Origin of the sequence: Comamonas sp. MYb396 (assembly GCF_037479555.1) — a bacterium.
Taxonomy (GTDB): Bacteria; Pseudomonadota; Gammaproteobacteria; order Burkholderiales; family Burkholderiaceae_C; genus Comamonas.
In genome coordinates this window covers 1-57,671 of the sequence record NZ_JBBGYU010000001.1, presented here as the reverse complement: position 1 = coordinate 57,671, position 57,671 = coordinate 1, and the positions used below count along the sequence as shown (strand labels likewise).

Below are 57,671 nucleotides of genomic sequence, written 5' to 3'. Positions count from 1 at the left end.
GGCGTGACGCGATCGGGCTCGACGCTCTGGTTACCGGGCGCTGGCTCGGCACTGCCGTCTGCCGGTTGCGCGGCAGCAGGAGCGGCCGGGGCAATCACCTTGGGAATCAAAGGCTGCGCAGGGGCGGGGCGGTAGCTGGAGGGCAGCTTGGACTGGGCTGGATAGCCGGCTGCGTCCAGGTAAGCGCTCCAGTCGTTTTCATTAAAGCCACTCAGATGCTGGCTTCCCAGCGTGGCGAAGGGAATGGTGCCATCGGGGTTGAGCTTGCGCAGCGCCTGGATTTCGGCATTGGAGGTCACCGTCTTTTCTGCAAAAGGCACGCCCCGGGTCTGCAGGTAGCGGCGGGCCACATCACAGGCACCGCAGTCCTTGCTGGTGTAGAAGGTCAGCGGGTACTTGGTGGCCGCTTGTTTGACTTCCAGCGGCAGGTCATTGATCCGGGTACCCGCAGGCTCGGTGACAGCACCCGTCGATACCGATTGGCTCGGTGTGTCGGACGTGGGCGCGCGGTCCGAGAACGTGACCCGGCCATCGGGGCCCACAATGCGGTACACCGTTTGTGCGCTTGCCCAGCCTGCAGCGCAAGCGATTGCGGTGCCGACGAGCATGCTGCCCAAAGCCTTTGTCTTCATGCCTATCCCTCTCTATAGCTGTTGTAGCGCCATTATGCCTGCGCAGCACCCCAACAGGCTGTGGGCTGCGGTCTGCCGGGCACTGCAGGAGTGACCGGCAGGGGGCGGCCGGCAGACGGCCCGCTCAGGCCGTCAGCGGCTCGGCCATGCCCTGGTGGCGCAGCAGCGCATCGAGCTGCGGCTCACGGCCCCGGAAGGCCTTGAACGATTCCATCGCTGGGCGGCTGCCACCGGCTTCCAAAATCGCATGCAGGTAGCGCTGGCCCACCTCGCGGTCCACCACATCGCTGCTGCCGCGCTTTTGCGCTGCTTCTTCAAAGCTGGCAAAGGCGTCGGCCGACAGCACCTCCGCCCATTTGTAGCTGTAGTAACCGGCTGCATAGCCACCCGCAAAGATGTGGGTGAAGGTGTTGGGCATGCGGTTGAAGTCTGGCTGGTCGAGCACGGCCACCTGGCGGCGCACATCGCGCATCACGCCATAGATGGCGTCTGCATCGATGCCATTGCCCGACAGCTCGGTGTGGATGCGCATGTCAAACAGCGAGAACTCGATCTGGCGCAAGGTCTGCATGCCCGATTGGAAGTTCTTGGCCGCAATCATCTTGTCGTAGAGCGCGCGGGGCAGAGGCTCGCCGGTGTCGACATGGGCCGTCATATGGCGCAGCACTTCCCATTCCCAGCAGAAGTTCTCCATGAACTGGCTGGGCAGCTCGACCGCATCCCATTCCACACCACCGATGCCGGAGACATCACGCTCGTTGACCTGGGTGAGCATATGGTGCAGGCCGTGGCCGGTTTCGTGGAAGAGGGTGATCACGTCGTCATGGGTCAGCAGCGGTGGCTTGCCATCGACGCCGGCGGCAAAATTGCAGACCAGGTGCGCGATCGGGGTTTGCAGCTCGCCGTTGTCCGGGCGCAGCCAGCGGGTGCGCACATCGTCCATCCAGGCGCCGCCGCGCTTGCCGTTGCGGGCAGGCGGATCGAGGTAGAACTGGCCGACCAGCACGCCGTCGCGCTCGATGCGGTAGAAGGCCACGTCCTGGTTCCAGACCGGAGCGAGGTCGCCCTTGATCTGCACACCAAACAAGGTCTCGACAATGCGGAAGAGCCCAGCCAGCACCTTAGGCGCCGGGAAATACTGCTTGAGCTCCTGCTCGCTGAAGGCGTAGCGCGCCTCTTTGAGGTGCTCGCCAATGTAGCCCCAGTCCCAGGCCTGCGGGTTGTCCAGGCCCAACTCGGTGCGGGCATAGTCGCGCAGGTCTTGCACATCCTTTTGGCCATAGGGCTTGGCCTTGCTGGCGAGCTCCTGCAAAAATTCGAGCACCTGGGCGGAGGACTGGGCCATCTTGGGCGCCACCGACAACTCGCCAAAGCTGGGATAGCCCAGCAGATGCGCTTCTTGCTCGCGCATCTTCAAAATCTCGACCATCAAGGGCGTGTTGTCGAGCTTGGTATCGCCAAACTCGCTGGCCCGCGTGGTGTAGGCGCGGTAGAGCTTCTCGCGCAAGGCGCTGCTCTTGGCAAACTGCATCACCGGCAGGTAGCTGGGGATCTTCAAGGTCAGCTTGTAGCCGGGCTTGCCTTCGGCCTCGGCCGCAGCGCGGGCGGCCTGGATGACGTCCTGCGGCACGCCAGCGAGCTCATCGAGCTCTGCGTAGTAGGCAAACTGGTCGGTCGCATCCATCGCGTTTTCGCTGTACTTTTGGCAGGCGATGGCGCTTTTTTCTTGCAGCTGCGCATAGGTCTCGCGCGCCTGGCCTTGCAGCTCGGCGCCGCCGAGCACAAAGTTGCGCATCGCGTTGTCCCAGGCCTGCTTTTGTTCGCTGTTCAGGCTGGCCGGGTCGATGGCCTTGTACTTGGCATACAGCGCCTCGTCGGCGCCCAGCTGCGTCCAGAAGGCGGTGACCTTGGGCATCTCGGCGTTGTAGGCGGCGCGCAGCGCAGGCGTGTCGGCCACGGAGTTGAGGTGGCCGACCATGCCCCAGGCCCGGCCGAGCTTTTCGGTGCTGACATCGAGCACCTTGGCGATCTCGTTCCATTGCGCCGGGAACCCGGGCGCCGTGACCGTCTTGAGGGCAGCTTCACTGTCGGCCAGAAGCTGGTCGATGGCGGGGGCAATATGTTCAGGTTGGACCTGGTCAAAGCGGGGCAGGCCGCTGAAGTCGAGCAATGGATTGGTCATGGTGCTGTATATGGGGCCTGGCGCCCTGCAATCAATGCCATGTTGGCACTTGGAATGTAATCACGATCCGGAGATCATTGCCTGTCATTTAAGCACAAAAAAAAGCTGCTGGCACCGGCAAGGCGGATGCCAACAGCTATCGTTTTCATAGTTTTACCGCAGCGATAAATCGCCTCGGAATTGAGGCGATTTTGCGGAGATCAGGCGCGCTCGGCCGACTCCAGCGTGTTGACCATCAGCATGGTGATGGTCATCGGGCCCACACCGCCGGGCACGGGGGTGATGTAGCCGGCGACTTCCTTGACGCCCTCAAAATCCACATCGCCGCAGAGCTTGCCTTCGGCATTGCGGTTCATGCCCACATCGATCACCACGGCGCCGGGCTTGACCATGTCGGCGGTCAGCACATTGACCTTACCCACGGCCGCCACAATGATATCGGCCTGGCGCGTCATCGCAGCCAGGTCAGCCGTGCCGCTGTGGGTGATGGTGACGGTGGCGTTGGCTGCCAGCAGCATCATCGCCATGGGCTTGCCCACGATGTTGGAGCGGCCGATCACCACGGCGTGCTTGCCGCGCAGGTCCTTCATGCCGATCGATTCGAGCATCTTCATGCAGCCGTAGGGCGTGCAGGCCTTGAAGCCCACTTCGCCCACCATCAGCGCGCCGGCGCTGGCCACATGGAAGCCGTCCACGTCCTTCGTGGGCGAGATGGCTTCGATGACCTTGTGGTCGTCGATGTGCTTGGGCAGCGGCAGCTGCACCAGGATGCCGTGGATGCTCGGGTCGTTGTTGAGCGCCTCGACCCGGGCCAGCAACGCGGCCTCGGTCATGCTTGCGTCGTACTTCTCCAGCACCGAATGGAAGCCGCATTCTTCGCAGGACTTGACCTTGTTGCGCACATAGACCTGGCTGGCCTGGTTGTCACCGACCAGGATCACGGCCAGACCCGGAACGATGCCCTTGGCCTTGAGCTGGTCGGCTCGCGCCTTGACATCGGCACGCAGTTGCTGGGAGAGGGCCTTGCCATCGATCAATTGAGCAGTCATGTGGTCATCCAAAAAGGGTTGCGCGTGGTCCAGCAGCCGGGCGAGCCCCCAGCATGGCGCGCGGAATTGAAAAATGCGCCGTACCGAAGCCGGTACCGGCGCATTGCGCTTGGAGAAGCGTTGTTGGAACGTTGTCCCTAGGGCGCGAAGGCCGCTAATTTATCACGTTGCCTTGGCCGCTGCATTCGAGCCCAGCGCAATCTTGAGCAGATCAGCGACGGTATTGGCGCCCAGCTTTTCCATGATGTTGGCGCGGTGCGCCTCGACGGTCTTGATGCTGATGCCCAGGTCATCGGCGATCTGCTTGTTCAGGCGGCCGGCCACAATGCGCTCGAGCACCTGCGACTCGCGTCCGGTGAGCTTGGCCAGCAGTGCATCGCGGCTGGCCGCTTGCTGGTGGCCAGCGAAGGCATCGCGCGCCTGGTCGAGCATGCGCTCGACCAAGGCATCGAGCTGGGCTTCGTCAAAAGGCTTCTGGATGAAATCCATGGCGCCTTTTTTCATCGTGTCCACGGCCATCGGCACGTCGCCGTGGCCGGTGATGAAGACGATGGGCAGCGGCGACTTGTTCTCGATCAGGCGGTCCTGCAGTTCCAGGCCACTCATGCCACCCATGCGGATATCGACAATCAGGCAGGCGACCTCGCGGGCATCGTAGCGTGCCAAGAAGGATTCGGCCGAATCAAAGCAGCGCACCCGGTAATCCTTGCCCTCCAGCAACCATTGAAGCGAGTCACGCACCGCCTCATCGTCATCGACTACGTAGACCGTGCCCTTTTTGGGGATCAAGCTCATGCACAATTCCTTCTATCAGTATGGGTATAGCGCTGGCTATTCAGCCGACTCCGCGGGGCTGGCCACCGGAATCCAAAAGCTGAAATTACAACCTGTCACCTCCGGACCATTGTAGAGGTTCTCGGCCTGCATCCGGCCATGGTGAGATTCGACAATGCTGCGGCAGAGATTGAGACCGATTCCCATGCCTTCGCTCTTGGTAGAGAAGAAGGCCTGGAACAGGCGCTCCAGTGCTTCAGGTGACAGGCCGCGCCCCGTATCTTGAACGGAAAACTCTATCACATCCGTGGCGTCGATCTTGCGAGGCACGACGCGCAGTTCCACCATGCGCTGGTGGGCCGGGCGCTCGGCGTTGGCAATGGATTCGGCGCCGTTCTTCATCAGGTTGATGAGCACCTGCTCGATCAGGATGCTGTCGACCTTGACCTTGGGCAGGCGTGCGGCAACGTGGTGCGAAAGCCGCACATTGTGGCGCTTGAGCTCGATCGAGCCCAGCTCCACGGCTTCGCTGACGATGTCGCTGACATCGGCCAGTGCCCGGTTGGGCTCGCTGCGTTTGACAAAGGAGCGGATGCGGTGGATCACCTGGCCGGCGCGTTGCGCCTGGTGCGCGGTTTTCTCCAGGGCCCCGAGCAGCGCTTCTTCGCTCAGGCTCCCGTTCTTGACGCGGGTGATCATGCCCGAGCAGTAGTTGCTGATCGCTGAGAGCGGCTGGTTTAGCTCGTGCGCCACGCTGGACGCCATCTCGCCCATGGTCACCAGGCGGCTCACGGTGGCGGCCTTCTCCGCCTGGCGGGCCGATTGCTCCTCAGCCTGGCGGCGTGGCGTGATGTCAGTGGCAATCACCATCTGCGCCAGGCGCCCGTCCACCCAGTTGAGGTAGCGCGAGCGCACTTCCAGCCATTTGCCCAGCTCGGCGATATAGATCTCGGCATTGCCGCTGACGGCGGTGGTGATCTCGTCACTGGGCAGGCCCATCAGCCCGTCTTCGTCGTCCATGCTGGTGCTGGCATTGCTGTTGCTGGGCAGCACACCGGCCTGGGCCACCAGTTGCAGATGGCCCACCGTTTGCGAGCCAAACCACTGGCGGTAGAGCTTGTTGGCAAACAGCAGCTCGGCACTGCCCAGCGGCGCCACCGACACCGAGGCGTCCAGCGCCTCGAGCACGATGGTGAAGCGCTCATAGGATGCCGAGAGTTGCTCGCGGATGCGGTTGGGCTCGGTGATGTCGGTCATCGAGGTCATCCAGCCGGTCTGGCGGCCGTGGCCGTCGATCAGCGGCGAGACATAGAGCCGCGCCTCGAACATCGTGCCGTTCTTGCGCTTGACCCGCATCTGGAAACCACCGGGAAACACCTTGCCGCTCATCTCGTCGATCAGCATGTCGTGGTAGGTGCTCTGGTCGCCCTCGGGCCAGTAAGGGTAGGGCGGGAGCTTGCCCACCAGCTCTTCTTCGCTCCAGCCGGTCATCTGGCAAAAGGCGGCGTTCACATAGGAGATACGGCCTTGCAGATCGAGCGCACGCATGCCCGTGAGCACACTGTTTTCCATCGCCCGGCGGAAATTGGTCTCGCCCTGCAGCGCTTCTTGCGCGCGGATGCGCTTGCGGGTGTGGCGCCAGGTCGCCACCAGCAGCCAGGCGGTCATAAAGCTCAGCACACAGACCAGCCAGAACAGGCCGTTGCTGACCAGGCCGAGCGAGGTGTGGTAGCCCTGGGCACGCAGCTTCAGGCTGTTGCCCACGGGCGCGACCGGCATCTCGAATTCATTGGGCGCTGCGCGCCAGGGCAGCAGCCGCTGGGCCGCCACACGCGGGGTCAGCGGCGTGCCGGCCAGCGTCGTGCCCTTGCCGTCCTGCAAGGTCACCGCATAGCGGGCCAGGATCTCGGTGGGTGTGCCGTAGCGCAGCAGGTTGTCGATCGAGAACTCGGCCAGCAGCACGCCGCCAAAGCGGCCCTTCTGGCTGATGGGCACCTCCAGCAGCAGCATGGGCGCCGTCTCGCTGGTGGCCAAAGGCTGCGAGAAGACCGGTTGCTGCAGGTCGCGCGCCATCTCAAAGAGCTCGAGCAGCTCCTTTTTCTGGATCACTTCGTCCAGGGTGAGCAGGTTCTCGGCCGCAACGCTCGGGCCAAACTGGGTGGCGCGCACCTGGCGGCCGGTATCAATCCAGGTTAGCGCCTGCAGCTCGGCGTACTGGCTGATCAAGGTGTCGGCCCGGTCATTGAAGCCGTTCTTGTCGACGTCCTGGTTGCCCACGTCGCGGGCCAGGCGCATCAGCTGCTCCTGGCGCTCCGACAGGCGCAGCCGAATGCGCTGCTGGGCATATTCCACATCGCGGCGCATGGCTTCGCGCTCACGCTCAAGCTCTTCGCTGCGCAGATACCAAAAAGCGGCGACGATGGCGATAAAAAACATCACCACCGCCACCAACGGCGCAATGGCCGCATAGCGGTCTTGTCTCGAAGGTGACAGCCCGCGCCACCAGGTCTGCCACATCTGCACCAAACGGGGTCGGCTGTTCGGGGGCGGGGTGGCGGGGCGCTCGGTCGAATTCATGGTGGCTGAGTGTAGACCAGGGCAGGGCGGCCATACCCTGATGCTGGACAAATCGCTGATCTTGTCCCCGATGCGTCCTTCTGTAGCGCCCATGGATTGTGCGTTTGCAGCAATTTCCCATAATATGAAAATGAAGACCGCTATTTGAAATCTTCAAAAAATGTGAGAAACTCTGGCACAGTCATTCATAGCAGATCACTTGAAGGAGACGCGAGCATGTCCGAACCATCCGAACAAAAAGCCGTCAACGGCCCCACCCGCACCGACGACCAAGAAACCCGAGAATGGATGGACGCGCTGTCCGCTGTGATCGACCGTGAAGGCGCAGATTACGCCCACTCGCTGATCGAGCAATTGCTCGAGCACGCGCGCCAGAACAGCGTCGATCTGCCTTTCTCCGCCAAGACCGGCTACGTCAACACCATCGAGACCGAGCAGGAGGCGCGCAGCCCCGGCAACCTCGAGATCGAACAACGCCTGCGCGCCTACATGCGCTGGAACGCCATGGCCATGGTGGTCAAGGCCAACCGCATTCACCCACCAGAAGGTGGCGACCTGGGTGGCCACATCGGCTCCTTCGCGTCGCTGGCCAGCATGTTTGGTGCCGGCTTCAACCATTTCTGGCACGCCGAGAGCGACAACCACGGTGGCGACTGCCTCTACATCCAAGGCCACGTCTCGCCCGGCATCTATGCCCGCGCCTACCTCGAAGGCCGTATCAGCGAAGAGCAGCTGCTCAACTTCCGCCAGGAAGTGGATGGCAAGGGTCTGTCCAGCTACCCCCACCCCAAGCTGATGCCCGATTTCTGGCAGTTCCCCACCGTGTCCATGGGCCTGGGCCCCATCATGGCGATCTACCAGGCGCGCTTTTTGAAGTACCTGCACGCCCGTGGCATTGCCAACACCGAAAACCGCAAGGTCTGGGTGTTCTGCGGCGACGGCGAGATGGACGAGGTCGAATCCTTGGGCGCGATCGGCCTGGCCGCGCGTGAAAACCTCGACAACCTGATCTTCGTGATCAACTGCAACCTCCAGCGCCTCGATGGCCCGGTGCGCGGCAACGGCAAGATCATCCAGGAGCTCGAAGGCGAGTTCCGTGGTTCCGGCTGGAACGTGATCAAGCTGATCTGGGGCAAGGGCTGGGATGCCTTGCTGGCCAAGGACCATGACGGCGCGCTGCGCAAGATCATGATGGAGTGCAACGACGGCGACTACCAGGCGTTCAAGGCCAATGACGGTGCCTATGTGCGCAAGAATTTCTTCGGCCGCGATCCACGCACCCTGAAGATGGTCGAGCACATGAGCGACGACGAGATCTGGAACCTGCAGCGCGGTGGCCACGATTCGCAAAAGGTCTACGCCGCTTTCCACGCCGCGCAAAACCACCAGGGTCAGCCCACCGTCTTGCTGGTCAAGACCGTCAAGGGCTTTGGCATGGGCAAGGTTGGCGAGGGCAAGAACAATGTCCACCAGACCAAGAAGCTGGCCGATGAGGACATCAAGGCCTTCCGCGACCGTTTCAACATCCCGATCCCGGACAGCCAGATTGCCGAGCTGCCTTTCTACAAGCCAGCCGACGACACCCCGGAGATGAAGTACCTGCACGAGCGCCGCAAGGCCTTGGGCGGTTACCTGCCCAAGCGCCGCGAAAAGGCCGACGAGCAGTTCACCGTGCCTGCGCTGGACACCTTCAAGGCCGTGCTCGAAGCCACGCCAGAAGGCCGTGAGATCTCGACCACGCAAGCCTATGTGCGTTTCTTGACCCAGCTGCTGCGCGACAAGGAAATCGGCCCCCGCGTGGTGCCCATCCTGGTGGACGAGGCCCGTACCTTTGGTATGGAAGGCCTGTTCCGCCAGATCGGCATCTACAACCCGCATGGCCAGCAGTACACCCCGGTCGACAAAGACCAGGTGATGTACTACAAGGAAGACACCAAGGGTCAGATCCTGCAGGAAGGCATCAACGAAGCGGGCGGCATGTCCAGCTGGATTGCAGCGGCAACCAGCTACAGCCATAGCAACCGCATCATGATTCCGTTCTACATCTACTACTCGATGTTCGGATTCCAGCGCATTGGCGATCTGGCCTGGGCCGCAGGCGACCTGCAGGCGCGCGGCTTCTTGCTGGGCGGCACCTCGGGCCGTACCACCTTGAACGGCGAAGGTCTGCAGCACGAAGACGGCCACAGCCACATCCTGGCGGGCACGATCCCCAACTGCATCAGCTACGACCCGACCTTCTCGCACGAAGTGGCGGTGATCATGCACGAAGGCCTGCGCCGCATGGTGCAGAACCAGGAAAACATCTTCTACTACCTGACCCTGCTGAACGAAAACTATGCGATGCCAGGCCTCACGCCCGGCACCGAGGAAAAGATCCTCAAGGGCATGTACCTGTGCAAGGCCGGTGGCGCCGGTGACCTGCGCGTGCAACTGCTGGGCTCGGGCACCATCCTGCGCGAATCCTTCTTTGCGCAAGAGCTGCTGGCTGCCGACTGGGGCGTGACTGCCGACGTCTGGAGCTGCCCATCGTTCAACGAACTGACCCGCGACGGCCAGGACGCAGACCGCTGGAACCTGCTGCACCCGCTGGAAACCGCCAAGGTGCCGTTTGTGACCGCCGAGCTGGGTAACAGCACCGGCCCGGTGATCGCCTCGACCGATTACATGAAGTCCTACGCCGAGCAGATTCGCCCCTTCATCCCCGCTGGCCGTACCTACAAGGTGCTGGGCACGGACGGCTTTGGCCGCTCGGACTTCCGCCGCAAGCTGCGCGAGCACTTCGAGATCGACCGCCACTACATCGTGGTTGCCGCCTTGAAGGCGCTGGCCGAAGACGGCAAGCTGCCCGCGCAAAAGGTCGCCGATGCGATTGCCAAGTACGGCATCAACGCCGACAAGATCAACCCGCTGTACGCCTAAATTGCACCAGGAGACAACACAATGGCATTGATTGACATTCAAGTCCCCGATATTGGCGACTTCGCAGAAGTGGGCGTGATCGAGTTGCTCGTCAAGCCCGGTGACACCGTCGCCAAGGACCAGTCGCTGATCACCGTCGAGTCCGACAAGGCCTCGATGGAGATTCCGTCCAGCCACGCTGGCGTGGTCAAGGAAATCGTCGTCAAGATTGGCGACAAGGTGGCCGAAGGCTCGGTCATCATCAAGCTCGAGGCGGCCGATGCTGCTGCTGCCGCACCCGCTGCGCCGGCACCGGCACCAGCCGCTGCGGCAACCGCTCCTGCGGCTACTCCTACGCCTGCACCCCAGGCTGCTGCTGCGCCTGTGGCCTCGGGCCCGGTCGAAGTGAAAGTCCCCGATATCGGTGACTTCAAGGATGTGGCCGTGATCGAGCTGCTGGTCAAGGTGGGCGATACCGTCACCGAAGAGCAGTCGCTGTTCACCGTCGAGTCCGACAAGGCCTCGATGGAAATCCCATCGCCCGCCGCTGGTGTGGTCAAGGAGCTCAAGGTCAAGATTGGCGACACCATCAATGTCGGTGATCTGGTCGCCATTCTGGAAGGCAGCGCCGCTGCTGCGCCAGCGTCCGCACCCGCCGCGCAAGCCCCGGCTGCTGCTGCGCCGGCCCCCGCTGCCAGCGCTCCAGCCCCTGCAGCAGCGCCTGTCGCCGCTGCACCGGCTGCTGCCGTGCCGGCCCACAACCCCACCGTGCCACCATCGGGCGCGATGCCTTATGCATCGCCATCGGTGCGCAAGTTTGCGCGTGAGCTGGGTGTGCCGCTGGACGAGGTCAAGGGCTCGGGCAACAAGGGCCGTATCACCGCCGATGACGTGCAAGCCTTCACCAAGCAGGTGATGGCCGGTGCCGTGCAGACGAAGGCACAGGCGGCCAAGGCGCCCGCTGGTGGCGGCTCTGGCGCAGGTCTGGATCTGCTGCCATGGCCCAAGGTTGATTTCAGCAAGTTCGGCACCGTCGAGCGCAAGGACCTCTCGCGCATCAAGAAGATCTCGGGCGCCAACCTGCACCGCAACTGGGTGATGATCCCGCACGTCACCAACAATGACGAGGCCGACATCACCGAGCTCGAAGCCTTCCGCGTCTCCACGAACAAGGAAAACGAGAAGAGCGGCGTCAAGGTCACCATGCTGGCCTTCGTGATCAAGGCCCTGGTCTCTGCACTCAAGAAGTTCCCTGAGTTCAACACCAGCCTCGATGGCGACACCCTGGTCTACAAGCAGTACTTCAACATCGGCTTTGCGGCAGACACGCCCAATGGCCTGGTGGTGCCGGTGCTCAAGGATGCCGACAAGAAGGGCATCATCCAGATCAGCGCAGAAATGGGTGAGCTGGCCAAGAAGGCACGCGACGGCAAGCTGGGCGCGGCCGACATGCAAGGCGGCTGCATTTCCATCTCGTCGCTGGGCGGCATTGGTGGCACGCACTTCACGCCTATCGTGAATGCACCCGAAGTGGCGATCCTGGGCCTGTCCAAATCGGCGATCAAGCCGGTCTGGGACGGCAAGCAGTTTGTGCCACGCCTGATGCTGCCGCTGAGCCTGTCGTACGACCACCGCGTCATCGACGGCGCCTCGGCCGCACGCTTCAATGCCTACCTGGGCCAGGTGCTGGCGGACTACCGCCGCATCATCCTGTAATCGGAGACGCACACTATGGCAATCGTAGATATCAAAGTCCCCGACATTGGTGATTTCGCTGAAGTGGGCGTGATCGAGCTGCTGGTGCAGCCTGGCGACACCGTCGCCAAGGACCAGTCGCTGATCACCGTCGAATCGGACAAGGCCTCGATGGAGATCCCGTCGAGCCATGCCGGCGTGGTCAAGGAGCTCAAGATCAAGATCGGTGACAAGGTCGCTGAAGGCTCGGTGATTCTGTCGCTGGAAGCCGCAGAAGGCGCAGCCGCTGCCCCCGCAGCTGCTGCTGCACCTGCAGCCTCGTCGCCCGCGCCAGCTCCTGCAGCAGCGGTGGCTGCTGCGGCAGCGCAAGCTGCAGCGCCGGCACCGGTGGCCAGCAACTACAGCGGCCAGGTCGATGAAGACTGTGACGTGGTCGTGCTGGGCGGCGGCCCAGGCGGCTACTCTGCGGCCTTCCGCGCCGCTGACCTGGGCCTCAAGGTGGTGCTGATCGAGCGCTACAAGACCCTGGGCGGCGTCTGCCTGAACGTGGGTTGCATCCCATCGAAGGCACTGCTGCATGTGGCTGCCGTGATGGACGAGGTCAAGCACCTGGAAGTCGCCGGCGTCAAGTTCGCAGCGCCCGAGGTCAATATCGACCAGCTGCGTGCCCACAAGGAAAAGGTCATCGGCAAGCTGACCGGCGGTCTGGGCCAGATGGCCAAGATGCGCAAGGTCACGATCGTGCGCGGCTACGGCAATTTCGTCAGCGCCAACCACATCGAAGTGCAGGAAACCTCGGGCGACGGCCAGGACAAGACTGGCGCCAAGAAGGTCGTGCAGTTCAAGAAGGCCATCATCGCTGCGGGCTCGCAGGCAGTGCATCTGCCCTTCATGCCCAAGGACGAGCGCGTGGTCGATTCCACCGGCGCACTCGACCTGAAGGCGGTGCCCAAGCGCATGCTGATCCTGGGCGGCGGCATCATCGGCCTGGAAATGGGCACCGTCTACAGCACGCTGGGCGCACGCCTGGATGTGGTCGAGATGATGGATGGCCTGATGCAAGGCGCTGACCGCGACCTGGTCAAGGTCTGGCAGAAGATGAACGCGCCGCGCTTTGACAACATCATGGTCAACACCAAGACCGTGGCTGCCGAAGCGACGCCCGAAGGCATCAAGGTCTCGTTCGAGCCTGCCAAGGACGGCGTGACCGTGCCCGAACCCCAGGTCTACGACCTGGTGCTGCAAGCCGTGGGCCGCACGCCCAATGGCAAGAAGATCGGCGCAGAGGCTGCAGGCGTGTCCGTGACGGACCGTGGCTTTATCAATGTCGATATCCAGATGCGCACCAATGTGCCCAACATCTTCGCGATCGGCGACATCGTGGGCCAGCCCATGCTGGCACACAAGGCCGTGCACGAAGCGCATGTGGCCGCTGAAGTGATCGCTGGTGAGCTGCAAGGCAACAAGGAGCTGGCCGCTGCCGCTTTCAATGCCCGCGTGATCCCATCGGTGGCCTACACCGATCCCGAAGTGGCATGGGTGGGTCTCACCGAAGACCAGGCCAAGGCCCAAGGCATCAAGGTCAAGAAAGGCCTGTTCCCCTGGGCTGCTTCTGGCCGCGCCATTGCCAATGGCCGCGACGAAGGCTTTACCAAGCTGCTGTTTGACGACTCGCCCGAAGCCCATGGCCACGGCAAGATCCTCGGCGGCGGCATGGTTGGCACGCACGCCGGCGACATGATCGGCGAGATCGCCCTGGCCATCGAGATGGGTGCAGACACCGTGGACATCGGCAAGACCATCCACCCGCACCCCACCTTGGGCGAGAGCATTGGCATGGCTGCGGAAGTGGCCCATGGCACCTGCACCGATGTGCCGCCAGCGCGCAAGTAAGACCAGCCGGTCTTGAGCCACTCTGCAAAAGGACAGCCTTCGGGCTGTCTTTTTTATGGGAGTGGCAACCTTGCGTACTTTTGAAGATGCCTGGAAGTTGGCAATAGCTGCAGAAATTTGGTGAAATTTCTTAATAAAAACAGCAAGTTGAAGTTATTTTTAAGTTGGCATTTTGAATGCACGACTGAGCCACGCTGGTACCAATTCGGGTCTTTGGTTCCTGCCGATGTTGGGGATATTCGTCAGATGGGCTGAAGCAAAAAATCCCGATCGGGTTTTTTGGCGGTATTTTGGGTTCTTGAGGTGTTAAATATTCCCGATCAGGAATAAAGCTGGATTTTTGGCCGCAAAAGGGTGATAATTTCCCGATCGGGAATTTTTAAATCAACACAGCATGTCCTCTATCCAGAATGCAGAACAACTGGCCGCAGCGCTGCGTCTGGCGCGAAAGCAGCTGGGGCTTACCCAGCAAGCATTGGCGCTGGCTGCGGGAGTGGGCACGCGGTTCGTTGTTGACTTGGAGTCTGGCAAGCCAACAGTGCGTCTTGAAAATGTGCTCCGTGTGGTCGACGCGCTAGGCGGCCAGTTGCAGCTCTCGGGCTTGCCAGAGGGTGGTAGTGATGACCAGCGCCGGCAGGTACATGCCATCAGCCAAGGAGGCCACCGTGGCCCATGAGCTGAATGTCTGGCTGCTGGGGCAATTGGCAGGCGAGCTGTCGCTGCGCCATGGCAGACTGTGCTTTACCTACGCGCCAACTTGGTTGGCACAGCCGGATGCCATCGCTCTGTCGCAGTCACTGCCCTTGCGAGATGCAGCCTTTGATGACATCGAATCACGGCCATTCTTTGCCGGCCTGCTGCCAGAAGGGCAGATGCGCCGCCTGATTGCGCAGCATTTTCATATCTCCAGGCAGAACGACTTCGCTTTGCTCGACCGCATCGGCGGCGAATGCGCGGGCGCGGTCAGTTTTCTGGACCCTGGCCAGCAATTGCCCTTGGCTGCCGGCGGGGATGATGTGGACTGGCAGACCGACAGCCAGCTTGCAGCCATTTTGGAAGAGCTGCCACGCCGTCCCATGTTGGCCGGTGCGGATGGGCTGCGTCTGTCACTGGCAGGGGCGCAGGACAAGCTTCCGGTGGTGGTGGATGACATGCACCAAACGCAACCACGCATCGGTCTGCCACGTAACGGCACGCCGAGCAGCCATATCTTGAAACCTGCCATCCATGCGGTTGAGGACAGCGTAGCCAATGAAGGCTTTTGCATGTTGCTGGCTCAGGCGATGGGACTGCGCCCGGCACAGGCACGCATCCATAGCATTTGGGGACATAGCTTTCTGCTTGTAGAGCGTTATGACCGCAACACCGAGGAGGGCGGGCAGCGTGTTCGTCTGCACCAGGAAGACTTTTGCCAGGCACTGGGCGTCGTGCCTGAGTTGAAGTACCAAAACGAAGGCGGCCCGGATCTGGCCCAGTGCTTTGGGCTGTTGCGTGGGGTGACGCGACCGAATGCCCCACAGGTGCTGCGCATGCTGGACGCTGTCATTTTCAATGCGCTGATCGGCAACCATGATGCGCATGCCAAGAACTTTTCGCTGCTCTATGGCCAACAGGCGGGGCGCAATGCCACCGTGCTCGCACCTTTGTACGATCTGTTGTCGACAGCGGTTTACCCCGCGCTGACGGACAAGATGGCCATGAAGTTGGGTGGCAAGTACCGATTTGGTGAGCTGCGCAGCCGCCATTGGGAGCAATTCGCAGAGGACGCGGGCTTGGCCAAGGCTGCGACCAAAAAGCGCATCCTCGCGCTTGCGCAAAGCCTGCCTGCTGCGGCGCGGCAACTACAGAGCGCCCCACAGCATGGTTTTTCCCGGCATGCAGTTGTCGAGCTGGTGTGCAGTTTGATCGAGCAGCGCTGCGCTGAGACCGTCCAACAACTGAGTGCAGCTTGAACTGAGTGCCAGGCGCCCATGCGTATCGCAAGCAAGGCGCAGCCTAGCCCTCATTCGTAGTCAAACTCCGCCCGGTAGTCATCCAGGTCGATACCTTCAGCGCGCAGCGGCTCCACCAGGCGAAAGCGTGTGACCTTGGCCGATGCGGTGATATAGCCTTTGATGACCCAATCGCGGGTGACGGGGCTGCGCGCCTCTTGCGCCAGTTGCTCGATGACGCGGGTGGTCTTGCGCCGGGCCAGCATGCGAAAGAACGCCGGCACATGCGCGAGCAGGCGTTGCAGCAGGTCCTCGGCATCGGCGGTCCATTCGCCTTGCTTGGGCAGCTCGGGCACAAAGCCCCATTCGTCTTCGGTCAAGGCGCGCCACAGCACGATGGCATGGCCATCGGCATCGCTCACACAGGCCATTTCTTCCAGCTCGGGGGTGCGCATCGGCGCATAGCGAGAGCTGCTGCCTGCCGCCAACAGGGCTTGGTAGGCCTGGGCCACATCGGCCACCTGCAGGCGCAGGCTTGTCTGCGACTCCACCTGGGGCACCTGCAGCAGCCGCAGCAAGGCGCTGCCGGTGTCGATATCCACATAGCCCTCGCCGCTGCGCGCAGCGGCAAAGCCGATCACATCGCGCCAGAGATGCGTGGCCTTTTCCAGATCGCTGCAGGGAAGGACAAGGTGGCTGATTCCGAAAAACATGGCATGCGGGGGTAAAAATAACAGCGCTGATGATAGCCGTCCAGGCACTGTATTGATCAGAACTGATCAGTGATGTCATTTCTAGCAGAAGAATGGGCAGTTGTCTTGGAGACAGCCCAGGCTGCCCATTCGCCTCTGGATGGGCGAAGATCCCGGCTAAACAAAGCTCGCGCAGCGCATTGGCACTTCTCGCCAATGCCGCTGCAGCCCATCAGGAGACCCACCCCATGACCCCCCATGCGCTCACTTCTGCTGCCGCATTGGCTCTGGCCGCTAGCTTGGCCGTTGCATCCAGCCCAGCCCTTGCTGCCTATCCGGACAAGCCCATCAAGCTGATCGTGCCGTTCCCGCCCGGCCAGGCCACCGATATCTTTGCCCGTGCGCTGGCCGACAAGCTGGGGCAGAAGCTCGGCCAGCCGCTGGTGGTAGAGAACAAAGCCGGCGCGGGCAGCAATATCGGCTCCGAGCAGGTGGCGCGCAGCGCGGCCGACGGCTACACCTTGCTGGTCGCGGGCAGCGCGATGGCGGTGAACCAGACCCTGTACAAAAAGGTGAACTTCGATCCCCGAGTGGACCTGGTCGGCATCAGCTTGATCGCCAAGGTGCCCCTGGTCTTTCTGGCCAACCCGGCCAGTGGCATCAAAAGCATGAACGACCTGGTCGCCAAGGCCCGCGCAGAGCCGGGCAAGCTGAGCTATGCCAGCGCCGGCATTGGCGGCACCCAGCATTTGAGCGCGGAGATGGTCAAGGCCCGCGCGGCGCTGCAGATCGAACATATTCCCTACAAAGGCAGCGGCCCGGCCCAGGCGGATTTTCTGGGCAACCAGGTGCCGCTGATGGTCGATTCGGTCACCGCCGCATTGGCCAATATCCAGGCCGGCAAGGCCGTGCCGCTGGGCGTGACCTCGGCCACACGCTCCAGCCAGCTGCCTCAGGTGCCCACGATTGCTGAATCGGGCCTGCCGGAGTTCAAGGGCTTTGAGGCTGTCGGCTGGCTGGGCCTGATGACTCCCAAGGGCACGCCCAAAGCCATTGTCGACAAGCTGAACCAAGAGACGGTGGCCATCCTCAGCAGCCCTGAGATGCAGAAGTTCATCCGCGACCGGGGCTCGGAGCCCGCACCGACCAGTGGCCCGGAGATGGACCGCTTTGTGGCCAGCGAAATCGCCGAGTGGGGCAAGGCGGTCAAGCAGTCGGGCGCGACGGTGGAATAGGGCCACCACCGGGGCTCGCCACCAGAATCCTTACGCGCCACCGACCATGTCGCCCAGGCGTCGCGGCGCCTGGCTGCGCTTTTCTACACTCTTTGTCGCCTATAGACCGAAATGGAGACAAAGATATGGTGTTGACGCGCAGAAGCATGCTGCAAGCAGGGGCTGCCACGGCAGCCGGTGCCTGGATGGGGGCGGGCGCATCGCTGGCCCATGCCAGCAAGACCTTTCCCAGCCGGGCGATCAAGCTGGTAGTGGCTTTTCCGGCCGGTGGGCCGACCGATCTGACGATGCGCCAACTGGCCGAGAACGCCGCCAAGGTGCTGGGCCAACCGATTGTGGTGGAAAACCGCCCCGGCGCGGCCGGCTCGCTGCCCGCGACACAGTTGCAGAACACGGCAGCAGATGGCTACACCATCGCCCAGCTGCCGATGAGCGTGATGCGCCTGCCTTTTACCACCGGCCTCAAATGGAACCCGGTGGAGGACCTGAGCTACATCATCAATGTCACCGGCTATGCGTTCTGCATGGTGGCCAGCACCCAGTCCGGCCTCAAGAGCTGGCAGGATGTGGTGGCCTGGGCCAAGGCCAACCCTGGCAAGCTCACGCTTGGCAATACCGGTACCTACACCTCGCCCCATGTCACCTCGGCCATCATTGCGCAGCAGCTGGGGCTGGATGTTGTGCATGTGCCCTACAAAGGCTCGTCCGAGCTGATGCGCGCCACGATGGCGGGCGAGGTGATGGTCGCGGCCGACACCAGCGCCGTGATCCCCTATGTGGACCAGGGCCGCATGGTTGCCTTGAATGTCTGGACCGAAAAGCGCCTGCCCACCTTGCCCAACACCCCCACCTTGATCGAGCTGGGCCTGCCAACCACGCAGTACTCGCCCTTTGGCCTGGTGGGCCCCAAGGGCATGCCGGTTGATGTGCAAGCTGCCTTGCACAAAGCCTTCAAGCAAGCGATGGAAATGGAAAGCTACCAGGCCATGCTGCAGCGCTTTGAGATGCTGCCCATCTACATGAACAGCGCCGACTACAAGAAGTTTGCCGCCGAGTCCACGGTCAAGGAAAAAGCCGTGCTCGCCAAGCTGGGGCCCCAGGCTTGATGCAGCTTTGAGAGCCGACTGGCGCGGGAAAGGTATTGGTTTTGACGAATGCTGTATTCATATACAGTATTTGCAAAAATCTACCTTCATCTGAATCCCGTCGCCAGCCTTCCCAGAGGGGAGCAATCTCAAGCGGGACCGCGCCCGCACTGGCGAAGCTGCTGAGGTTTTGCTAGAATACTGTATATATACACAGTATTTATGCAAACCCTCGCCAAACTCCAGATCCTGGCTGACGCTGCCAAATACGATGCCAGCTGCGCATCCAGCGGCAGCAAGCCCCGCAACTCCCTGGGCGGCGAGGGGATGGGGTCGACCGAGGGCATGGGCATCTGCCACAGCTATACGCCCGATGGCCGCTGTGTCTCGCTGCTCAAGATTCTGCTGACCAACTTCTGCATCTACGACTGCCGCTACTGCATCAACCGCAAGAGCTCCAATGTGCAGCGCGCCCGCTTCAGCGCCGCTGAGGTGGTGGGCCTGACGCTGGACTTTTACCGCCGCAACTGCATAGAAGGCCTGTTTCTGTCCAGCGGCATCATCCAGTCGTCGGACTACACGATGGAGCAGCTGGTCGAGGTGGCGCGCAGCCTGCGCGAGGACCATGATTTTCGCGGTTACATCCACCTCAAGACGATTCCGGATGCCTCGCCCGAGCTGCTGGCCCTGGCCGGTCGCTATGCAGACCGCCTCAGCATCAATATCGAGCTGCCCACGCAGCAGGGCCTGCAGCAATTGGCGCCTGAGAAAGATGCCGTAGGCATTGCCTCTGCCATGCACCAGGTGGCAGAACATATCGAGGTCGCGCGGCAGCAGACGCAAGACCAGCAGGGCAGCAAGCTGGTATCGCTGCCCCGCCAGCGCCAGGCCGCTCGGGCAGCAGCGCCCAGCTATGCGCCGGCGGGCCAAAGCACGCAGATGATTGTCGGCGCCGACAGCGCCAATGATGCGACCATCTTGCTCACCAGCAGCGCGCTCTACACCGGCCAGCGCCTGCGCCGGGTCTACTACTCGGCCTTCAGCCCCATCCCCGATGCCTCGTCCGATCTGCCGCTGCAGGCGCCGCCACTGATCCGCGAGCACCGGCTCTACCAGGCCGATTGGTTGATGCGCTTCTACGGCTTTAGCCCGGCAGAAATTACCGCACCAGCGGCCGGCGGCATGCTCGATCTGGAGCTCGACCCCAAGCTCGCCTGGGCGCTGTCGCAGCGCCAGCATTTCCCGGTGGATTTGAACCGTGCGGCCAAGGCTTGGCTGCTGCGCGTGCCGGGCTTGGGTGTCGGCAGTGTCGAGCGTCTGCTGGCCGCCCGCCGGGTGCGCCGGCTGCGGCTGGCCGATCTGCAGCAGCTGCGTGTTGCCACCAGCAAGGTACTGCCTTTTGTCGAGCTCGACGACTACCACCCGCCGCTGGCCATGCTCGACAGCCCGAGCTTGCGCCAACAGCTGCTGGCCCAGATGGGGCAGGGCGCCGTGCAGCGCAGGCACAGCGGCATGCAGTTGGCGGCTGCGGCGCAGATAGCCCTGTTTTGAGGAGGCCAGGCATGCAGGCAGAGAACGACAGCTTGACGGTGATGTTGGACGCACCGGATGACTTTGCCGGCTTCCGCCAAGCGGCGCGGGTATTGCTGGCCCTGGGCGCAGCGCCCGAGCTGGTGCACTGGCGCTGGTCGGATACGTTGGCCACCCAGGCCGAGGATGGTGATTTGTTTGCGGATGCTGGGGCAGCCTATGCTGCGGCAGCCGATGCTGGGGCAGCCCTTGCTGCGGCAGCCGATGCTAGGGCCGATGCGCCACCCCGCGTCATCACCCCCGAGGCACTGGACCGCTTGGCCATCGCACCCGGCCAGCCGGTGCATATCCGCAAACCCCAGCTGGCCGTGCTGCGCCATGCCTGCTGCCACCGCAACCCGGGCCGCTTTATGCTGTGCTACCGCTGGCTGTCGCGGCTGCAGGCCATGCCCAGCCTGGCGGGCGATGCGCTGGATGCCGATTGGCGCGAGATCGAGCGCCTGGCCCGCGCGGTGGGGCGCGAGATCCACAAGATGCATGCCTTTGTGCGCTTTCGGCCCGCGCAGGACGAGAAGGGCGCGCCGCTGCATGTGGCCTGGTTCGAGCCCGAGCACCACATCGTGCGCGCCGCCTCGGGCTTTTTCAGGGAGCGCTTTAGCAATATGCGCTGGGCGATTCTGACGCCGGACTGCAGCGTGCTCTGGGACCAGGAATGCCTGCAATGGGGGCCTGGCGCCACGCAAGCCCAGGCACCGGGCCCCGATGCGGGCGAAGCGCTGTGGTTGGCCTATTACCAATCGACCTTCAACCCGGCGCGCCTCAAGGAGCAGGCCATGCTGCGCGAGATGCCGCGCCGCTACTGGAAGAACCTGCCCGAGACGCAGCTGATCAGCGGCCTGGTCGCAGGTGCGCGCAGCCGCACCGGGCTGATGCTCGCGGCGCAGCCAGCCGCTGAGCGCGCCTGATCAGGCCTGCGGATCTGCAAGATCAGTGCAGCGAGACGTCTTCTCGGCGCACATGGTCATTGGCGGTGCCTGTGGGGCGGCTGGACCAGTAACCGGCCAGCAGCGAGCCCGAGATGTTGTGCCAGACCGAGAAAATGGCGCCCGGCAGGGCGGCCATGGGGCTGAAGAACTTGGCGCCCAGGCTGGCTGCCAGGCCCGAGTTCTGCATGCCCACCTCGATCGCCAGGGTGCGGCAGACCGATTTGTCAAAGCCCAACAGGCGACCACCCCAGTAGCCCCCCAGGTAGCCGATCAGGTTGTGCGCAATGACGCCCGCCACCACGACGCCGCCAACGGTGGCAATGCGGTCACGGCTCAAGGCCACCACGGTGGAGAGCACCAACAAGATCGCCACCATCGATACGAGGGGCAGCAGGCGCTCCACGCGCTTGATCTGCGCATGCCAGAAATGGTTCAGCAGCAGGCCCAGGCCAATGGGCAGCAGCACGATCTGCGCAATCTCCATCAGGAGGGCGCTGACCGGCACATCGATCGAGGCCGAGATGTAGAGGCGCGCGAGCAGTGGCGTGGCCACAATCCCCACCAGGGTCGACAGCGCACTGATCGTCACCGACAGCGCCACATCGCCCTTGGAGAGAAAAATCATCACATTGGATGACGTGCCGCTCGCCACGCTGCCCACCAGCACCATGCCTGCCGTCAGCTCGGGCGGCATGTTCAGCGCCTTGGCAATCAGCCAGGCCGCTAGCGGCATGATGAGGTAGTGCAGGAACAGACCCGCCGCAATCGGGGCCGGGCGCTGCAGCACGCGGCTGAAATCGGCCACGCGCAGGGTTACGCCCATCGCAAACATGATCAGCATCAGCAGCTGGGCGATGTGGGGCTTGAAGCCCAGGAAAGCCGAAGGCGCGCTGTAGGCGATCAGCGCCATCACAGCCGCCCAGAGGGGGAAAAGACGGGTCAACAAGGCAAGCACGGAAATATCCAGACCAAAAACGGGCCCCAGGTTGTGCGGAGGGACAAAGCCGGATGCACAGGGGCCAAAAAGCAGGGAGTGGTGATGCGTGGCCGCGGCGGTGCTGGCCGGGCAGGGGATAGCGGTCCGGGGCAGCAAAAGGGCGGTGAACGCGGCGCTACCGGTGGGTAGCGGGCAGGCGCTGGGAGCTTGTGGCTGGCCGCATCAGAGCCGCGATCATACGGTTACGGCTGCAACTGGTTGGGGCGGGCGGCCGGTGGCATCACGGCGCAGTCGGATATAGGTGCGCACTGCCTGGCGGTGCTGAGGCATATGCAGGCACCGGGCTTGCCAGTGCAGCTGAACGATGGAATGCTGGCATCTTTTGTACCCACCGCATGCTACGTTCCAAATAGCACGCTTGGGCGCCAATACGGGGCTGGGTGCTTGGCGCACCAGCCTGGTAAAAAGAGCGGCTCACGCGGCCTGCATTGTAGGACTGCAGGCTTTTTGTGCCCAGCGCCGGCATGCTGTGGTGGCAATCGGTAGATCATCCAGTAGAGTTGTTGAGATTGGTTAACGATCTGATGCATAACTGCAACAAGGTGCCTGGGCACCGTGCGGCTGCATCCCCCGTCTCGCAATGCGCGCCCTGAACTGGCTGTTAAAGCTGGTCCCCCACAGAGCGGCACTGCCAGACCATCTATAGCTTTGTGCCAGGCGGCCTGCGCGCTGGACACACTTTTTTGGAGGAGGGTGCAGATATGCCACCCCAAGCAGCATCTTCCATGCCGCTGCCGCAGATTGGCGGCTGGCTTGAACACAGTGTGGGCCCCTTGATGAGTTGGTGCGTGCTGGTCGCGGCGGCAGCGCTGGCCGGGCACATGGTTTTCCGACTCACCGGTTTTCCGCGCATGCTGGGCTATACGGTCGTGGGCCTGCTGGCTGGCTGGCTGGGCTTTGGCGATCTGCCCTGGCCGCTGCAGGGCAATACCCAGGTGCTGCTGCACACCGCAGTGGGTACCAGCATGCTGATTGCCGCCTCGCAAATCTCGCTCAAATGGCTGGTGCGACAGCCATTTTTGCTGCTGCAAAGCCTGGTCGAATCGCTGGCTGCGCTGGTGCTGGTCACCGCCACCTTGCAACTGCTGGGCATGGGCTGGGCCGTGTCGCTGGGGGTGGGCGTGGTGGCCATGGCCGCCTCGCCATCGGTGCTGCTGCGCATCTCGGCCGATCTGCGCTCCAGCGGCGCCGTGACCGACCGCAGCTTGCTGATGGCCACCTTGGGCTGCATGTATGCGCTGGTGCTGGGCCTCGTGGTCACCGTGGCCTGGTCGCCCGTCGCCGGCACCGATGCCCAATCGGGCCTGGTGCTGACGGCAGCCGGCATGGGCCATCTGCTGTGGAGCCTGGGTTTGACCCTGCTGTGGGCACTGCTGACCACCGCCGCGCTGTGGCCGGTGCTGCGCTGGCAATCCTCGCGCAGCGATTCCACCGCGCTCTACATGATTGCGGTCTTGGTGGCAGCCAGCCTGATGGCCGAGCGCCTGGGCGGGTCGGCCGCGCTGGGCTTTGTGCTGGCCGGGGTGATGCTGCGCAACCTGAGCCCCAAGCCCATGGTCTGGCCCTCGGCCTTTATGGCCGGCAACACCATGCTCAATTTGCTGATGTTTGTGCTGGTCGCCAGCATGGCCGGCCAGATTGCACCCAGCGCGGCGCTGATCAGCCTGGTCGCTGCCGTCAGCCTGGCGCGGCTGGTGGGCAAGATGGGCGGCGTGCTGCTCTTGGGTGCGGGCACCGGCATTGGCTGGTTGCGCCAGTGGCCGGTGGCCTGCGCGCAGTCGCCCAGCTCAGGTCTCGCCTTGCTGCTGGCCTCGGCCCAGGTGGCGCAATGGGCATCCATCAACCCCGAAGTGGCAGTGAGCGTGTCGTCCATCGCGCTGCCAATGATTGTGCTGTGCGAGGTGATCGGCGTGCTGCTGGCCTCGCTCGCTTTGTGGCGCAGTGGCGAGGCGCACCGCGGCATCGGCCTGTCTGCCCTCACCAGCAAGGAGAAACGCCATGACGCTTGAAGCCTTCCACCAGTCCGAGGCCTTGACGCTCGGCGTCGAGCTGGAGCTGCAGCTGGTCAACACCAACCACTATGACCTGACGCCCTATGCCCCCGATATGCTGGCCCTGCTGAAAAACGCGCAGGTGCCCGGCTCCATCGTGCCCGAGGTCACCACCAGCATGATCGAGATATCGACCGGCATCTGCACCGACGCCCAGGATGCGTACCAGCAGCTGAGCGTCACGCGCGACGCGCTGGTCAAGGCCGCAGACAAACTCAATATTGCGCTGGCCGGCGGCGGCACGCACCCGTTTCAGCAGTGGCACCAGCAGCGCATCTACAACAAGCCGCGCTTCAAGGAGATCACCGCGCTCTACGGCTACCTCACCAAGCAGTTCACCATCTTTGGCCAGCATGTGCATGTGGGCTGCCCCGGGGCCGATGCGGCCTTGATGATGCTGCACCGGCTCTCGCGCTATATCCCGCACTTTATTGCGCTGTCGGCCTCCAGCCCCTTTGTGCAGGGGCAGGACACGGCCTTTGATTCTGCGCGGCTCAATTCGGTGTTTGCGTTTCCGCTCTCGGGCCGGGCACCGTTTGCGCTGCACTGGGAGGACTTTGAGCGCTACTACGACAAGATGACCGCCACCGGCGTGATCCACAGCATGAAGGACTTCTACTGGGATATCCGGCCCAAGCCCGAGTTTGGTACGGTGGAGGTGCGGGTGTTTGACACGCCGCTGTCCATCGAGCGCGCCGTGGCGCTGGCCGCTTATGTGCAGGCGCTGGGCGCCTGGTTCCTGGCCGAGGAGCCGTTCGAGCCCAGCGAGGATGACTACCTGGTCTACACCTATAACCGCTTCCAGGCCTGCCGTTTTGGCCTTGAAGGCGCCTATGTGGACCCGGCAACCAGCGAATCCTTTGGGTTACGCGAGCATATCTTGCTCACCTTGCAGCGTATCCAGTCCTATGTGCCCGAGAACAGCAAGGAGGCCTTGCAGCAGCTGCGCAAGACCGTCAACGAAGGCGTCAACGATGCGAGCCGCCTGCGCGAAGCCTATGCGCAGGCCCAGCAGCTCCCTGAGGTGGTGCGGCAGTCGACCTTGCGCTTCCGATACTGAAAAACCGCCCGTTAAATCCACCGGCTTGAAGGCGATCCGGGGCTGGCCTGCATTACAGTGCATGGGCCAGCCATTCTTTTTGCCTTCACCCGTGTCTGAAAAAACTCTGCTGCTCATCCAGGTCGGCACACCGCCCGACGACATCCGTGCCCAGGTCGGCGATTTGCCGCTGTGGTTCTCTACCGTTCTTGCCGCTGGGCCTGCCTTCAAGGTGGTGCGGGTGTTTGAGGGCGAGCCCTTGCCGCCGCATGATGCACACAGTGCTGCGATCATCACCGGCTCCTGGGCCATGGTGACGGACCTGCTGCCCTGGAGCGAGGCGACCGCCCAATGGATACGGGAGGCGATGGCGCGTGACATGCCGCTATTTGGCATTTGCTATGGCCACCAGCTGATGGCCCATGCGCTGGGTGGCCGGGTGGACTACCACCCGCAAGGCCGCGAGATGGGTTGCCTGGATATTGCGCTGCTGCCAGGCGCAGAGCACGAGGCCTTGCTCGCCGGCTCTGGCCCGCACTTCAAAGCCAACCTGACCCATATGCAGACGGTGCTGGAGCTGCCGCCCGGCGCCCGGGTGCTGGCCCGCTCGGCCCATGATCCGCACCAGGTCGTGCGCTATGGGCACCATGCGGTGTCCACCCAGTTCCATCCGGAGTTCAGTCCGGCGGTGGCTGCCGCCTGCATCGCGCTGCGCGCGCAGGTGCTGCAATCTGAAGGTTTTGACCCGGCGGCGATGCTGGAGCAGCTGAGCGACACGCCCGTGCCCGAGCAGATGCTGCAGCGCTTTGTGGCCGCCTATGCCGGCCAGCCAGCAGCTGCACCGGCGCTGCAAGCGGCCCAGGTGCCTCAGGCGGAGACGATCTTGACGGTATAGCCCTTGCCGGAGGCGATCACCTCCAGCAGGCGGTCGATATTGGGGTGCGCGCCGGGGCGGGCCTTGGCGTCGTCCGTGTGCTCGGCAAAGATCGTGAGGCCTTCTTCGGCCGCTGCCACATTGATGCCGCCATGCTTGGCTGCCAGCGCGTTGTAGACCTTGACCGAACCGGCTTTGCCCGGTGCATTGGGAATGGTGGCCGCCACCTGGCCATCGGCAGCGATCAGTTGCAGCTCGGCGATATGGTCGATGGAGGGCAGGGACTGGAGGTTGTCAGCAAAAGCCATGGGGATTCCTGGGCGCAGAAGTGATATCAAAAAAATAGCTGCCGGTGCTTATTGCATGGGCAGCTCACGGGTTTTGTATTATGCAACAGCGCTTGCCGCCAACGGGGGCAGGGCAGTGCTGGCAACGCTCCTCGCGCGCATTAGCCCTGGGCCTTCACCAGGCCCATGATAAAGCGCCAATGCACCTCATCCACCGGCGTGATCGACAGGCGATTGCCTTTTTGCAACACGCGCATGTCTTGCAGCTCTGGGTACTGGCGCAGTGCAGCCACCGAGATGGGCACGATCCTGCGCAGGGCCTGCACATCGAGCATCAACCAGCGCGGGGCCTCCGGCTTGGACTTGGGGTCATAGTATTTGGACTGCGGGTCAAACTGGCTGGTATCGGGCCGCAGCCGGCCTGCAATGCGGGCGATGCCGTAAATACCGGGCTCGGTGCAGCTCGAATGCCAGTACAGCACACCGTCACCCACCTGCATGTCATCGCGCATGAAGTTGCGCGCCTGGTAATTGCGCACCCCATCCCAGGCAATGGTGGCATCAGGGGCGCTGAGCGCATGGTCGATCGCATATTCGTCCGGCTCGTTTTTCATCAGCCAGTAGCGGGGGGATGCAGCGTTCATGGTGTTCGTTGGTGACGGGGTGGGAGCCATTGGGTGGCACGGCCTGGAGCCAGCCGCGCATGCATGCGCCATGCTAAACGATGCGCCGGCGCTGCTGCTGCCCGCACAGCCATGCGGCTCTGCGGATCACCGGCGGCGTTTATACGAGACAAGCCACAGCGGAATTGGCGGCAACATAGTACAATAGAGAGCTTTGCAAGCTTTTATAGCTTGGAGGCGCTCGCTGCCCTGGCAGCTGCGCCGTCAATATTGTGTGGGATGCTGGCTGTTGCGCCCCGTTGTCGGGCTGGCAGATATCCGCTTGGTTGCCTTGCAGGCCCTTGCCCCTCTTGGGTGGCGAGAGTTGGCAAGGCCCTCCCGAACCATGGAGAGAGCCACCGCTTGTTGGTGGCACTGAGAACAGCATGGCGAACCGGTTTCGCACATGCACCACTAGACAAGGATTCGTCGACTTATATGGCTAAAGAAGAACTGATTGAGATGCAAGGCTCCGTGACCGAAGTGCTGCCCGATTCGCGCTTTCGCGTGAAGCTGGACAACGGCCACGAGCTGATCGCTTACACAGGCGGCAAAATGCGCAAGCACCACATTCGCATTCTGGCCGGTGACAAGGTGTCGCTGGAGATGTCGCCCTACGATCTGAGCAAGGGCCGCATCACTTTCCGTCACCTGCCTGGCCGTGGCCCGGCACCGACCCAACAACGTTAACCGCATGGGTGGTGGCCGCTGTAAAAAAATCGTCAAATACGAAATGCAGCTGCCCAAACCCTGGTTACAATAACGGCTTAGTCGGAGCGTAGCGCAGCCTGGTAGCGCATCTGCTTTGGGAGCAGAGGGTCGCGAGTTCGAATCCCGCCGCTCCGACCATTCCATTTAAAAACCTGTTGCATGCAAATGCAGCAGGTTTTTTGTTTTGGCGATTCTTGGCAATTTGCGATATGGCGCGGTTTATTCTGATGGAGTGCCGGCAAGCATCTTTCACATTCTGCTTCATGCATGGCGCTTGGCACGGCCCTCCCGTTTTTGCTGCGCAGCGGGCAGGGCGGCTGTCTCGCCAACCGCCCCAGCAGATGAAAAGTTGTCAAAGTAATCATTTTTCGCCGGAAGTGGCTCCGGCTCGATATACAATAGCGGCTTAGTCGGAGCGTAGCGCAGCCTGGTAGCGCATCTGCTTTGGGAGCAGAGGGTCGTGAGTTCGAATCCCACCGCTCCGACCATCCTTATCGAAACCTGTTGCACGCAAGTGCAGCAGGTTTTTCGTTTGGGCGCTGCTGCAAAAGGGCGAAGTACCGCCCGCCATTCAGCTTGGTCTATGGCTTGATGGGCCAGGCAATCAACCAGATGGTGATCGCCATCAACATGGGGGGATGATGCCCCTCTTCATCACCGGGAATGTGCCCACCCGGATACATATATTTACCGGCTCCCTGCGCGTTGATTTTGCTGCATTCTTCGCTGAAACAGCCAGTGCCTAGCAGAAATCGGGCCTGATTTTCTGCTGCCAAGAACGCTACAGGTAGCGTACACTCAAGCCCATAGACACCATATGTAGTGTCCACCGCTTCCCCCACAGGTTTATTGATGCTGGTCTCGCGCCAGCCAAAACGCGCCAGCCATGCCTGGCGCGTTTTGGCGCGGGACTGCCGCGTCTTGCGCCCGTGGTCCTGCGTTTTTTATCCCATTAGAAACATCGCAAATGAACCAGACAAGCACTATGAGAGTCACCAAGCGTGACGGTCGCGTTGAGCCTATCGACCTCGACAAAATCCACCGGGTGATTGACTGGGCGGCCAAAGGCCTGAGCAATGTGTCGGTCTCACAGATCGAGCTGCAGTCGCATATCCAGTTTTATGACGGCATCCGCACCGATGCGATCCATGAAACCATCATCAAGTCTGCGGCCGACCTGATCTCCGAAGACGCACCGGACTACCAGTACGTGGCAGCGCGCCTGGCGATCTTCCACCTGCGCAAGATCGCCTTTGGCCAGTTCGAGCCGCCCCATTTGTACGACCATGTGCAAAAGCTCACCGAGCTCAAGAAGTACGACCCGCACCTGCTGGCCGACTACAGCCGCGAAGAGTACGACGAGATCAATGCTTTCATCGACCACTGGCGCGATATGGACTTCTCCTACGCAGCCGTCAAGCAGCTCGAGGGCAAGTACCTGGTGCAAAACCGGGTGACCAAGCGCATCTACGAAAGCCCGCAGATCCTCTACGTGCTGGTGGCGATGAGCCTGTTTGCCAAGTACCCGGCCGACCGCCGTCTGCAGTACATCAAGCGCTTCTATGACGCCGTCTCGCGCTTCAAGATTTCGCTGCCCACGCCCATCATGTCGGGCGTGCGCACACCGCTGCGCCAGTTCAGCTCCTGCGTGCTGATCGAGTGCGATGACAGCCTCGACAGCATCAACGCCACCACCAGCGCGATTGTGAAGTACGTCTCGCAGCGCGCCGGTATCGGCATCAACGGTGGCCGCATCCGCGCGCTGGGCAGCGAGATCCGTGGCGGCGAGGCGCAGCACACCGGCTGCCTGCCTTTCTTCAAGATGTTCCAGTCGGCCGTCAAGTCCTGCTCGCAGGGCGGCGTGCGCGGTGGTGCCGCCACCTTGTTCTACCCGCTGTGGCACCTGGAAGCCGAGTCGCTGCTGGTGCTCAAGAACAACCGCGGCGTCGAGGAAAACCGCATCCGCCATCTGGACTACGGTATCCAGATCAACCGCATGCTCTACCAGCGCCTGATCAAGGGCCAGAGCATCAGCCTGTTCTCGCCCCATGATGTGCCCGGTCTGTACGAGGCCTTCTTTGCCGACCAGAACAAGTTCGAAGAGCTGTACGTCAAGTACGAGGCCGACGAATCCATCCGCAAGCGCACCCTGCCAGCGGTGGAGCTGTTCTCGCTGATGATGCAGGAGCGCGCCAGCACCGGCCGTATCTACATCCAGAACGTGGACCACTGCAACACCCACAGCCCGTTCAACCCGGCCGTCGCTCCTGTGCGCCAGTCGAACCTGTGCATGGAAATCCTGCTGCCCACCAGCCCGCTCGAAGACATCAAGGACGAGAACGGCGAAATTGCGCTCTGCACCCTGTCCGCCTTCAACCTGGGCGCGCTCGAATCGACCGATGAGCTCGAAGAGCTGGCCGACCTGATCGTGCGTGCACTCGATGCCCTGCTGGACTACCAGGACTACCCGGTGGCCGCTGCCCGCATTGCGACCGAAAAGCGCCGCTCGCTGGGCGTGGGCGTGATCAACTACGCCTACTACCTGGCCAAGAACGGCGTGCGCTACTCCGACGGCTCGGCCAATGGCCTGACCCACCGCACCTTCGAAGCCATCCAGTACTACCTGCTCAAGGCCTCGGTGCAGCTGTCGCGCGAGTTCGGCCCTTGCACCGCTTTTGCCGAGACCAACTACGCGGCCGGCATCCTGCCGATCGACACCTACAAGAAGGACATCGACGCGCTGACCGATGAGCCCCTGCACCTCGACTGGGAAACCCTGCGCGCCGAGATCAAGACCCACGGCCTGCGCAACTCGACCTTGACGGCGCTGATGCCATCCGAGACCTCCAGCCAGATCGCCAACGCGACCAATGGCATCGAGCCTCCACGCGGCTTTGTCTCGGTCAAGCAGTCCAAGGACGGTATCCTGCGCCAGGTGGTGCCGGAGATCGATCGCCTGAAGGGCCAGTACGAACTGCTCTGGCAAATGCCCAACAACGATGGCTACTTGAAGCTCGTAGGCCTGATGCAGAAGTTCGTCGACCAATCCATCTCGGCCAACACCAACTACGACCCCCAGCGCTTTGCCGATGGCAAGGTGCCGATGCAGCAACTGCTCAAGGACCTGCTGCAGGCCTACAAGTTTGGTGTCAAGACCCTGTACTACCACAACACCCGTGACGGTGCCGAAGACATGCAGGGCGCAGCGGCAGAAGACGACTGCGCCAGCGGCGCCTGCAAGATCTAAGCGGAGAGAAGGCGATGGCATACAGCACCTTCTCCAAGGTCGACAATGACCAGCTCAAGGAACCGATGTTCTTTGGCAATTCGGTCAATGTCGCCCGCTACGACCAGCAGAAGTACCCGATCTTCGAGAAGCTGATCGAAAAGCAGCTCTCGTTTTTCTGGCGCCCTGAGGAAGTGGACATCACGCAGGACCGGATTGACTACCAGAACCTGCCCGACCATGAAAAACACATCTTCATCAGCAACCTGAAGTACCAGACGCTGCTCGACTCCATCCAGGGGCGCAGCCCCAACATGGCCTTCCTGCCGCTGGTGTCGCTGCCCGAGCTGGAGACCTGGATCGAGACCTGGGCGTTCTCCGAGACCATCCACTCGCGCTCGTACACGCACATCCTGCGCAACATCGTCAATGATCCCTCGGTGATCTTTGACGACATCATGCGCAACGAGAGCATCAAGCTGCGCGCGGGCGATATCTCGTCCTACTATGACGACCTGATCCGTGATGCGATGCTGCACGCCCAGTTGGGTGCAGGCAGCCACACGATCAATGGCGTGGTGCACCAGATCGATGTGTACCAGCTCAAGAAGAAGATGTACCTGTGCCTGATGAATGTGAACATTCTGGAGGCCATCCGCTTTTATGTGAGCTTTGCCTGCTCTTTCGCGTTTGCCGAGCGCAAGCTGATGGAGGGCAATGCCAAGATCATCCGCCTGATTGCCCGCGATGAGGCGCTGCACCTGACCGGCACCCAGCACTTGCTCAACATCATGCGCTCGGGCCAGGACGATCCGGACTTTGCCAAGATCGCCAAGGAGACCGAGCAGGAATGCTTTGAGATGTTCAAGACCGCGGCGATGCAGGAAAAGCAGTGGGCCGAGTACCTGTTCCGCGACGGCTCGATGATTGGCCTCAACAAGGACATCCTGAGCCAGTATGTGGAGTACATCACCAATATCCGCATGTCGGCGATCGGCCTCAAGCCCGCGTTCGAGAACGCCAAGAGCAACCCGATCCCCTGGATCAACACCTGGCTGTCGTCCGACACCGTGCAGGTGGCCCCGCAAGAGGTGGAGCTGAGCTCCTACCTGGTGGGCCAGATCAACGCCGAAGTCTCGCTCGATGACCTGAGCGGAATCGAGTTGTGACCACCGTCAGCACCACGGACACCCTTATACGCGTGCTGCCAGGGGAGACCCTGCTCGAAGCGCTGGAGCGCACGGGCCACGATGTGGAGTACCAGTGCCGTGGTGGCTATTGCGGCAGCTGCCGCCTCACCTTGGTGGAGGGCGAAGTCGTCTACACCCAGGAGCCGCTGGCCTTTGTCGGGCCCAATGAGGTGGTTCCCTGCTGCTGCGTGGTCAAGACCCCCATCAAGGTGGAATGCAGCCTGCGGCAAGTGGAAACCAGCGCCGATGACAAGAGCCAACTGGCGCTGGATTTGTAATTCTTCTGCCGTTCTGCGCACAGGCCCCAAGCTTTGCTTGGGGCTTTTTTTATGTCTGCATCCGGTGCCTGAATGCGGTCTATCGCTAAGGCCTGGCGCGCCTATAGCCTCGCATTTTTTGCTGTCCTTCCAAGCTTTACACAAGCATCTCTTGGCGGCTTTACAGCACCTGTCCGCCCTGATTGGTGCAAGCCGCCGCCGCATGGTGCAGCACTGGGCAGTGCTGGTGCATGGGCCACCAAAATCAACGAATTTTTGCACTGTCGCCGTGCAGCGCCACCGGGTTAGCGCGTAATGGTTTTTACCCGCGAAGCACAGCTTGTGCCCGCCCTCGAATTTGTTGTTTGCGCCGGCTGGGCGATCACTTGATCATCGCTGCCAGGTCAGAGCTTCTGATCCACACAGCTTGCATGATTCGGAGATACCAGATGGCAACAAGCCAAGTCATACGCGCCGGGGCAGACATCGGCGGCACTTTCACAGATATCGCGCTCGAGGTCGATGGCGTCCTGTTCAGCGAGAAGGTCCTGACGGACTATGAAAAACCCGAGCGCGCCATCGTCACCGGCCTCAAACAGGCGGCAGCCCAGGCAGGCATTGCGCCAGCGCAGATCGGCACGGTGATCCACGGCACGACCCTGGCCACCAACTCGCTGATTGAGCGGCGCGGCGCCAAGACCGCCTTCATCACCAGCGAAGGTTTTCGCGATGTGATCGAGATGCGCAACGAGGGCCGTTTTGAGCAGTACGACCTGGCCATCCAGCTGCCCGCGCCGCTGATTGCCCGCAACCACCGCTATACCGTGCAAGGCCGGCTCGATGCCAAGGGCCAGGAGCTGCAGCCGCTCGACGAGGCACAGCTGCAGGACGTGATCGCCCAACTGCGCCGGGGCGAGTACGACAGCGTGGCCGTGGGCCTGATGCACAGCTACAAGAACCCGGTCCATGAAAAGCGGGTGCGCGCGCTGATTGTAGAGGCGCTGCCCCAGCTGTCGGTGTCCATCTCCAGCGAGGTCTCGCCGCAGATCCGCGAGTTCGAGCGTTTCAACACCGTCTGCGCCAATGCCTATGTGAAGCCGCTGATGTCCTCCTACCTGCAGCGCCTGGCCCAGGCCTTGGTGGAAGAGGGCATGCATTGCCCGCTCTACCTGATCCACTCGGGCGGCGGGCTGATGTCGCTGGCCAATGCGGCCGAGTTCCCGGTGCGCCTGCTCGAATCCGGCCCGGCCGGTGGCGCCATCTACGCCAGCGATTTTGCGGCCAAGTACGGCCAGGACAAGGTGGTGTCTTTTGACATGGGCGGCACCACCGCCAAGATCTGCCTCATCGACCAGCATGTGCCCAAGACGGCGCGCGTGTTTGAAGTGGCGCGCAGCTACCGCTTCAAAAAGGGCAGCGGCATGCCGATCTCCATCCCCGTCATCGAGATGATCGAGATCGGCGCGGGTGGTGGCTCCATCGCCCATGTGGACGACATGCGCCAGGTGCGTGTGGGGCCGGAGAGCGCGGGCTCCGAGCCCGGCCCGGCCAGCTACGGCCGGGGCGGCGCGCGCCCCACGGTGACCGATGCCGACTTGCTGCTGCACAAGCTGGACCCGGCACGCTTTGCCGGCGGCAGCATGCGGCTGAACATGCCTGCCGCGCAAGATGCGATGGCCACCCATGTCGGCCAGGCGCAAGGCCTGGACGCTGTGCGTGCGGCCTACGCCGTGGCCGAAGTGGTGGACGAGAACATGGCCAATGCCGCGCGCATGCATGCCGTGGAGTCTGGCCAGGACCTGGAGGCCTACACGATGATCGCCTACGGCGGTGCAGCGCCGTTGCATGCGGTGCGGCTGTGTGAAAAGCTGGGCATCCATCGCCTGCTGATCCCGACGGGCGCCGGCGTGGGCTCGGCCATCGGCTTTTTGCGCGCCCCCTTTGCCTATGAATCGCTGCGCAGCTCGGTGATGCGCATGAGCCAGTTCGATGGCGAATCTGTCAACCAGATGCTGCGCGAGATGGAAGTCGAGGTGAGCGCCTTTTTGCACGACACCGGCTACGACGGCGAAACCGTCAAGGAGCTGCGCGCCTTTATGCGCTACTGCGGCCAGGGCTGGGAGATCCCGGTCTCAGTGCCCGTGCAGCACTTTGGGCCGGACAGCGTGCCCGCGCTCAACGCCGCCTTTGTGCAGAACTATGTGGCCTTGTTTGGCCACGCGATCGACGGGCTCGATATCGAGGTGGTGAGTTGGGCACTGTCCTTGCGTTCCAAGACCTTGCCGCCGGCCAAGGCCGAGCTGCAGCAGGGCGGCACGCCCCAAAAGGGTGCCGGGACGGTGCTGGACCGCCGCGAGGTGTTTGACGGCAAACAGGGCCAATTCTATGCCTGCGATATCTATGAGCGCCTGGGCCTGCCCCGGGGCCAGGCCGTGCCCGGCCCGGTGGTGATTGTGGAGAAGGAAACCTCGACCTATGTGAGCCCGGGCTTCAAGGTGGTGCTGCAGGCAGATGACTGCATGCTGGTCGAGCGCATGGACAGCGGAGTGTGATCATGGCAAACAATACAGACGTTCATTACCAAATCATGTGGAACCGCCTGATCTCGGTGGTCGAAGAGCAGGCGGTCACCTTGATCCGCACCGCCTTTTGTACCAGCGTGCGGGAGGCCGGCGATTTGTCGGCCGGCGTGTTCGACAAGCAGGGCCGCATGATGGCCCAGGCCGTGACCGGCACCCCAGGTCATGTGAATTCGATGGCCGAGTCGGTCGCGCATTTTGCCAAGCGCTTTGAGCGCAGCACCTTGCAAGATGGCGATGTGCTGGTCACCAACGACCCCTGGCTGGGCACCGGCCACCTGCACGACATCACCGTCGTCACCCCGGTCTTCTATGGCCGCGATGGCCACAGCGACCATATCGGCTACTTTGCCGCCACTGCCCATGTGGTGGACATCGGCGGGCGCGGCTTTGGCCCGGACGGCAGCGATGTCTACGAGGAGGGCCTGTGCATTCCGCCGATGAAGTTCTTCCGCGCAGGCGCACTCAATGAGGACCTGATCGAGATCCTGCGCAACAACGTGCGCGAACGCGACCAAGTGATTGGCGACTTCCATTCGCTGGCCGTCTGCAATGCCACCGGCATGCGCCGCCTCAAGGGCATGCTGGCCGAGTTTGAACTGCGCGACCTGGAAGACCTGGCTGGCTTCATCTTTGAGAACAGCCAGCGCGCCACCCGCGAGCGCATCGCCGCCTTGCCCGATGGCACCCAGCGCTATGCGATGACCGTCGATGGCTATGAAAAGCCCATCGAACTGGTCGTTGCGGTGGAGATTGCGGCCGACAAGCTGCGCGCCGACTTTGCCGGCACCTCGGACCCGAGCCGCTACGGCATCAATGTGCCGCTGACCTACACCAAGGCCTATGCCTCCTACGCGCTCAAATGCGCGATTGCGCCGGAGATTCCCAACAACTGGGGCTCGCTGGAGCCCTTTGAGATCAGCGCGCCGGAGGACTGCATCCTCAATGCCCACCGCCCGCGCCCGGTCTCGGTGCGCCATGTCATCGGCCACCTGATCCCCGATGTGGTGCTGGGTGCGCTGCAGCCCATTTGCCAGGGTGAGATTCCGGCCGAAGGGGCCAGCTCGCTGTGGAACCTGCAGATGCGCTTCAAGGGCATCACCCAGGCGACGCGCAACCAGCAGCACGAGATCCTGATGTTCAACACCGGCGGCACCGGTGCGCGGCCCTCGAGCGATGGCCTCAGCGCCACCGCCTTCCCCAGCGGCGTGCAGGCCATGTCGGTCGAGGTGACCGAGAGCATCGGCCCCATCATCATCTGGCGCAAGGAGCTGCGCCCCAACTCGGGCGGCGCCGGCCGCTGGCGGGGCGGCCTGGGCCAGCGCATCGAGGTGGGCTCGGCAGAAGGCTTTGAGTTTGACCTGAACGCCATGTTCGACCGCGTGCATTTTGCAGCGCGCGGCCACAACGGCGGCAAAAGCGGCGCGCTGGGCAAGGTGTCGCTGGACGACGGCACCGCCTTGCGCGGCAAGGGCAAGCAGCAGATCCCGGCCGGACGCCGATTGATTTTGGACTTGCCCGGCGGCGGCGGCAACGGCGATGCGGCACTGCGCCCCGCTGCGCTGGTGCAGCGCGATGTGGCCTATGGCTATATCAGCCCCGAGCAAGCCGAAACCGATTACGCCCAGGCCACGCCGCTGCCCCCGGCCTGATCGCGTGCCCATGGCCAGCGGCATAGCCGCTGGTCCTTTTCCATTTTTCTCCCCCTGCAGGACATCAAGGACTCCCGATGCGCACACACAATCCCATGGCAGATGGCTTTGCCGCCCCAAGTGCAAGCCTTTCGGACTGGTCGTCCCCCCAAGCGGCGGTGGCGCCGCGCGCGGTGCAGTCCAAGGAGCTCAACCGCGTGGTGCTGGCCTCGGTGGTGGGCAGCTTTGTCGAGTGGTTCGAGTTCTCGGTCTACGGCTACCTGGCAGCAGTGCTGGGCAAGGTGTTTTTTGCCACCAGCTCGCCCACCATGCAGATCACGGCATCCTGGGCGGCCTTTGCGATTGCCTTTTTTGCCCGCCCCATTGGCGGCATCTTCTTTGGCTCGCTGGGCGACAAGTACGGCAGAAAGCGGGTGCTGACCATCACCATCATCATGATGGCGATCTCCACCTTTTTGATCGGCGTGCTGCCCGGCTATGCGAGCATCGGCATTGCCGCGCCGCTGCTGCTGATCGTGCTGCGCCTGATGCAGGGGCTGTCGGCCGGGGGCGAGGCCAGTGGCGCGGCCATCTTTGTGGCCGAGTACTGCCGCGACCGCAACCGCACCTTGCTCACCAGCTGGGTGGAGGTAGGCTGCATGGCGGGCTTTTTCTTCGGCGCCTCGGTCTCGGCCATCCTGACGGTGTTTTTCAGCGCCGAGCAGATTCTGGACTGGGCCTGGCGCATTCCGTTTCTGATTGCGCTGCCGCTGGGCGCCATTGGCCTCTACATCCGCAAGTACCTGGAAGAGACCCCCACCTTCATGGCCATGAAGCAGCAGCATGACGCACTAGCCCAGGCGAGCTGGAAGGTGCTGTTCGCCACCCACAAGAAAGAGCTGTTCCAGTCGGCCGGCATCATCATCGTGACCAATGTCACCTTGTTCACCGTCGTCACCTACATCCCGACCTACTTTGTCAGCGCGCTGCATGTCGATGTGGCCACCGGCCTCAAACTCTCGCTGGGCCCGCAGCTCTTCTTGGTGGTGATGATCCCCATCATGGGCCTGCTGGCCGACAAGTTCAGCCGCAAGACGATGATGATCGCTGCGAGCCTGGCGATTGCGGTACTGGCCGTGCCTTGCTTTCACCTGCTGCTCGAAGGCAGCACCGCCGCCAAGATCTCGTCCTTGATGGTGCTGAACTTTTGTCTGGCCATGCTGCTGGGCAGCATCTACTCGATCATCCCGTCGATGTTCCACACCAGCGTGCGCTTCAAGGGCATGGCGCTGAGCTACAACCTGGCCGTGGCGATGTTTGCCGGCACCGCGCCGATGATCAACTCCTGGCTGATTGCCCAGACTGGCAATCCGGTCGTACCTGCCTACTACCTGATCGGCGCGGCAATCATCGGCCTCATCGCCCTGGTCAGCAGCCGGGACCGCACCGGTCTGCCGATGCATGGTGATCCGGTGCAATAAGGCCATGCGCTGCTGAGCGCTGTGCCAGCCCGAACGCATCCCTTCTGGATGCGTTTTTTTATGCATCAGCGGGGCAGGGCGCAGCAGGCAAGAACGCTGGCGTGCCGGCCCGCAGGGCGCCGGGCTGCGACCTATAATCATTGGCAGCCCGGGCCTTCGTCCTTCCTGCCCGGCGCTCCTCCATGAAATACAAGCTACCGCCCCTGCAGCCACTGCGCGTGTTCGAGTCCGTCTACCGCCATGGCTCCATCCGCAAGGCGGCCGACGAGCTGTGCCTGACGCCACAGGCCGCCAGCCAGCAACTCAAGCAACTGGAAAGTGCGCTGGATGTGCAGCTGTTCGAGCGCGGCGCGCGGGGCCTGGCGGCCAGCGCCGAGGCGCAGACCTTGTACCACTATGTGGAGCAGGGGCTTGATGCACTGAGCCAGGGGCTGGAAGCGCTGCGTTCCCACCACAAGGATGCGCAGTTCCATATCCAGGTCAGCCCGTATTTTGCAACCCAGTACCTGATCCGTTCGCTGCCCTCGTTCACCAAGGATTACCCGGAGCTCGACCTGCGCATCTCCATCGGCGTGGAGCTGCCTTCGTTCGATAGCAGTGATCTGGACGCAGCCATTGTCTGGGGCTACGGCGGTGTGGACCATCTCGATGAAACGCCGCTGCTCGAAGACCTCAAGGTCATCGTCGCCACGCCCCAGCTGTTGGCCGAGCACCCGGTGGAGAGCGCGCAGGATTTACCGCACCACCGGCTGATATCGCCGCTGACGCACAACAGCCTGTGGCAGGACATTTATGCGATGCTGGGCCTGGAGCCCGGCGGCAAGCATGTCAGCCCCATGCTGCTGCACACGCACGATGCGATGCTGCAGGCCGTGCTCAGCGGGCAGGGCGTGGGCCTGCTGTCCTATGTCGATGCGCTCAGCTATATCCACAGCGGCAAGCTGCTGGCTCCCTTTGGGGCCGAGCTGCTGCGCCAGTTGCCGATGGACAGAACGCCCAAGTTCCACCTCTACACCCGCCGGGGCGCGGGAGAGCGCCCGATCCAGGCGAGCTTTCGGCAGTGGCTGCTGGGCCAGCTGCGCAGCACTGACTTTATCGGCTATGCGACGCGGCTGCCTCAGGGCTGATACAGCCACTGGGGCATGCGCTGTATCGCCCAGCTGACACCGGCCTGGACGAAAAGGCGCTGCCCGGGCCTGCGGCTGGTACACTGGCTGCGCTTTGAAAAAAGCCTATCTACAGGTGCTTGTATTGCACAAGTGAAACGGGAACAAGGTCGGGAGTGCGCTCCCCCAAGCCTTGGCTGCCCCCGCAACGGTAGACAGGAAACGTAGCCGATGCGGCCCGCTCCCACGCGGGCCCAGTCACTGGGGTTGAAAGAGTGTCCACGCCTGCCAGGCAACAAGACGCCCGCACCCTGGGAAGACCGGCTACCGGGTCAGCGCCTGCGCTGCACCGCCTGTAAGCCCGGAGACCGGCCTGTTCCTAGTCGCAGTGCGCGCTGTGCCTCTGGCCAGCACGTGCTCTCTCAACTGTCTGCGGGGTGTGGACGGCGGTTCTTCGCGCGACCCCGTCTTGGGGGGTGACCGCGTGCAGTGCAGCCCCCGCATCAGGCAGTTAGCGCCTTTTGTTCAAATGACTGCAGTTCCTTTTCCGAAAAACCGGCTCCTGGCTGCCCAGCGGCTCTCTTCCTCCCTGCGCCTCGTTGGCAGCTCCTGTGTTCTGTGCCTGCCCGCCTTGGGCATCGCAGTGGCCCATGCCCAAGAAGCCTCACTGCCCGAAGTGGTGGTGAGCGACCAGCGCAGCGAGCCCAATGCGCTCCAGCTGCCTTCGACCTCGGCCAGCAAGCTAGCCGTGCCGCTGCAGGACCTGCCCGCCAGTGTCAGCTCGGTCTCGGCCGTGCAGGTGCAAGAGCGTGCCGACTACAAGGTGGTCGATGCCGTGGGCCGCAGCGTGGGCCTGAGCGCCAATGGCACCCCTGGCAATGGCGGGCTGTCGTTCTCCAGCCGGGGCTTTACCGGTGTCAACTCGGTAGGTGTGGCCGAAGACGGGCTGAGCCTGGGGGTTGCAGCCGGCACCGTGGCCTATCCTAATTCCAGCTGGGGTTACGAGCGCTTTGATGTGCTGCGCGGCCCCGCATCGCTGATGTACGGCAGCGGCACCATGGGCGCCACGGTGAACGCGGTGCGCAAGGAACCCAGCCGCATCACATCGACCGAGGTGCTGCTGGGCGCCGGCTCCCACGGCTCGGCCCGTGCGGGCCTGGGCAGCACCGGCGCGCTGGGCGACAGCCTGAGCTACCGCCTGGATGTCTACGGCGATCGCAGCGATGGCGAGCGCCAACTGGGCAACAGCGACAGCAAGAAGATCATGAGCGCCATCCGCTGGCAGGCGAGCAGCGATCTGCGCCTGGACCTGACGGCCGATGTCAGCGACCAGCGGCCCGAGCGCTACTTTGGCACCCCGGTGGTCGATGGCAAGCCGGTGGCGGCGCTGCGCGACCGCAATTTCAACTTTCTTGACAGCGACATCCACTACAAGGACCAGCGCTACAAATTGAAGGCCGAGTGGAATGTGAGCGAGGCACTGGTGCTGCGCAACGAGACCTACCACATGAAGGCCGACCGCCACTGGAAGAACATCGAAGGCTATGACTACGATGCCAGCACGCGCATGGTTCACCGCTACGACTACCTGGAGATCGGCCACGACTTGGAGCAAAGCGGCAACCGCCTGGGCGCCGTGTTCAAGCCCGGCCAGCATGAGATAGCGATGGGCTGGGATGTATCGCAGGCCAAGTTCACTGCGCTCAACAGCTCGCCCTATACCGGTGAATCCGATGTGCCGCTGACTGGCGGCACCAGTGGCTACTGGGACAGCCCGGACCCTTACAAGCCGCGCATGACCTCGCGCATCCGCCAAAACGCCTTCTACCTGGAAGACGCCTGGAAGCTGGGCGAGCAGTGGCTGCTGATGGCCGGCCTGCGCCGTGACCTGTATGACTTTGACCGCATGGACCTGCTGAGCCAGGCCCGCTTTGACAAGACCCTGGGCGGCACCTCCTGGCGCCTGGGCCTCACGCACAAGCTGGACCAGAACACCAGCATCTATGCCCAGGTCAGCACCGGCCATGACCCCGTCAACAGCCTGCTGTCGCTGACCCAGTCGCAAACCGGCTTTACATTGAGCAAAGGCCGCCAGGTGGAAGTGGGCATCAAGCAGCAGCTGCCCAATGGCCAGGGCGAATGGACCCTGGCGGTCTTCGATATCCAGAAGAAGGACATCATCACGCGTGATCCGGACCGGCCAGCGCTGTCGATCCAGGGCGGCAAGCAGTCGTCCAAGGGGATCGAGCTGGCAGGCAGCTGGCGGGCCACCAAGGCCTGGCGCTTTGAGGGCAACCTGGCCTATGTGGATGCCCAGTTTGACGAGCTGCTCGAAGGCGCCACGGCCATTGACCGCGCCGGCAACCAGCCGGCCAATGTGCCGCGCTACACGGCCAATGCCTGGGCCCATTACCAAACGGGTGACTGGCGTGCATCGCTGGGCCTGCGCCATGTCGCCAGCCGCTACACCAGCAATGCCAATACCGCGCAGCTGCCCGCCTACACGGTGGTCGATGCGGTACTGGGCTGGAACCTGAACCGCAGCACCACCTTGAACCTGGTTGGCCGTAACCTGACCAACAAGCGCTATGCTGCATCGTCCTACGGCTCGCAATGGCTGATGGGTAACGCCCGCAGCTTTGAGCTGATGGCCCATCTGCGTTTCTGAGCAAGGCCCAGGCATGACACCACGCGCGTTTAGGTACTTTCAGCATGCGTTGGCGGCGGCGGCCGCCGTCGCGCTGCTGGGTTGTGACCAGCCCGCTGGGCAGGGCGCCACCGGCGGCACAGCACCGGCCACGGTGGCTGCTGCGCCTGCGGCCGATCCAGGCCTGCGGGCCACCCCTCTCGTGATCGATGTCTGCGGCCAGCCCCAGCGCTATGACCGGGTGCCCCAGCGCGCCATCACGCACGATGTGAACATCACCGAGATGTTCCTGTTTCTGGGCCTGGGGCCCAGGCTGGTCGGCTACTCAGGCATACCGTCGCGCAAGGAGATCAGCCCTGAGCTGATGGCCCAGCTGGCCCAGGTGCCCAAGCAGTCGTCGCAGGACATGAACCTGGAAAACATGCTGGAGGCCCGCGCCGACTTCGTCTTTGGCGGCTGGAGCTATGGCTTTCGGCCGGGCGGGGTCACGCCCGAGCTGCTGGCCAAGCATGGCGTGGCCAGCTATGTGCTGTCCGAGTCCTGCATCCACGTGCAAAAGCGCGAGCGTGTGGCGCTGGGCGATACCTTGGCGGACCTGCGCAATGTGGCGCGCATCTTTGACATTGAGCCCCAGGCGCAAGGGCAGATTGACAAATTGCAGGCCTCGATTGACCAGCTGGCCGCGCAGATGCAAGGCAACAGGCAGCAACCGCGCGTCTTTGTGTTTGACAGCGGTGAGAAGATTCCCACCACGGTGGGTGGTTTTGGCATGCCCCAGGCCATGATCGATGCCGCCGGCGGCAGCAATATCTTTGCCGACATCGCCAGCAACTGGCCCAAGGGCAACTGGGAGGATGTGATCACCCGCGACCCGGAATGGATCATCATCATCGACTATGGCCAGCCCAACGCCCAGGGCAAGATCGATTTTCTGCGCGCCAAGCCAGAGCTGGCGGGCGTGTCTGCCATCCGCGAGCAGCGCTTTTTCGTTATCAGCTATGCCGAAGCCACGCCGGGCCCGCGCAATGTGCATGTGGCCCAGCGCCTGGCGGCCGCCTTGCACCCGGATCGCCAGATCACCGTGGACCCCGTCCCCTGGCTGCCTGCAGCGGAGCCCAAGCCGTGAGCCATGCGCCGGGATGCGACGGCCTGCATGAACGCCAGCGGCGCGGGCCCTGGTCTTTGGCGCTGTGCCTGCTGCTGCTGATGGTTTTGCTGCTGGCCAGCGGCTTGGCCGCCATCACCTGGGGCTCGGCATCGTTGCAGGCCTCCAGCGTGTGGTCGGTCGTCAGCCAGCAGCTGCTGGGTGGCGGCTGGCAGCCCCATGCTGGGCAGGGCGGCATCAGCCAGCAGCACTACCAGATTGTCTGGATGGTGCGCATGCCCCGGGTGCTGCTGGCAGCGCTGGTGGGCGCCGGCTTGGCCGTAGTCGGCGTGGTGATGCAGGCGATGGTGCGCAATCCGCTGGCTGATCCTTATATGCTGGGCGTTTCTTCGGGCGCGTCGGTGGGCGCCGTCTCGGTGCTGGCCTATGGCAGCCTGGCGATGGCCGGCATCTACGCGATCACCGCAGGCGCCTTTATCGGCGCACTGCTGGCCACGGCCCTGGTCTATGCGCTGGCCCAGCAGCAGGGGCGCCTGCATGCGACCCGGCTGATCCTGAGCGGCGTAGCCATTGGCTACATGCTGATGGGGCTGACCAGCCTGATCACCTTGACGGCCGGTCAGCGCGAGCTGGCCAATGCCTTGCTGACCTGGACCCTGGGCAGCCTGGCTGCGACCCAGTGGAGCGCCTTGGGCCTGCCCGCTGCTGTGCTGGGCCTGGGCCTGCTGTGGCTGCTGCTCTGCGCCCGCCAGCTCAACGCCTTGCTGATCGGCGACGAGGGCGCTGCCACCTTGGGGCTAAACACCGCCAGCCTGCGCCTGCAATTGTTCGTGGTGGTGTCCTTGCTGACGGGCACCATGGTGGCGGTGAGCGGTGCCATCGGTTTTGTCGGCCTGGTCATTCCCCATATCACGCGCATGCTGGTGGGCAGTGACCACCGCCGCGTGCTACCCGTCAGCGCATTGATGGGTGCGAGCTTTCTGGTGCTGGTCGATCTGGCCGCACGCACCTGGTTTTCGCCCAGCGAGCTGCCGGTGGGCGTCATCACCTCGCTGATAGGCGGGCCCTTCTTTATCTGGATGCTGTGGCGCCGCACCAGTGCGATGCCGGGAGGCAGCGCATGATGCTGACGGCCAGCAACCTGTCCTGGACCGCCGGCCACGGCGCCCAGGCCACGCAGATCGTGCGCCAGGCCAGCCTGCAGGTAGCGCAGGGCGAATGTGTCGGCCTGGTGGGCCCCAATGGCTGCGGAAAATCGACCTTGATGCGCATGCTCTACCGTGTGCTGCAGCCCCAGGCCGGTGGCCGCATAGAAATGCAAGGCCGCGACATCTGGCAGATGAGCGCCCGGCAGTTTGCGCAGCAGGCTGCCGTGCTGGGCCAGGAGACTGGCCTGGGCTTTGACTGCACGGTGCAGGAGCTGGTGATGATGGGCCGCTACCCGCACCAGTCGCGCTGGGCGAGGGACAGCGCCAAAGACAAGGCCATTGTCAGCGCCTGCCTGGCGCAGGTACGGGCCAGCAGCCTGGTGGACCATCCGCTGTCCTCCCTCTCGGGCGGCGAGCGCCAAAGGGTGCTGCTGGCCCGTGCGCTGGCCCAGCAGCCGCAGTTGCTGTTTCTGGACGAGCCCACCAACCACCTGGACATCCAGTTCCAGCTGGAGCTGCTCAGCCTCGTGCGTGCCTCGGGCTGCACCGTGCTGATCGTGGTGCATGACCTGAACCTGGCCGCGCAGTTCTGCGACCGCCTCTATGCGATGCAAGCCGGCGCGATCGAGGCCGAAGGCAGGCCCGAGCAGGTGCTGACGCCGCAGACCATTGCGCGGGTGTTCCAGGTCGAGTCCCTGGTGGACCGCCATCCGCGCCTGGAGAAAGCCCGTGTCAGCTACTGGATGGACAAGCCCCATGGCTAAAAAACCCGATGCCTTGTTGCTGCTGGGCCGGGGCGGCCTGGGGTCTGCCGCCAAGAACGAATTGCAGGCCTTGCTGCAGGCCTGCCAGCAGGCCGACCCGGGCCTGGCTATGCAGCTGGCCTTTGTGGACCGCAACCTGCCGGCCTTGCCCGAGGCGCTGGACAGCCTGTGCGAAGCGCTTGCGCCGGCCGATTTGGCGCAGCAGACCATCGTCATCCAGCCCACGATGGTGCCCGATGAGCCGGCCTTGCGGCGCTGGCTGCAAAAGGTTGCCATGCGCTGGCTCGCCAGCCATCCGGAAGATGCCCGGCCCCAGCTGGTATTTGCGCAGCCGTTGCTGCAGTGGGAGGGCCTGGTGCCCGCCTTGCTGAACCACCTGGCGCTCGCAACGTCACAGCCCGATGTGGTGGCCGAGGAGGGCGACGAGGGCTGGCAAACCGACCCCGTGGCCTGGAGCACGGTGCCCGCCCACCAGCGCCATGTGCTGTGGTGCATGGGGCCGCGCTGCGTCGCCAAAGGGGCTGCAGCGCTGTGGCCCCGGCTCAGCCAGGCGGTGCAGGCCAGTGCGCACCTCAAGCAGCAGCTGCAGCTGCTGCAGACCAGCTGCCAGTACCCCTGCAACCAGGGGCCGCTGATGATTGTCTATCCCGAAGGCGTCTGGTACGGCCATCTGGATGAAGACAGCCTGGTGCCGGTGCTCAAAAGCCATATCGAAGGCAGCGAAGCCTGTGCGGCGCACCGGGTGCATACGCTCCGCCTGCCTCCGCCCGACAACGATCCAGACCAATGAGCGCAGTGCGCTATTTGCACTGCAGCAGCGGATCGGCCGCAAAAATCTCCACCACCCAGTCGACAAAGGCCCGCACCTTGGCACTCAAATGGGAGTTGGGCGGGTAGACCACATAGACCGGCAGCAGGGGCTGGGTCCATTCCGGCAGGATCTGCACCAGCTCACCGCTTTGCAGGAACTCGCGCGCTTGGTAGCTGGTGATCTGGCCCACGCCCTGGCCGGTGAGCAAGCTGGTGGTATAGGCATTGGCCTCGTTGACGGCCAGGGTCGAGGGATTGGCGATCTCGATGATCTCGCCGTTGTGCTGGAACTCCAGCGGGTAGCGGCGCTGGGCCACGGGCGAGAAGAAGATCACACTGTTGTGCCCGTTTTCCAGATCGCGCGGATGCTGGGGCGTGCCATGGCGCTGCAGGTAAGCGGGCGAGGCCATGGTCAAGAACTCCAGATTGCCGACGCGGCGCGCCACCAGCGACTGGTCGCTCAGCTCGCCGCCCCGGATCACGCAGTCCACATTGTCGGCAATCAGGTCCACGGTGCGGTCGGTCACGCCCAGGTCGATCTGGATATCGGGGTAGCGCGCCTGGAAGGACGCCAACTGCGGAATGATCAGCATCCGGGCGATGGAGGTGCCGACATCGACACGCAGGCGGCCGCGCGGCGTGGCGCGCACCTGGCTCATGCTGGCTTCGAGCTCATCGAAATCGCTCAGCAGCCGCACCGCACGGTCGTAGTAGGCAGCGCCATCGGTGGTGACAGTCACGCGGCGGGTGGTGCGGTTGAGCAGTTTCACCCGCAGCCGGTCTTCCAGCGCCTGCACATGCTTGGTCACACTGGCCTTGGGCAGCTGCAGCGACGAGGCCGCAAGCGTGAACGTGCCCGACTCCACGACCCGCGCGAACACCCGCATTGCCTGTATCTGATCCATCTGCCTCTCCTTGCACTGTGCTTGCACTGTCGCGCACGCGCGCGCCAAAGTAGGTGGATTCTCACACGCCAAAGATCATGCCATTGTTCCTGATTTGGAAATAGTGCGGCCATAATTTGCGGATTGATCGGTTGCAGCAACGCAACTACATTTACCCCATGCCTACTTTCCACCGGGCTAGCTTATGTCTGACACCACCGTAAAAACCCGTTCACCGGCTCCTGACTTCATCGACACCGTCGCTCCGACGGCGTCGGGCGAGTCCGTGGCCGTGCGCCTGTACGGTAGCAAAGGCAAGTCGGGCGAGCCTTCGCCCTTGGTGCTGCATTTTCATGGCGGCGCTTTTGTTGAAGGCGATCTCGACAGTGGCTGCACCGTAGCGGGTCTGCTGGCCTCAGCAGGTGCCCGTGTGGTGTCGGTGGCGTACCCGCTCTCACCTGAGCATCCATTTCCGCGTCCATTGGAGATCGGATATGAAATGCTCCAGTGGAGCTACAAACATCGCACACGCCTTGCCGGCAAAGGTGCGCCGATGTATGTGGCTGGTGAGGAGGCGGGCGCCAACCTGGCTGCCGGCGTGTGTCTGATGGCGCGTGATCAACGCCATCCGCCGCTGGCAGGGCAGATCCTGCTCTCACCCATGCTCAATCCCTGCGCCGGCACGGCATCGCTTCGCGCTGCCAATGGCGATGCGACGGAATGCAAATGGGCCGAGGGCTGGAGCAAGTTCCTGGGCTGCACCTATGACGGCATCCATCCCTACGCCGTGCCTGCGATGGCACAGCGCCTGGCTGGGCTGCCGGCAACGCTCATCATGGTGGGCGATGAAGACCCGATGCATGACGAGGCACTGGCTTATGCCAGCCGCCTGCAGGCAGCCGGTCATCTGGTGCAGCAGCATGTATTCAAGGTCGCGCAACAGTGGCCCGATGCATTGCTCGAGCCCCGTGCTCCCGAGCCCTGTCCCTGTGCCGGGGCAGTGCTGGAACAACTGGCACTTTTCTTCGAGACATCCCGATGTCGGGCGCAAGCCTGATCCCCTGAACGAAGCGCAAGGCAAGAGCTGCGCCACTCTCCGGTAAAGCCCGGGGAGCGGCGGCGGGCGGCTGCGCCTTCACCACCCTTTAAAAACGCTTTCTCGCAACGCATTGCCGGATGGGCAAGGATTTTCTGTCGGCTTTTGTAGCCGCAGGGGCATGCCGTTGCCGCAAGAAACCTCAAAAACGATTCACGCACACATCAGGACTTGGCCATGAGCAACAACAAAACTTCGACTTCTCCTCAACGCCGCTGGTGGACGGCCATCGGTCTGGCAGCTGCCGTGGTGGCTGCAGGCGGCACCGCGCTGGGCCTGCAAAGCTCGCACGCCAGCGCCCCGGCCGAGGCCGCCGCACCGCCCGCGATGCCAGTTTCCGTCGCCCAGGTGCTGCAGCAGGACGTGCAGCTGTGGGACGAATTCTCCGGCCGGCTCGAAGCCGTGCAGCGCGTCGATGTGCGCCCCCGTGTGGCCGGCGCGCTGCAGGCGGTGCACTTCAAGGAAGGCGCGCTGGTCAAGGCGGGTGATCTGCTTTTCACGGTGGACCCAGCCCCTTATGCCGCCGAAGTTGACCGTGCCGAAGCCCAGGTGGTGGCCGCCAAGGCGCGCATGGGCTATTCGCAAAGCGAAGCCGAGCGCGCCGCCCGCCTGTGGGAAGAGCGCGCGATTGCGCAAAAGGAGCTTGACGAGCGCAGCAATGCCCGCCGCGAAGCAGACGCCAACCTGCGCGCTGCCCAGGCCGCGTTGCAGACGGCCAAGTTGAACCTGGGCTACACGCAGGTGCGCGCGCCGGTGGCTGGACGCATGGGCCGCATCGATGTGACCGTGGGCAACCTGGTCAGCGCCGGTGCCGGCGCGCCAGTGCTGACGACCCTGGTCTCCGTCAACCCCATGTACGCCAGCTTTGATGCCGACGAGCAGATCGTGACGAATGCGCTGCAAGGCCTGCGCCAGGGTAAGAGCGCCCGCGCACTGATCGAGAGCATTCCCGTGCAGATGGGGGTGGGTACCAGCGGCGCCACCCCTTACAACGGCCACCTGCAGCTGATTGACAACCAGGTCGATGCGCGCAGCGGCACGGTGCGGGTGCGCGCGGTGTTTGACAACGCCGATGGCGCGCTGATGGCCGGCCAGTTTGCCCGCGTGCGCATGGGCCAGCCCCACAGCCAGCAAGCGCTGCTGATCAACGAGCGTGCGGTGGGCACGGACCAGAGCAAGAAGTTTGTACTGGTGGTGGGCGAGGGCAACAAGGCCGAGTACCGCGAAGTGCAGCTGGGCGCGCCGTTTGAAGGCCTGCGCCTGGTGACCTCGGGCCTGAAAGCTGGCGAGCGCATTGTGGTGAACGGCCTGCAGCGCGTGCGGCCCGGCGCCGTGGTGGCCCCGCAGGAGGTGCCCATGTCCAGCAAGTCCGAGCTCAAGAACGATGCGCAGCAGGCAGCCAACGATGGCTCCAAGCCCGCCGCCTAAACCGATAACAAAAAAACCAAGCGTATGAATTTATCCCGATTTTTCATCGACCGCCCGATCTTTGCGGGTGTGCTGTCGCTGCTGATCTTTCTGGCAGGGCTGATTGCCATGCGGGCCTTGCCCATCTCGGAGTACCCCGAGGTGGTGCCACCCTCGGTGGTGGTGCGCGCCCAGTACCCCGGCGCCAACCCCAAGGTGATCGCCGAAACCGTGGCCACGCCCCTCGAAGAATCCATCAACGGTGTGGAAGGCATGCTCTACATGGGCAGCCAGGCCACCACCGATGGCGTGATGACCCTGACCGTGACCTTCAAGCTGGGCACCGACCCGGACAAGGCCCAGCAGCTGGTGCAAAACCGCGTCTCGCAAGCCGAGCCGCGCCTGCCAGAAGAAGTGCGCCGCCTGGGCGTGACCACGGTCAAGAGCTCGCCGGACATCACCATGGTGGTCCATATGGTCTCGCCCAATGGCCGCTATGACATCGACTACCTGCGCAACTACGCCGTGCTCAACGTCAAGGACCGCCTCGCGCGTATCCAGGGCGTAGGCCAGGTGCAGATCTTTGGCGGCGGCGATTACTCGATGCGCGCCTGGCTGGACCCGCAAAAGGTGGCGCAACGTGGCCTGTCGGCCAGTGATGTGGTCGCCGCCATCCGCGGCCAGAACGTGCAAGCCGCTGCCGGCGTCGTCGGTGCATCGCCCGGTCTGCCTGGCGTGGACACCCAGCTGTCGATCAATGCCCAAGGCCGTTTGTCCAGCACCGAAGAGTTTGGCGACATCATCGTCAAGACCGGCTCGGACGGTGCGGTGACGCGCCTGCGCGACATTGCCCGCCTGGAGCTGGGTGCGGCAGATTACTCGCTGCGCTCGCTGCTGAACAACGAACCGGCCGTCGGTATGGGCGTGTTCCAGGCTCCGGGCTCCAATGCGCTCGAGATCTCGGAAAACGTGCGCAACACCATGGCCGAGCTGCAAAAGAACATGCCTGAAGGCGTGGAATTCCGCATTGCCTATGACCCAACCCAGTTTGTGCGCGCCTCCATCGACTCGGTGATCCACACCCTGCTCGAAGCCATTGCGCTGGTCGTTGTGGTGGTGATTGTGTTCCTGCAAACCTGGCGCGCCTCCATCATCCCGCTGCTGGCCGTGCCGGTGTCGGTCGTGGGTACGTTTGCGGTGCTGCATCTGCTGGGCTTCTCGATCAATGCGCTCAGCCTGTTTGGATTGGTGCTGGCCATCGGTATCGTTGTTGATGATGCGATCGTCGTGGTCGAAAACGTGGAGCGCAACATTGAAGCGGGGCTGAGCCCGCGCGAAGCCACCTACCAGGCGATGCGCGAAGTCTCGGGCCCCATCATTGCGATTGCGCTGGTGCTGGTGGCGGTGTTTGTGCCGCTGGCCTTTATCAGTGGCCTGACCGGCCAGTTCTACAAGCAGTTTGCGGTGACGATTGCCATCTCCACGGTGATCTCGGCCATCAACTCGCTGACCTTGTCGCCAGCACTGGCAGCCTTGCTGCTCAAGGGCCATGACGAGCCCAAGGATGCGCTTACCCGTGGCATGGATCGGGTGCTGGGCGGCTTCTTCCGCCGCTTCAATGCCGTCTTCCACCGGGGCTCGGAAGCCTACAGTGGCGGCGTGCGCCGCGTGATCGGCCACAAGGCTGGCATGTTTGTGGTCTACCTGGCGCTGGTCGGTGCCACCTGGGGCCTGTTCCATATGGTGCCCGGCGGCTTTGTGCCCGCGCAAGACAAGCAGTACCTGGTCGGTTTTGCCCAGCTGCCCGATGGCGCAACCCTGGACCGCACCGAAGACGTGATCAAGCGCATGGGCGATATCGTCAAAGAGAACCCCAATGTGCAGGATGCCATCGCCTTCCCCGGTCTGTCGATCAATGGTTTCACCAACAGCTCGAACTCCGGCATCGTGTTTGTCTCGCTCAAGCCCTTTGCCGAGCGCACCCGCGCCGACCAAAGCGGTGGCGCCGTGGCCGGCCAGCTGAACCAGGCCTTTGGCCAGATCCAGGACGCCTTTATCGCCATGTTCCCGCCGCCACCGGTGTCGGGCCTGGGCACCACGGGCGGCTTCAAGCTGCAGATCGAGGACCGGGCCTCGCTCGGCTACGAAGCGATGGACGGCGCGGTCAAGGCTTTCATGGCCAAGGCCTACCAGACGCCGGAACTGACCGGCATCTTCTCGAGCTGGCAGGTCAATGTGCCCCAGCTCTATGCCGATATCGACCGCACCAAGGCGCGCCAGCTCGGTGTGCCGGTGACCGATATCTTCGAGACCCTGCAGATCTACCTGGGCAGCCTGTACGCCAATGACTTCAACCAGTTTGGCCGCACCTACAGTGTGCGGGTGCAGGCGGATGCGGGCTTCCGTGCCCGTGCCGAAGATGTGGGCGCGTTGAAGGTGCGCTCGACCACCGGCGAGATGGTGCCGCTGTCGGCGCTGATGAAGCTCGAACCCAGCTTTGGCCCTGAGCGTGCGATGCGCTACAACGGCTTCCTGTCGGCCGACGTCAATGGCGGCCCAGCCCCCGGTTTCTCGTCGGGCCAGGCGCGCGAAGCGGTAGAGCGCATTGCTCGCGAGACCTTGCCCCAGGGCATTGGCTTTGAATGGACGGAGCTGACCTACCAGGAAATCCTGGCGGGCAACTCGGCGGCGCTGGTCTTCCCTCTGGCGATTCTGCTGGTCTTCCTGGTGCTGGCCGCGCAGTATGAAAGCCTGACCCTGCCTTTGGCGATTGTGCTGATCGTGCCGATGGGCCTGCTCGCTGCGATGACGGGTGTCTGGCTCTCGCATGGCGACAACAACGTGTTCACGCAGATCGGCTTAGTGGTGCTGGTGGGGCTATCGGCGAAGAACGCCATCTTGATTGTGGAGTTTGCCCGCGAGCTGGAATTTGCCGGACGCTCGCCGATCCAGGCCGCGATCGAGGCCAGCCGCCTGCGTCTGCGCCCCATCCTGATGACCTCGATGGCCTTCATCATGGGTGTGCTGCCCCTGGTGCTGTCCAAGGGTGCCGGCGCCGAGATGCGCAGCGCCATGGGTGTGGCGGTGTTTGCCGGGATGATTGGTGTGACCGCCTTTGGTCTCTTCCTGACCCCCGTGTTCTATGTGCTGCTGCGCAAGCTGGCAGGCAACCGCCCGCTCAAGCAACACGGCGCCCATGTGGCCCCGATCACGGCGCCCGTGCCAGCCCCCGTGCATGGCGCAGGGTCGGGCCAACCCATCTTGGCCGCGGCGCGCGGACATGACGAATAAGAGAAGAACAACATGCAAAAAATGACCATGTTTACCCATGCCAACGCCGGGCGTGGCCCGGTGGGCCAAAGCCTGCGCCGCGCACTGGCCCCGCTGCGCTTGAAACTGCTCACGCCGCTGGCAGCGGCCCTGCTGCTGGCCGGTTGCGCCACCGCGCTGCCGCCTGCTGTGCAAAACGCTGGCGTGCCGGTGCCCGCCGCCTTCAGCACGCCGCAGGACCAGGCCTCCTGGACCACGGCGGCCCCGGCCGAGGCCCAGCCCCGGGGCGCCTGGTGGCTGGCCTTTGGCGATGCCGAACTCACCCAGCTGGTCGAGCGCGCAGCGGACGCCAACACCGATGTGCAAACGGCAGCAGCGCGCCTGGCTGAGGCCCGGGCGCTGCTGCGCTCGGCCGATGCCCAGCGCATGCCACAAGTAGGCGTAGGCGGCGGCGTGACGCGCCAAGCCGGTGCCAACACCAGCAACGGCCTGCAGCCGGCAACCCTGGTGACGGCCGGGCTCAACCTGTCCTACGAGGTCGATCTGTTTGGCCGCCTGTCGCAGGCCAGCCAGGCCGCACAACTGGATGCCGAGGCACGCGCCGCCTTGCTGCAAAGCACGCGGCTGATGGTGCAGTCCGATGTGGCGCAGACCTATCTGCAGCTGCGCGCGCTGCAAACCGAGCAGCAGCTGGTGCAGCAAAGCCTGGCCGCCTACCGTGACACCTTGCGCCTGATCCAGCGCCGCTTTGACGCGGGCGACGCCGCCGAGCTGGAAGTAGTGCGCATGCAAAGCGAGGTGTCTGCGACCGAATCGGAGGCCCTGGCCTTGGAACGCCAGCAAGCCACTTTGAGCAATGCGCTGGCGGTGCTGGTCGGCGAGGTGGCCACCGGCTTTAAGCTGCCCGCCGCCCAGGGCGAGGTGCGTCTGCCGGTGATCCCAGCTGGCGTTCCCGGCACCGTGCTGGCACGCCGGCCCGATGTGTCTGCCGCGCAAGCCAGCGTGCTGGCGGCCCAGGCCCGCGTGGGCGTGGCGCAAGCGGCCTGGTTCCCGGCCATCACCCTGACCGGCAATGGCGGCTTTGCATCGCCCGACCTGGGCGACCTGTTCAAGTGGTCGGCCCGCTCCTGGGGCCTGGGCGCACTGCTGTCGCTGCCGCTGTTTGACGGCGGCCAGCGCGAAGCGCAGGAAGAGGGCGCCAAGGCCCGGCTGGAAGCCGCAGTGGCCGCCCAACGCGGCCAGGTGCTGGGCGCCTTTCGCGAGGTGGAAGACCAGCTGAGCAGCCTGCGCCTGCTACAAGGCCAGGCCAGCGTGCTGGGCCAGGCGGTGCAGTCGGCCGAGCGTGCCACCCACCTCTCCGATGTGCGCTACCGCAACGGCCTGGTCAGCCAGCTGGAGCTGCTGGACGCCCGCCGCAACGAACTGCGCAACCGCCGCCAGGCGCTGCAGGTACGCACCGCCCAGTACACGGCCACCATTGCGCTGATCCGCGCACTGGGCGGCAGCTGGGACAGCGCGCCACTGGCTGCGAACGGCGCGGCCAGCGCCAAGGCAGCAGGCTAAGCGGCTGTCGCCACCGGCCAGCAGCCGGGCTGCGTTGCCGCAGCGCGGCTGGGGCCTGTGGCGCGAATCGCACGGCCTGACACCCAGCTTGTGCAGCGCGACGAGAAGATCAGTTCTGATTTCTCCAAACGCGCTCAAAAATCGGGTTACAATAGATGCTTAGTCGGAGCGTAGCGCAGCCTGGTAGCGCATCTGCTTTGGGAGCAGAGGGTCGTGAGTTCGAATCCCACCGCTCCGACCATTATTTAAAAGCCTGTTGCATGCAAATGCGACAGGCTTTTTCATATTGGAATCTTTGAAAACGGTGGCTGGGTTTGCTGCTTGCCAACAACGCCAGGCAGCAGCTGCGGTGCAGATGTGGCACGATAGCGCAGCCTCCGTGTTTGATCTATGCCCACCCAGTTCCACCCTGTCACCTACGCCGATTCAAAGCCCCGCGCGCCGCGCGATCGCTGGGACCACCTGGATGTGCTGCGAGGCCTGGCAATGGTCTGGATGACGGTCTTCCACCTCTGCTTTGATCTGAGCCATCTGCAGCTGTGGCGCCAGGATTTCTACCACAACCCCGTCTGGACCTGGCAGCGCAGCGCTATTGTCAGCCTGTTCCTGCTGTGCGCAGGCCTGGCCCAAGCCGCAGCCCAGAGCAAGCAGACCAGCGCCACCCGGTTTTACCGGCGCTGGGCGCAGGTGGCAGGTTGCGCGCTGCTGGTCAGTGCCGGCTCCTACCTGGTGTTTCCCAACAGCTTTATCTACTTTGGCGTGCTCCATGGCATGGCGGTGATGCTGCTGCTGCTGCGCCTGCTGCAAGGCTGCAGCAACCGCCTGCTGTTGTGCCTGGCGATAGTTTGCATGCTCGCGCCAGGCCTCTACCACTATGCGGCCAGCAGCTTGCCTGCCGCGCTCGTCGAGTGGCTCAACACCAAGCCGCTCAGCCCCTTGGGCTTGGTGACGCGCAAACCCGCCACCGAGGATTTTGTTCCGATCCTGCCCTGGCTGGGTGTGATGCTGCTGGGCTTGGGCCTTGGCCGCCAGCAGATGGCCAAGCCCGGCGCCTGGCTGGCGAGCTACCTGGCGCGGCCTGCGCAAAGCTGGGCCAGCCGCAGCCTCGCCTGGCTGGGGCGCCACAGCCTGCCTTACTACATGCTGCACCAGCTGGTGCTGCTGGGTGGTTTGATGCTGCTGGTGCTGCTGCTGCCTACCGCACTGGATTGAGCCAAAGCGCTACAGGTTCAGTCTGCCTGCGGGTCATCAAGCAGACGCGCTGCCTTGTTCGCCAGCGGTGCCTCGGCGCGAAAATAACCCAGCACCGTCGCCGCACTTTGGTGGCCGGTCATTGCCATCGTGTCGGCCAGCGCCATGTTCTGCCGGCCCGCTTCGGTCACAAAGCCCGAGCGCAGCGAGTGCGCAGAATAATCCCCCTCAACGCCCGCGAGCGCGCAGCGCTCCTTGACGATGTTGTTGACCGACAGCGCGCTCAAAGCGGCATCACCCACCTGGCCGTTTTTGAACACGCGTCGAAATATAGCGCCCTCGCGGATGCCCGAGGCCTCCAGCCACTGGGCCAGCGCTGCGCCGGCCACGCCAACGACGGGCTTGAAGTTCTCTGGCCGGGCGGAACCGCTCTGGTTGGTTTTGGACAGGCGCAGGTCATAGAGATACTGGCCCGGGCCCATGGCCTGCAGCCATTCCATGCGCGCGTCCGCCACCTCTGATCTCCGGCGCCCACCACTGGCCCAGGCAAACAGCAGCAAGGCGCGGTCACGCCGGCCCCTCAAGCTGTCATCGCAGGTGGCCAGCAGCTGCTCCAGCAAGGGGCGGGTGAGGGCGGCCTTTTTCTGCTCCAGCATGCCCCGGCGCGCATAGGCCTTGCGCAGGTGCTGCAGTGCCTCGCGTACCTCGGCGCTGTGGCAGGGGTTGGGCAGCGCCTGGTGGCTGTGCGCCTTGGAGAGCACCGCAATCCGGTGCACCAGGGTGGAATGCGCCAACGCCCCCCGTTTTCCCTTGAAGCCTTGTTGCACCAGCTGCGCATCCAGCGCCGGCGGCAGGCCGGACTGCGCGCCTTGTGCGCCCAGGTGCTCACTGTGGTCAGCCACAAACTGCAGCACCACATTGGACGGCAAGGGCAGGGCAATGGCCTGGCCATAACGCAACCAGTACCAGGCTGCCCAGTAGCGCAGCGCGCTTTGGTAGCTGTTGGTGGTGTTTTCGGATGCAGCTTCCAGCCGCAAGGCATGTAATGCGTCTTGCGCCGATGCGGACAGCAGCTCCGGCTGCAGTGGCGCGGCCCCGTGAGGCCCAGCAGGCAGTAAATCCGTATCTAAAGGCGCCGAAAGTGGAATGTAAGACTTCATATTGATTAAATATTACATGATATGTATGATATATTACACGCAACAGATAGATTACTTACGATAACAATCTCTTATCGATAGTAATCGGAAAAGGGTTCAAAAAATGGAAATTTCGCGTGCCACGCGCAGCGTGCAAAAAGAAGATGTCTGGCAGGCGGCCGATGCGCTGCTGCTGGAGGGCAAACGGCCAACGATTGAGCGGGTGCGCCAGAAGATTGGCAGGGGTTCGCCCAATACGGTAAGCCCCATGTTGGAGGCCTGGTTTGCCACCTTGGGGCCGCGCCTGGGAGCGGGAGGAGGGGGCAGCGCGCTGAATGGCGAGCCTGATAGCGCTGCTGGCAACGGCTTGCCGCCCGTGCTGGTGCAGGCGCTGCAGCAGGTCTGGGAGCAGGTGCAAGCGCAGGCGGCGCAAGCGGCAGATGCGCTGTTGCAGCCCGTGCGCGAAGATCTGCAGGCGCAGCAGCAAGCGCTGGACGAAGCCCAGCAAGCCCTGGCGCAAGAGCGCAGCCTGATGGCCCAGCAACGCGCCGCCACCGAGCAGGCGCTCGCTGTGGCCCATGCCCAGATCAAGATGCAAAGCGGGCGCCTGGCTGACTTGGAGCAGGCCGGCCGGCAAAAGGACCAGTTCGCCGCCACCCAGCAGCAGCGCCTGCAGGCGCTGGAGCAGGAGCTGTTTGCCAACCGCAAAGCCCGCGATGAGGCCGACCTGGCCCATGCCGAGCAGCTGCGCGAGTTGCAGCACAGCACCCAGCTGCAGCAGCACAGGGCATTGCAAGAGCTTGACCGCGCACGCCAGGACACCAAGCAGGCGATGGCAGCCCAGCGCACCGAGCAAGAAAAGCTGGCCAAGCTCGAAGCCCAATGGCAGCAAGACCGCCAGAGCCTGCAGGGCCAGCGTGAGCAGCAAGCCGCGCAGATGCAGCAGGCGCAGGCCCAGGTGCAGCAGCTCCAGCACCAGCTGCAGAGCGCGCAGGCAGCCCATGCGCAGGCCATGGCGCTCCAAAGCCACCAGCATGAGACTGCGCTGGCCCAGCTGCGGCTGGAGCAGGCCCAAGCAGGCAGGGCTGGGGATGCTGTCGCCGCAGCAGACACTGGGGCAGGTAACGGCCGCCGCGCCATGCGCAGCGTGGCGCCAGCGGCCCGGCCTCTGCGCAGGCTGCCGGGCTCGCGCCTGCGCGGAAAAAACTAGGCCGTCTGCACTGCGGGTCTCGCCTTAGGCCAGCGTCAACCAGATAAATCCAGCCAAGGCCAGATAAAACACCACCAGGCCCGATCAGGCCATGCTGCTCATCGCTGCCGCATCTACCGCATCTACCGCATCTACCGCATCTACCGCATCTACCGCATCTACCGCATCTACCGCATCTACCGCA

General features: G+C 63.5%; 43 protein-coding genes, 3 tRNA genes and 1 riboswitch (1 of these 47 running past the window's edge). Of the genes, 34 read left to right on the top strand and 12 right to left on the bottom strand.

What is annotated here, in order from left to right; all coding sequences use genetic code 11:
• The 5 genes from WH265_RS00230 to WH265_RS00210 form a co-directional block, all read right to left on the bottom strand.
• Positions 1–632, bottom strand: the 5' portion of a protein-coding gene (locus WH265_RS00230) for a glutaredoxin domain-containing protein (RefSeq protein ID WP_339535334.1). Its footprint begins 28 nt before the window's first position; the window shows 632 of its 660 coding nt (coding positions 1–632); its start codon is at positions 630–632; its stop codon lies off the left edge, out of view.
• A gap of 124 nt (positions 633–756) precedes the next feature.
• On the bottom strand, positions 757–2,814 hold the full coding sequence (locus WH265_RS00225; protein ID WP_021028069.1) for a M3 family metallopeptidase: 2,058 nt from the start codon (positions 2,812–2,814) through the stop codon (positions 757–759).
• Between the two features lie 200 nt (positions 2,815–3,014).
• A complete protein-coding gene (gene folD, locus WH265_RS00220; RefSeq protein ID WP_339556926.1) occupies positions 3,015–3,863 on the bottom strand; it encodes a bifunctional methylenetetrahydrofolate dehydrogenase/methenyltetrahydrofolate cyclohydrolase FolD in 849 nt (282 codons plus the stop codon).
• Positions 3,864–4,025: 162 nt separating this feature from the next.
• Positions 4,026–4,658: a response regulator transcription factor gene (locus tag WH265_RS00215; protein WP_021028067.1), complete on the bottom strand. Its 633-nt coding sequence runs from the start codon at positions 4,656–4,658 to the stop codon at positions 4,026–4,028.
• 36 nt (positions 4,659–4,694) lie between these two features.
• On the bottom strand, positions 4,695–7,214 hold the full coding sequence (locus tag WH265_RS00210; protein ID WP_052330143.1) for a PAS domain S-box protein: 2,520 nt from the start codon (positions 7,212–7,214) through the stop codon (positions 4,695–4,697).
• 216 nt (positions 7,215–7,430) lie between these two features.
• On the opposite strand from WH265_RS00210, the gene aceE reads away from it, so the two are divergent.
• From aceE to WH265_RS00185, 5 genes are all read left to right on the top strand, one after another.
• On the top strand, positions 7,431–10,136 hold the full coding sequence (gene aceE / locus WH265_RS00205) for a pyruvate dehydrogenase (acetyl-transferring), homodimeric type (protein WP_339556925.1): 2,706 nt from the start codon (positions 7,431–7,433) through the stop codon (positions 10,134–10,136).
• A gap of 21 nt (positions 10,137–10,157) precedes the next feature.
• A complete protein-coding gene (gene aceF, locus WH265_RS00200) occupies positions 10,158–11,831 on the top strand; it encodes a dihydrolipoyllysine-residue acetyltransferase (protein ID WP_339556924.1) in 1,674 nt (557 codons plus the stop codon).
• Positions 11,832–11,846: 15 nt separating this feature from the next.
• A complete protein-coding gene (lpdA, locus tag WH265_RS00195; protein WP_339556923.1) occupies positions 11,847–13,703 on the top strand; it encodes a dihydrolipoyl dehydrogenase in 1,857 nt (618 codons plus the stop codon).
• Positions 13,704–14,097: 394 nt separating this feature from the next.
• On the top strand, positions 14,098–14,379 hold the full coding sequence (locus WH265_RS00190) for a helix-turn-helix transcriptional regulator (protein WP_339556922.1): 282 nt from the start codon (positions 14,098–14,100) through the stop codon (positions 14,377–14,379).
• A complete protein-coding gene (locus WH265_RS00185) occupies positions 14,369–15,655 on the top strand; it encodes a type II toxin-antitoxin system HipA family toxin (RefSeq protein ID WP_027011156.1) in 1,287 nt (428 codons plus the stop codon). The genes WH265_RS00190 and WH265_RS00185 overlap by 11 nt, the downstream gene beginning before the upstream one ends.
• Before the next feature lie 50 nt (positions 15,656–15,705).
• On the opposite strand, the gene WH265_RS00180 is transcribed toward WH265_RS00185, so the two are convergent.
• Entirely contained in the window at positions 15,706–16,347 is a 642-nt protein-coding gene (locus WH265_RS00180) for a DUF2621 family protein (RefSeq protein ID WP_339556920.1), read from the bottom strand.
• Positions 16,348–16,574: 227 nt separating this feature from the next.
• Here WH265_RS00180 and WH265_RS00175 point away from each other — a divergent pair, with 227 nt between their 5' ends.
• The 4 genes from WH265_RS00175 (at position 16,575) to WH265_RS00160 (ending at position 21,141) form a co-directional block, all read left to right on the top strand.
• Complete coding sequence (locus WH265_RS00175) at positions 16,575–17,561, top strand: tripartite tricarboxylate transporter substrate binding protein (RefSeq protein ID WP_339556919.1); 987 nt, start codon at positions 16,575–16,577, stop codon at positions 17,559–17,561.
• A 125-nt stretch (positions 17,562–17,686) separates the two neighbouring features.
• On the top strand, positions 17,687–18,667 hold the full coding sequence (locus tag WH265_RS00170) for a tripartite tricarboxylate transporter substrate binding protein (protein WP_339556918.1): 981 nt from the start codon (positions 17,687–17,689) through the stop codon (positions 18,665–18,667).
• A 201-nt stretch (positions 18,668–18,868) separates the two neighbouring features.
• Positions 18,869–20,197, top strand: a complete 1,329-nt coding sequence (locus WH265_RS00165; RefSeq protein ID WP_339556917.1) for a putative DNA modification/repair radical SAM protein — start codon at positions 18,869–18,871, stop codon at positions 20,195–20,197.
• An 11-nt stretch (positions 20,198–20,208) separates the two neighbouring features.
• Complete coding sequence (locus tag WH265_RS00160; protein WP_339556915.1) at positions 20,209–21,141, top strand: TIGR03915 family putative DNA repair protein; 933 nt, start codon at positions 20,209–20,211, stop codon at positions 21,139–21,141.
• 22 nt (positions 21,142–21,163) lie between these two features.
• On the opposite strand, the gene panS is transcribed toward WH265_RS00160, so the two are convergent.
• Positions 21,164–22,117, bottom strand: coding sequence for a ketopantoate/pantoate/pantothenate transporter PanS (gene panS, locus WH265_RS00155; RefSeq protein WP_339556914.1), 954 nt, complete (start codon positions 22,115–22,117; stop codon positions 21,164–21,166).
• Positions 22,118–22,860: 743 nt separating this feature from the next.
• On the opposite strand from panS, the gene WH265_RS00150 reads away from it, so the two are divergent.
• The 3 genes from WH265_RS00150 to WH265_RS00140 all read left to right on the top strand — a co-directional run bounded on the left by WH265_RS00150 (position 22,861) and on the right by WH265_RS00140 (position 26,144).
• Positions 22,861–24,168 carry a cation:proton antiporter gene (locus WH265_RS00150; RefSeq protein WP_339556913.1) on the top strand — a complete coding sequence of 436 codons (1,308 nt, stop codon included), beginning with the start codon at positions 22,861–22,863 and terminating at the stop codon, positions 24,166–24,168.
• Positions 24,158–25,270, top strand: a complete 1,113-nt coding sequence (locus WH265_RS00145) for a YbdK family carboxylate-amine ligase (RefSeq protein WP_021028055.1) — start codon at positions 24,158–24,160, stop codon at positions 25,268–25,270. Before WH265_RS00150 ends, WH265_RS00145 begins: the two co-directional genes overlap by 11 nt.
• Positions 25,271–25,361: 91 nt before the next feature.
• Positions 25,362–26,144: a glutamine amidotransferase gene (locus WH265_RS00140; protein WP_339556912.1), complete on the top strand. Its 783-nt coding sequence runs from the start codon at positions 25,362–25,364 to the stop codon at positions 26,142–26,144.
• Here WH265_RS00140 and WH265_RS00135 read toward each other — a convergent pair.
• Both WH265_RS00135 and WH265_RS00130 read right to left on the bottom strand, forming a co-directional pair.
• Positions 26,117–26,431 carry a DUF2322 family protein gene (locus tag WH265_RS00135; protein ID WP_339518130.1) on the bottom strand — a complete coding sequence of 105 codons (315 nt, stop codon included), beginning with the start codon at positions 26,429–26,431 and terminating at the stop codon, positions 26,117–26,119. The genes WH265_RS00140 and WH265_RS00135 overlap by 28 nt on opposite strands.
• Positions 26,432–26,571: 140 nt before the next feature.
• Complete coding sequence (locus WH265_RS00130; RefSeq protein ID WP_339556911.1) at positions 26,572–27,054, bottom strand: EVE domain-containing protein; 483 nt, start codon at positions 27,052–27,054, stop codon at positions 26,572–26,574.
• Between the two features lie 456 nt (positions 27,055–27,510).
• Here WH265_RS00130 and infA point away from each other — a divergent pair, with 456 nt between their 5' ends.
• The 3 genes from infA to WH265_RS00115 all read left to right on the top strand — a co-directional run bounded on the left by infA (position 27,511) and on the right by WH265_RS00115 (position 28,271).
• The gene (gene infA / locus WH265_RS00125; RefSeq protein ID WP_021028051.1) at positions 27,511–27,762 is read left to right on the top strand and encodes a translation initiation factor IF-1; all 252 of its coding nucleotides are present in this window, start codon (positions 27,511–27,513) and stop codon (positions 27,760–27,762) included.
• An 82-nt stretch (positions 27,763–27,844) separates the two neighbouring features.
• Positions 27,845–27,921 (top strand) — tRNA-Pro (locus WH265_RS00120).
• Between the two features lie 273 nt (positions 27,922–28,194).
• Positions 28,195–28,271, top strand: a tRNA-Pro gene (locus WH265_RS00115).
• Positions 28,272–28,364: 93 nt separating this feature from the next.
• Here the strand turns inward: WH265_RS00115 and WH265_RS00110 are convergent.
• Positions 28,365–28,559, bottom strand: coding sequence for a hypothetical protein (locus tag WH265_RS00110; RefSeq protein WP_339556910.1), 195 nt, complete (start codon positions 28,557–28,559; stop codon positions 28,365–28,367).
• A gap of 209 nt (positions 28,560–28,768) precedes the next feature.
• On the opposite strand from WH265_RS00110, the gene nrdA reads away from it, so the two are divergent.
• The 12 genes from nrdA (at position 28,769) to WH265_RS00050 (ending at position 45,707) form a co-directional block, all read left to right on the top strand.
• Complete coding sequence (nrdA, locus tag WH265_RS00105; protein ID WP_445228087.1) at positions 28,769–31,030, top strand: class 1a ribonucleoside-diphosphate reductase subunit alpha; 2,262 nt, start codon at positions 28,769–28,771, stop codon at positions 31,028–31,030.
• Between the two features lie 14 nt (positions 31,031–31,044).
• Entirely contained in the window at positions 31,045–32,178 is a 1,134-nt protein-coding gene (gene nrdB, locus WH265_RS00100) for a class Ia ribonucleoside-diphosphate reductase subunit beta (RefSeq protein ID WP_339518127.1), read from the top strand.
• The gene (gene yfaE / locus WH265_RS00095) at positions 32,175–32,477 is read left to right on the top strand and encodes a class I ribonucleotide reductase maintenance protein YfaE (protein ID WP_312988550.1); all 303 of its coding nucleotides are present in this window, start codon (positions 32,175–32,177) and stop codon (positions 32,475–32,477) included. The genes nrdB and yfaE overlap by 4 nt, the downstream gene beginning before the upstream one ends.
• A gap of 428 nt (positions 32,478–32,905) precedes the next feature.
• Positions 32,906–35,008 carry a hydantoinase/oxoprolinase family protein gene (locus WH265_RS00090; RefSeq protein ID WP_339556909.1) on the top strand — a complete coding sequence of 701 codons (2,103 nt, stop codon included), beginning with the start codon at positions 32,906–32,908 and terminating at the stop codon, positions 35,006–35,008.
• Positions 35,009–35,010: 2 nt separating this feature from the next.
• The gene (locus WH265_RS00085; protein WP_339556908.1) at positions 35,011–36,687 is read left to right on the top strand and encodes a hydantoinase B/oxoprolinase family protein; all 1,677 of its coding nucleotides are present in this window, start codon (positions 35,011–35,013) and stop codon (positions 36,685–36,687) included.
• 77 nt (positions 36,688–36,764) lie between these two features.
• Complete coding sequence (locus tag WH265_RS00080) at positions 36,765–38,147, top strand: MFS transporter (RefSeq protein WP_339556907.1); 1,383 nt, start codon at positions 36,765–36,767, stop codon at positions 38,145–38,147.
• Between the two features lie 182 nt (positions 38,148–38,329).
• Complete coding sequence (locus WH265_RS00075; protein WP_339556905.1) at positions 38,330–39,274, top strand: LysR substrate-binding domain-containing protein; 945 nt, start codon at positions 38,330–38,332, stop codon at positions 39,272–39,274.
• Between the two features lie 96 nt (positions 39,275–39,370).
• A riboswitch (cobalamin riboswitch) is annotated at positions 39,371–39,644 on the top strand.
• A gap of 252 nt (positions 39,645–39,896) precedes the next feature.
• On the top strand, positions 39,897–41,921 hold the full coding sequence (locus WH265_RS00070) for a TonB-dependent receptor (RefSeq protein ID WP_339556904.1): 2,025 nt from the start codon (positions 39,897–39,899) through the stop codon (positions 41,919–41,921).
• 13 nt (positions 41,922–41,934) lie between these two features.
• Positions 41,935–43,026 (top strand): ABC transporter substrate-binding protein, encoded by a 1,092-nt coding sequence (locus WH265_RS00065; protein ID WP_339556903.1) that lies wholly within the window; start codon positions 41,935–41,937, stop codon positions 43,024–43,026.
• Positions 43,023–44,129 (top strand): FecCD family ABC transporter permease, encoded by a 1,107-nt coding sequence (locus WH265_RS00060; RefSeq protein ID WP_339556902.1) that lies wholly within the window; start codon positions 43,023–43,025, stop codon positions 44,127–44,129. Before WH265_RS00065 ends, WH265_RS00060 begins: the two co-directional genes overlap by 4 nt.
• Positions 44,126–44,917, top strand: coding sequence for an ABC transporter ATP-binding protein (locus tag WH265_RS00055; protein WP_339556900.1), 792 nt, complete (start codon positions 44,126–44,128; stop codon positions 44,915–44,917). The genes WH265_RS00060 and WH265_RS00055 overlap by 4 nt, the downstream gene beginning before the upstream one ends.
• Positions 44,910–45,707 (top strand): (2Fe-2S) ferredoxin domain-containing protein, encoded by a 798-nt coding sequence (locus WH265_RS00050; RefSeq protein WP_339556899.1) that lies wholly within the window; start codon positions 44,910–44,912, stop codon positions 45,705–45,707. Before WH265_RS00055 ends, WH265_RS00050 begins: the two co-directional genes overlap by 8 nt.
• A gap of 10 nt (positions 45,708–45,717) precedes the next feature.
• On the opposite strand, the gene WH265_RS00045 is transcribed toward WH265_RS00050, so the two are convergent.
• Positions 45,718–46,632 (bottom strand): LysR family transcriptional regulator, encoded by a 915-nt coding sequence (locus WH265_RS00045; protein WP_339556898.1) that lies wholly within the window; start codon positions 46,630–46,632, stop codon positions 45,718–45,720.
• Positions 46,633–46,816: 184 nt separating this feature from the next.
• On the opposite strand from WH265_RS00045, the gene WH265_RS00040 reads away from it, so the two are divergent.
• From WH265_RS00040 to WH265_RS00015, 6 genes are all read left to right on the top strand, one after another.
• Complete coding sequence (locus WH265_RS00040; protein WP_021028037.1) at positions 46,817–47,668, top strand: alpha/beta hydrolase; 852 nt, start codon at positions 46,817–46,819, stop codon at positions 47,666–47,668.
• Between the two features lie 216 nt (positions 47,669–47,884).
• Complete coding sequence (locus WH265_RS00035; RefSeq protein ID WP_339556897.1) at positions 47,885–49,135, top strand: efflux RND transporter periplasmic adaptor subunit; 1,251 nt, start codon at positions 47,885–47,887, stop codon at positions 49,133–49,135.
• A gap of 24 nt (positions 49,136–49,159) precedes the next feature.
• Positions 49,160–52,405, top strand: a complete 3,246-nt coding sequence (locus WH265_RS00030; protein ID WP_339518116.1) for an efflux RND transporter permease subunit — start codon at positions 49,160–49,162, stop codon at positions 52,403–52,405.
• 12 nt (positions 52,406–52,417) lie between these two features.
• Complete coding sequence (locus WH265_RS00025) at positions 52,418–53,947, top strand: efflux transporter outer membrane subunit (protein ID WP_445228468.1); 1,530 nt, start codon at positions 52,418–52,420, stop codon at positions 53,945–53,947.
• 164 nt (positions 53,948–54,111) lie between these two features.
• Positions 54,112–54,188, top strand: a tRNA-Pro gene (locus WH265_RS00020).
• 149 nt (positions 54,189–54,337) lie between these two features.
• A complete protein-coding gene (locus tag WH265_RS00015; protein WP_339556896.1) occupies positions 54,338–55,159 on the top strand; it encodes a heparan-alpha-glucosaminide N-acetyltransferase in 822 nt (273 codons plus the stop codon).
• Between the two features lie 17 nt (positions 55,160–55,176).
• Here WH265_RS00015 and WH265_RS00010 read toward each other — a convergent pair whose 3' ends face one another.
• Positions 55,177–56,298 carry a site-specific integrase gene (locus tag WH265_RS00010; protein WP_445228467.1) on the bottom strand — a complete coding sequence of 374 codons (1,122 nt, stop codon included), beginning with the start codon at positions 56,296–56,298 and terminating at the stop codon, positions 55,177–55,179.
• A gap of 103 nt (positions 56,299–56,401) precedes the next feature.
• On the opposite strand from WH265_RS00010, the gene WH265_RS00005 reads away from it, so the two are divergent.
• Positions 56,402–57,487: a DNA-binding protein gene (locus WH265_RS00005; RefSeq protein WP_339556895.1), complete on the top strand. Its 1,086-nt coding sequence runs from the start codon at positions 56,402–56,404 to the stop codon at positions 57,485–57,487.
• The last annotated feature ends 184 nt before the right edge of the window (positions 57,488–57,671 follow it).

Coding starts and splice junctions, on each gene's coding strand:
- WH265_RS00225 (WP_021028069.1), bottom strand. CDS start 2,814: ATGACCAATCCATTGCTCGACTTCAGCGGCCTGCCCCGCTTTGACCAG.
- WH265_RS00035 (WP_339556897.1), top strand. CDS start 47,885: ATGAGCAACAACAAAACTTCGACTTCTCCTCAACGCCGCTGGTGGACG.
- WH265_RS00065 (WP_339556903.1), top strand. CDS start 41,935: ATGACACCACGCGCGTTTAGGTACTTTCAGCATGCGTTGGCGGCGGCG.
- aceE (WP_339556925.1), top strand. CDS start 7,431: ATGTCCGAACCATCCGAACAAAAAGCCGTCAACGGCCCCACCCGCACC.
- WH265_RS00080 (WP_339556907.1), top strand. CDS start 36,765: ATGCGCACACACAATCCCATGGCAGATGGCTTTGCCGCCCCAAGTGCA.
- WH265_RS00045 (WP_339556898.1), bottom strand. CDS start 46,632: ATGGATCAGATACAGGCAATGCGGGTGTTCGCGCGGGTCGTGGAGTCG.
- WH265_RS00135 (WP_339518130.1), bottom strand. CDS start 26,431: ATGGCTTTTGCTGACAACCTCCAGTCCCTGCCCTCCATCGACCATATC.
- WH265_RS00150 (WP_339556913.1), top strand. CDS start 22,861: ATGCCACCCCAAGCAGCATCTTCCATGCCGCTGCCGCAGATTGGCGGC.
- WH265_RS00005 (WP_339556895.1), top strand. CDS start 56,402: ATGGAAATTTCGCGTGCCACGCGCAGCGTGCAAAAAGAAGATGTCTGG.
- WH265_RS00075 (WP_339556905.1), top strand. CDS start 38,330: ATGAAATACAAGCTACCGCCCCTGCAGCCACTGCGCGTGTTCGAGTCC.
- WH265_RS00165 (WP_339556917.1), top strand. CDS start 18,869: ATGCAAACCCTCGCCAAACTCCAGATCCTGGCTGACGCTGCCAAATAC.
- WH265_RS00145 (WP_021028055.1), top strand. CDS start 24,158: ATGACGCTTGAAGCCTTCCACCAGTCCGAGGCCTTGACGCTCGGCGTC.
- WH265_RS00040 (WP_021028037.1), top strand. CDS start 46,817: ATGTCTGACACCACCGTAAAAACCCGTTCACCGGCTCCTGACTTCATC.
- WH265_RS00090 (WP_339556909.1), top strand. CDS start 32,906: ATGGCAACAAGCCAAGTCATACGCGCCGGGGCAGACATCGGCGGCACT.
- WH265_RS00180 (WP_339556920.1), bottom strand. CDS start 16,347: ATGTTTTTCGGAATCAGCCACCTTGTCCTTCCCTGCAGCGATCTGGAA.
- WH265_RS00055 (WP_339556900.1), top strand. CDS start 44,126: ATGATGCTGACGGCCAGCAACCTGTCCTGGACCGCCGGCCACGGCGCC.
- WH265_RS00030 (WP_339518116.1), top strand. CDS start 49,160: ATGAATTTATCCCGATTTTTCATCGACCGCCCGATCTTTGCGGGTGTG.
- lpdA (WP_339556923.1), top strand. CDS start 11,847: ATGGCAATCGTAGATATCAAAGTCCCCGACATTGGTGATTTCGCTGAA.
- WH265_RS00210 (WP_052330143.1), bottom strand. CDS start 7,214: ATGAATTCGACCGAGCGCCCCGCCACCCCGCCCCCGAACAGCCGACCC.
- WH265_RS00050 (WP_339556899.1), top strand. CDS start 44,910: ATGGCTAAAAAACCCGATGCCTTGTTGCTGCTGGGCCGGGGCGGCCTG.
- WH265_RS00190 (WP_339556922.1), top strand. CDS start 14,098: ATGTCCTCTATCCAGAATGCAGAACAACTGGCCGCAGCGCTGCGTCTG.
- WH265_RS00175 (WP_339556919.1), top strand. CDS start 16,575: ATGACCCCCCATGCGCTCACTTCTGCTGCCGCATTGGCTCTGGCCGCT.
- nrdB (WP_339518127.1), top strand. CDS start 31,045: ATGGCATACAGCACCTTCTCCAAGGTCGACAATGACCAGCTCAAGGAA.
- WH265_RS00015 (WP_339556896.1), top strand. CDS start 54,338: ATGCCCACCCAGTTCCACCCTGTCACCTACGCCGATTCAAAGCCCCGC.
- folD (WP_339556926.1), bottom strand. CDS start 3,863: ATGACTGCTCAATTGATCGATGGCAAGGCCCTCTCCCAGCAACTGCGT.
- WH265_RS00215 (WP_021028067.1), bottom strand. CDS start 4,658: ATGAGCTTGATCCCCAAAAAGGGCACGGTCTACGTAGTCGATGACGAT.
- infA (WP_021028051.1), top strand. CDS start 27,511: ATGGCTAAAGAAGAACTGATTGAGATGCAAGGCTCCGTGACCGAAGTG.
- WH265_RS00010 (WP_445228467.1), bottom strand. CDS start 56,298: ATGAAGTCTTACATTCCACTTTCGGCGCCTTTAGATACGGATTTACTG.
- nrdA (WP_445228087.1), top strand. CDS start 28,769: ATGAGAGTCACCAAGCGTGACGGTCGCGTTGAGCCTATCGACCTCGAC.
- WH265_RS00085 (WP_339556908.1), top strand. CDS start 35,011: ATGGCAAACAATACAGACGTTCATTACCAAATCATGTGGAACCGCCTG.
- WH265_RS00130 (WP_339556911.1), bottom strand. CDS start 27,054: ATGAACGCTGCATCCCCCCGCTACTGGCTGATGAAAAACGAGCCGGAC.
- WH265_RS00170 (WP_339556918.1), top strand. CDS start 17,687: ATGGTGTTGACGCGCAGAAGCATGCTGCAAGCAGGGGCTGCCACGGCA.
- WH265_RS00160 (WP_339556915.1), top strand. CDS start 20,209: ATGCAGGCAGAGAACGACAGCTTGACGGTGATGTTGGACGCACCGGAT.
- WH265_RS00025 (WP_445228468.1), top strand. CDS start 52,418: ATGCAAAAAATGACCATGTTTACCCATGCCAACGCCGGGCGTGGCCCG.
- aceF (WP_339556924.1), top strand. CDS start 10,158: ATGGCATTGATTGACATTCAAGTCCCCGATATTGGCGACTTCGCAGAA.